The following is a 56,902-nucleotide window of genomic DNA, read 5'->3' as shown; positions in this document are numbered from 1 at the left end:
AGAGGTAGGTGCCCACGGTGTTGCCTTCCCGCCCGGCCGTGCCCGCCAGCGGGGCGGCGAACAGGGTCACCCCGGACGACGCATGCGGGGTGAGGCAGACATGGCACATGCTCGACTTGATGGCGCTGGTCCGCCCGGCCGAGGGCACGCGAAGCGTGATGCCCACCGGGCCGTCCGCACGGGGGAGCACGAGATGGGCCCGCAGCGGAGCCCCCGGATCGGTCCAGCCCAAAAAGTCGAGATCGTCCCAGGGCAGTTGCCCGAAGTCGGCGGGGAGCTTCAGGCGGGTCGCCTCGCCCTTGGTGCAGTTGACGAACGAGCCGCGAATCTGTTTTTCGGTCAGCGCTTCCACCGGTGGAAGGTACACGGATCGCAGGGGAGCGGGCATCCCCTTTATGGTGGCCGAAGCCGCCTCAGCCCACCCATCCGCTGTCGAAGGGACCTGGTCATGGCCACAGAGCCGCTGTCGCAGAAGGAGATCGAGGACCGGCTGTCGGAGCTGCCCGGCTGGTCGCTGGAGGGGGACCGCATCTCCCGCTCCTACCGGCTCGCCGACCACTTCGCGGCCACCGCGATGGTCGTGCACATCGCGCAGGTCCAGCAGGAGCTGGACCACCACTCCGATCTGACGCTCGGCTACAACAGCGTCTCGCTGACGGTGCACACGCACGACGCGGGCGGCGCGGTCACCGAGAAGGACTTCACTCTGGCGCGACGGGTGGAACAGCTCGCGCCCGGGCACGGCGCGAGCTGACCCCGGAGCGTGCCGGGCACGGCTGCCGGCCGGTCCGCCGACCGGTCCGCCGGCCGGTGCGCGAGGTCCGCGAGGTCCGCGCGGTCCGGCACCGTCGCCGAGCATCGGCCGGGCCGGCAACATCGGCCCGGCCCGGCACACCGCCCAGGGCTCAGACCGGCCGCGACAGGTCCATCACCCAGTTCGTCACCCACGTCCGTTCCTCGTCGACCGAGAACGCCTGCTCCCAGCGCGCCGTCGTGTCGCTGATGCCGGACCAGACGAACCGCACCCGCACGTCCTTGCCGTCGTGCGTGTCGTCGCCGTGGAACTCACCGCGCCCGTCTCCGCCGAAGCGTCCCACCACCGGCGGGAACAGCGCGCCGGAGCGGTCGTTCGCCCAGTACAGCGACCACACGTCGCGGTCCGGGTCGTACAGCCGCAGCGTGAGGCCGCGGAACCCAAGCGACGGGAAGACGATCTCGTCGAAGTTCGCCCCGCCGTCGAAGTGGCGTGACGCCCGGCTCATCGCCGTGAACTCCTCCCACGGGCTCGTCGCGTCCAGGAAGTCCGTGCGGCGGCGGTTCGCGACGACCCACTCGCCGACCAGGAAGTCGAAGTCGGTCGTGCTCATGAGCGGCCTCCGGTCGTTCCTTCGCGGAGCGAGTCGGCGAGATAGGCGTCCAGGTCGGGACGCTCGGGCGTGAGCACATGCCGCACCCAGGCGTCCCGCTCGTGCACCACCGGCGGCAGCTCGTACACACAGCCGATCCAGGGCTTGGACAGCCTGATGAAATGGGTCGGATCACGGTCCGGACAGTCGAGTACGGGCTGTCCGGCCGCCGCGCCCGCGAAGTGCACGGCGTTGTCCCACACCCAGCTGTACGCGTTGAGGTACGCGCCGTCGTCCTCTCCCCTGTGGAGGACGACGAACGCGGCCGCCGGCGTACCGTCCGGCTCCGGCAGCAACATCGGCAGGATCTCGTACGCGGCCTTCTCGACCGCGGGCTCTATCCCTGCCGGGTCCCTCGTGACGTGGTAGCGCTTGATCCGACGGCCGCCCACCTCGATCGGTGGGGGCACGAACAGCAACTTCTCGGCGAAACTCATGGGCAGGACGCTAGAGCCGCTCCACTGACATCCTGTGTCAGTGAAGTCCAGCCGACTTGTGTCGATCCTTCTGCTCCTCCAGACCCGGGGCCGGATGACCGCCGCCCGCCTCGCGGAGGAGCTGGAGGTGTCCGTCCGGACCGTCTACCGGGACATCGAGGCACTGCACGCGTCCGGTGTGCCGCTGTACGGGGACGCCGGCCACGCCGGTGGCTACCAGCTGCTCGCCGGCTACCGGACGCATCTGACCGGGCTGTCCGCCCAAGAGGCGGAAGCCCTGTTCCTGTCCGGCGTCCCGGGACCCGCCGCCGAACTCGGCCTGGGCTCGGACCTGGCCGCCGCCCAGCTCAAGCTGCGGGCCGCGCTGCCCGCCGAACTGCGCGACCAGGCCGACCGGATGCGCTCGCGCTTCCACCTCGACGCACCCGGCTGGTACGCCCCCGACGAAGAGGTGCCCTATCTGACCCAGGTCGCCGAGGCGGTCTGGCACAGCCGGGTGATCGACGTCCGCTACCGCCGCTGGAAGGAGCCGACCGATGTGGACCGCCGTCTGGAGCCGTACGGTCTGGTGCTCAAAGCGGGGCGCTGGTACGTCGTCGCGGCCCCCGGTCCGCGCACGTACCGGGTCGACCAGATCCTTCGACTCTCCTGCGACGGGAGCGTGTTCGAGCCGCCGCCCGGATTCGATCTGGCCGCCCACTGGCAGCGCCAGCAGGCCGACTTCCACGCCCGGCTGTACAGCGGCCGGGCACTCGTGCGGATCTCGCCCGCCGCCGCCGAGGGACTGACCGGGCCCGTGGCGCAGGCCCTCGCGGACACCGGCACGGCCGAACCGGACGGCTGGACCCGCGCGTCGCTCCCCATCGAGTCCCTCGGTCACGCGCACCGCGAGTTCCTCGCGATGGGCACGGAGGTCGAGGTGCTCGAACCCGCCGAGCTCCGTGCCCGGATGGCGGGGACGGCCCGCGAACTCGCGGCGCGGTACGCCACCGGCTGACCGGCGGCGTACCGACCCCCTTCGTGCCCCGTGACCGGACGGCTCACGCGTCCCAGGCGCCGGCCTTCGCCGCGTCCCGGGCGTAGTCCGCGAAGTCCCTCGGCGCACGGCCCAGTACCTGCCGGACCCCGTCCGTGGTCGAGGCGTTGTGCCCGTCCATCAGCATCGTGAACAGCTCGACCAGCCACTGCGCGTCCTGCGCGGGAAGCCCGACCTGCTGGAGCATCCCCTGGTACTCCTCGCCGGTCACCGGCACATAGCGCACCTCGCGGCCGGTCGCCCGCCCGATCTCCTCGGCCGCCTCCTGGAAGGTCAGCAGCCGCGAGCCCGTCACCTCGTACGTCTCGCCCGTGTGGCCCTCCTCGGTGAGGACGGCGACCATCACGTCCGCCAGGTCGTCCGCGTCGATGAACGGCTCCGCCGTGCCGCCCGCCGGGAAGACGAGCTCGCCCTGGGCCACACCCTCGGCCATCGGGCCCTCGCTGAAGTTCTGCGCGAAGAAGCTGGCCCGCACGACCGTGAGCGGTACACCCGCCTCCCGCAGCGCGCTCTCGGCCTTCACGGCGTCCGGCTCGCCACGGCCGGAAAGGAGCACCAGACGCCCCACGCCCGCCGCGGCCGCCGCCTGCCCGAAGGCCCGCATCGCCTCGGTGGCGCCGGGACCCGCGAGGTCGGGGTAGTACGTGACGTAGGCCGCGTCCGCGCCGCCGAGCGCCGGGCCCCAGGTCGAGGCGTCCTCCCAGTCGAAGGGGACCGCACCGCGGCGCGAGCCCGCCCGCACCTGGACACCGCGCTCCGTGAGCCGCTGCGCCACCCGGTGACCCGTCTTGCCCGTGGCCGCCGTCACCAACACCGTTTCCTGCTTCAGGTTCTCTGTCATGCCTCCAGATTCGCGGCCGCGCTCTGGACTCTCCATGCTGCAAAGCCTCAATGGCATGTTTCTGCGTCTACGCTGGAGTCATGGACGCTCTTGCCGGGCTGCTCGACGGACCGCGTGCCCGAGGCGCTTTCCTGCTGCGGATGGTGATGGAGCCGCCCTGGTCCGTGCGGATCGAGGACCAGGCACCGCTCTCCCTGATGTGTGTCACCCAGGGGCAGACGTGGATCAGCTCCGACGCCGGCGACGAGGTGCTGATGCGGCCCGGTGACGTGGCGATCGCCCGGGGGCCGGGCGGCTACACCACCGGCGACGACCTGCGGACCGAGCCGTTGGCGCTGATCGGTCCCGGCGGCACCTGCCACACCCTGCGCGGCGAACCGCTCGCCACATCCATGGCCCTGGGTGTGCGGAGCTGGGGCAACGACCCCGACGGCTCGTCCGTGATGCTGGTCGGCACCTATCAGATGAAGGGCGAGGTCTCGGCGAGGCTGCTGGACGCCCTGCCCCCGCTGGTCCATCTCACCGCCGACGAGTGGAACTGCCCGCTCATGCCGGTCCTCGACGACGAGATCTCACGGGACGAGCCCGGCCAGAGCGTGGTGCTCGACCGGATCCTCGACCTGCTGCTCATCGCCGTCCTGCGGGCCTGGTTCTCCCGGCCCGACGCGAAGGCACCGGCGTGGTACGTGGCGATGGGCGACCCGGTGGTGGGCCGCGCGCTGCGCCTGCTCCAGGACGACCCCGCCCACCCCTGGACGGTCGCCTCCCTCGCCGCCAAGTGCGGGGTGTCGCGTGCTCAGCTCGCGCGCCGCTTCCACGAGTTGGTGGGGGAGCCGCCGATGGGCTACCTCACCACCTGGCGGCTCGACCTCGCCGCGGACCTGTTGCGCGAGAGCGACGCCACCATCGAGGCGGTGGCCAGGAAGGTCGGCTACAGCGGTTCGTTCGCGCTGAGCGCCGCCTTCAAGCGGGTCCGCGGGGTGAGCCCGATGGTGCACCGCGCGCACAGTGTTCTGCCGTAACCGCAACAAAGCTCGCCGAATCGGCACCGTCGCGACAGGGTGAGGACATGAGCAGTCACCACCACGACAAGACCCACATCGACTGGGACGAGATGAGCCCGCTGCTGGAACGCGGCGCGGAGCTCCAGGGGCCCGTGCACCGCCAGGCCGTGGCCTGGCTCGGGGAGCAGGTGCCCGCGGCGGGCGTCCGGCGGATCATCGACATCGGCAGCGGACCGGGAGTGATGAGCCTGGTGCTCGCCGAGGCCTTTGAGTACGCCGAGGTCGTGGCGGTCGACGCGACCGTCCCCCTCCTGGAGCTCGCGCGGGCCCGCGCCGAGCGGGCGGGTCTCGGCGACCGGGTCCGTACGCTGCACGCCGAACTGCCCGACGACTTCGACGCGTTGGGGGAAGCGGACCTGATCTGGGCGGGCTCCTCGCTGCACCACATCGGAGACCAGCGCGCGGCTCTCGCCGGCTTCTCCCGGCTGCTGCGACCGGGCGGCCTGCTGGCTGTGGTGGAGGGCGGCCTGCCCGCCCGCCATCTGCCGCGCGACATCGGCATCGGGCGGCCGGGGCTGGAGGCCCGTCTGGACGCGGCCTCCGCCGAGTGGTTCCTCGGTATGCGCGCCGAACTGCCCGGTGCGAAGGACGAGATCGAGGACTGGCGGGCGCTGATGGCCGCGGCCGGTCTCGCGCCGAGTGGCACGCGGTCCTTCCTCCTCGACATCCCCGCGCCGGTGCCCCGGACCGTACGCGAGCAGCTGGCCTCGGCCTTCGCCTGGCAACGGAAGGTGCTCGACGGGCTGTTGGCTCCGGACGACATCGCCGTACTGGACCGGCTGCTCGACCCGCACGACGAACAAGGTCTGGCGCAGCGCCCGGACATCTATCTGCTCATGGCACGCACGGTGCACACCGCCCGCCGCGGCTGACGGCCGCGGGCCGGGTCAGGGGCAGGGTTCGAGCCGCCACCACTGACCGGGTGAGTCGGTGTCCTCCCACTGCTGCACACGTGCGCCGTCCTCGGCGCTGCCGTCGGCGACTTCGAGGAGCAGTCCGCTGATGAAGCTGACGATGGTGACGGTGCCCGGCGTGTCGAGATGCTGCTCGATGATCCACTCCTGCGCGCCGAAGTTGTTGGGACGCCACTGCTGGATGCGGGCGCCGTTCTCGGTGGAGGCGTCGGCGACGTCGAGCCGTTTGCCGCTGACGACGCTCACGAAGTGGTGGAGTCCGCTGCCGTTCGGCACAGGGTCGATCTGCCACTGCTGTCCGGGAGCGCCGGTCTCCTTGCCCTGCTGGACGACGGCCCCGCTGCCCCTGACCCCGCCGTACACCTCCAGGAGCAGCCCGCTGCCGACGTTGCGCACCAGATGACGGCCAGGTCTGAATGCCCCGCTCAATTCCCGTACTCCTTGTCCGGCGCCGTGATGTTCACGCGGAACGATCGTACGAGAGGGGCGCGGGAGGACATACGGAATGCCCTCGTCGCCGCTGATGCGGCTGACGAGGGCATGGTCCGTCTCCGGGGAGCGACCGGATCAGCGCACCGTGACGGTGAAGGGGGCCGACGCCATGCCGCCGCCGACGATGCGCAGCGTGTTGCGTCCCTTGAAGCCGAGGTAGACGCGCATCTTGTAGGTGGCCTTGCGCGTGGTGTTCATCGACGCGGGGAGGGTCGTCCACTGACCGCCCTGCCGCTGCTGGAGACGCACACGGGTGCCGGGGGGAAGCTGCCTGGCCGACCCGTACACGCGGAACTGCTGCCACGCGGCGACGCCGCGCTTGGTGGCTCTCGCCGTCAGGGCCGGGCGTTCGTCGCGTCCGCTGTCGCGAGCGGTCACGGTCTTCGAGGGGGACGAGTCGACGACGGCCATGGAAACGCCGACCGACCCGGCCAGCAGGGCGGCGGTGGTGATGCCGGTGACGGTTGCCTTCTTGATGCGCTCCATCGGACTGCCTCCAGGGGTGCAGGTTCGTTCGGAGCACCAAAAGTAGGCATACCGCCTGTAAATATGACGAGAAGACGCGCAAGCGGTGAAAGGAATACCACGACCGGCGGAATCCCGCCATTCGGGGAGGGCTGTTCCGGGGATTCAGGAGGTTCTGGGCGGCCCGGAACAGCGAAACGCCGCCCGGCAGGAGCCGGGCGGCGCTGAGCGCTCGGGCGCTGGTGGGGCGGCCGGAGGTCAGCCGACGTTGAACGTCGCCGGGTCCGGACCCAGTCGCTTGCCCTCGTCCAGAGCGGCGAAGGCCGCCAGATCGTCGCCGTCCAGCTCGAAGTCGAAGACATCGAGGTTCTCCCGGATGCGCGAGGGGGTCACGGACTTGGGGATGACCACATTGCCGATCTGGAGGTGCCAGCGGAGCACCACCTGGGCCGGCGTGCGGTCGTGCTTCCGGGCGACGGCGACCACCGTCGGGACGTCCAGCAGGCCCTTGCCCGAACCGAGCGGCGACCATGCCTCGGTGGCGATGCCGTGCTGGGTGTGGAACGCGCGCGACGCGGTCTGCTGAAGCTGGGGATGCAGCTCGATCTGGTTCACCGCGGGCACGACCGAGGTCTCCGCGATCAGGTGCTCGAGGTGCTCCGGAAGGAAGTTGGAGACACCGATGGCCCTGGTGCGGCCGTCCGCGAGAAGCTTCTCGAAGGCCTTGTACGTCTCCACGTACAGCCCCTTCGACGGCATCGGCCAGTGGATCAGATACAGGTCCACATGGTCGAGGCCGAGCTTCGCCAGTGAGGTGTCGAAGGCGCGGAGGGTCGCGTCGTAACCCTGGTCGCCGTTCCACAGCTTGGTCGTGACGAAGAGGTCCTCGCGCGGGATGCCGGAATCGGCGATGGCCTGCCCGGTTCCCTCTTCGTTCTCGTAGATGGCCGCGGTGTCGATACTGCGGTAACCGGCTTCCAGAGCGGTGGAGACCGCCTGTGCCGCCTCGTCGTCCGGTACCTGCCAGACACCGAAGCCGAGCTGCGGCATCTCGACGCCGTTGTTGAGTGTGATGGAGGGGACCTTGCTCACGAGCGGTCGATCCTTACGTCGTCGGTTGGTACTCCCATCGTCAACGATCAACCTGCCGAGCGCATTCCCGCCAGTGAAGTTGGCCGATACAGCTCCGGCCTTCTCGGTCCAGACCATTGACCGCGCCCCGTCAAGCCGGAACGCTGGGGCATGTAACTGAACGCCGGTCGCTCATGTGAACGGACGGTCAGCTGCACCACCCTGTGTCACCGAGCAGCAGACACCTGGATCAATCCTGACCCCACACCTCAGGAAGGCAGGCACCGCTCATGAACGACACCAAGAAAGCAAACGACACCAACGAAACATCGGAGGAGACGGCCACCTGGCAGACTCCCGGGTTCGAGGTCGTCGGGACCGCGCTCGAAGTCACCGCCTACGCCCTCACCGACCGATAGCCACGCCGCCGTGCTGCTGCAGGTGCTCGGCACCGCGGCGGGCGGCGGACTGCCCCAGTGGAACTCCATGAGAAACGGCTCGCGGCACTTGTCGGAGCGGGGCTGTGCAGTGTGCAGCTGTCCGTGCAGCACGCCGACCCCGCGGCATCCGAACGCATCGCCGGAGCACGCTCGTTCGCAGCGAAGGTACGAGCGGCACGCCTGGTGCGTGAGGCGGACCTGCCGCTCGGTCTGAACGTCGTCCTCCACCGCGACAACCTCGGCTCCCTCGACGCACTGATCGAACTCGGCCTCGCCTGGGGCGCGGAGCGGATCGAGCTCGCCAACACCCAGTTCTACGGCTGGGCGTTGCGCAACCGCGACCTCGGCGGGTGCCGGTGCCAGGCGTACGCCCTCACCGGCGACGCCACCCGCACGGACCCGGTCTGCTCGCTCGCGCCCGACCACGCTCTCATACGCGATCTCGTCGACCCTACGCATCTGCCGGACCCCGCGGTCGCCCCCGCGTACGTCCACCGCGCGGAACAGCCCACGTCCACGTTCCCGGGGCCGATCTCGTCATGGACGAACAACTCGCAATGAGGTGAAGGAAACATGACCGCATCACGCAGGGCAGTCCTGGGAGCGGCACTCGGCGGCGCCGTCGCGGCCGGGCTGCCCGGACTCATGTCGCAGGCCAGTGCGGCCGACTGGCAGCTTCGCTGGTCCCCGTCGGCACGCACCGACAAACTGCGGGCCTTCGAGACCATCGAGGACGACCGGGCCGGCTCGCACACGTCGGCCGCGCCCCACATCACCACCGAGGGCGACAACTTCCGGTTCACGATGCACACCGTGGACCGCGACACCGCGACCGACCGGCAGCGCCACGAGGTCACCGGCTGCCGCACCGGCAGCTCGTCCCTCCAGTGGAAGTCGGGCCAGACCTGGCGGGTCACCTACGGCATGTTCATCCCGAGCACGCTGAAGGCGACCACCAGCTTTACGCACATCATGCAGATGAAGCAGCCGGGCACCGGGTCGTCCCCGATCGTCGTGCAGTCGCTGCGCCGGGTGAACGGCGTACAGACCATCGAGCTGAAGGTCATCTCCGGCGATGTCCTCGTCGGCCGGACCAACCTCGAACCGCTGCACAACAAGTGGATCGACGTCGACTTCCAGATCAGGATCGGGAACGGCACGGCCGGCTCCGTCCGCTGGATCCTCAAGAACGGCGCGACGACGGTGATCGACGCGTCGAAGTCGGGCGTCGACACCTTCCTCGCGGACCGGGTGCGCCCCAAGTGGGGTATCTACCGCTCGCTGGGCGACAGTTCGGGCTCCCTCCAGAACTGCCACATGCTCCTCACCAACATGCGCGGCTATCAGCTCGTCTGACGAGGACGACATGATCGGCGTTCGCGGAACCGTCGCCGACCTCGCGTGACCAGGATCTTCCGCGTCACGATCGGCCGGCACACACAGCCCGGCCGGTCGGCCGCGGCCTCACCGACCACTGCCCGGCGCGTACTTCCTGCCCCGCGCCGGGCAGTTCGCCGTGCCGTGCCGTGCAGCAGTGCCGGCGTGCGGGGGGTGCTCGCCCCCTCAGTGGTAGAGCGCGTCGACCTCGACCGCGTACGCCGCCTCGATCGCCTTCCGCTTCAGCTTCAGCGACGGTGTGAGCAGCCCGTGCTCCTCGCTGAAGGGGTGGGCCAGGATGCGGAACGTACGGATCGACTCCGCCTGCGACACCAGGGTGTTGGCGGCCACCACCGCCCGGCGGACCTCCATCTCCAGATCCGGGTCGCGCACCAGATCCGCCGGGGCCAGCGGTGCCTTGTCCTGCATCGCCAGCCAGTGGTCGACCGCCTCCTGATCGACGGTGACCAGCGCCGCGATGTAGGGGCGGTCGTTGCCGACCACGATGCACTGGTTGACCAGCGGATGCGCCCGTACGCGCTCCTCCAGCCCCACCGGCGACACGCTCTTGCCGCCGGAGGTCACCAGGATCTCCTTCTTGCGGCCCGTGATCGTCAGATAGCCGTCCTCGTCCAGCGCTCCGAGGTCCCCGGTCGCCAGCCAGCCGTCGTGCAGCACCGCGTCGGTGGACTTGGGGTCGCCCAGATAGCCCGAGAAGACGTGCGCGCCGTGGAGCCACACCTCGCCGTCCTCCGCGATGTGGACCGTGGTTCCCGGGATCGGCTGGCCGACCGTGCCGTAGCGGGTGCGCTCCGGGGGGTTCGCCGTCGCCGCCGCGCTCGTCTCGGTGAGTCCGTAGCCCTCGAAGACCGTGACGCCCGCCCCCTCGAAGAAGAGGCCGAGCCGCCGGTCCATGGCCGAGCCGCCGGACATGGCGTGGCGGACCCGGCCGCCCATCGCGTCGCGGACCTTGCCGTACACCATCTTCTCGAAGAACTGGTGCTGCATCCGCAGCCCGGCGGAGGGGCCGGGGCCCAGGCCGAAGGCCCGGTGTTCCATGGCCTCCGCGTAGCGCACCGCCACGTCGACGGCCTTCTCGAACGGGCCTGTCTTCCCGTCGACCTCCGCCCTGCGGTGCGCCGCGTTGTAGATCTTCTCGAGGATGTACGGCACCGCCAGGATGAACGTCGGTCTGAACGCCACCAGGTCGGGCAGCAACGCCTTTGCCTGGAGCACCGGCTGGTGGCCGAGCTTGACCCGGCCGCGGATCGCCGCGATCTCCACCATGCGTCCGAAGACGTGGGCGAGCGGCAGGAACAGGAGCGTCGCGGCCTCGTCACCCGGCTTGGAGTGGAAGACCGGTTCCCAACGTGTGATGAGGGTGTCGGTCTCGAACATGAAGTTGGCGTGCGTGATGACGCAGCCCTTCGGGCGTCCGGTGGTCCCCGAGGTGTAGATGACCGTGGCCATCGAGTCGGGGGTCACCGCGCGCCGGTGCCGGTGCACCACCTCGTCGTCGATGTGCGCACCCGCCGCGTTGAGCTCCGCGACGGCACCGGCGTCCAGCTGCCACAGCCGTTTCAATTGCGGAAGCCGGTCGATGACCGAGCCGACCGTCATGGAGTGGTCCTCGTGCTCGACCATGCACGCCGTGACCTCGGAGTCGTGCAGCATCCAGAAGACCTGCTCCGCCGAGGAGGTGGGATAGATGGGCACGGAGTGCGCGCCGACCGTCCAGACGGCGAAGTCGAAGAGCGTCCACTCGTACCGGGTACGGGACATCAGGGCGACCCGGTCACCGAACCGCACTCCCTGCGCCAGCAGCCCCTTGGCCAGGGCGAGCACCTCGTCGCGGAACTGCGCGGACGTCACATCGTGCCAATGTCCTTCCGCGTCCTTGCGTCCGAGGACGACGCGATCGGGATCCTCCTGGGCATAGTCGAACACCGCATCCGCCAGCCCACCGACCTGAGGCGCTGCGTCCAGCGGGGGGACAGTGAACTCGCGCAATGGCCTGCTCCTTGTGGCGCTCCGCACAGCGCCGCGACGCTACCCCACCTCGCTGACCGGCGGGAGGGCCTTGCAGAACTGTGGACGAATGGCATCACCACAGGTCAGACGAGGATGTCCGGCCACACAAAAGAGAGTTGGACCACAGTTCTGACCGAAGAGTAAGTACGCCGGTATCGAATCTCCACGGAATCTCGACGCGGCACGCACCGTCGCTTTACGGAGTCGAGAAGCTTTGGTCCGTACCAGGCCGGTGAGCGGGTCCGTGACCAGGTCCGGCGGGTGACGGTACGCGAACGGCCGGGTGCGGGGTCATGATCGAGCCATCGGGCCATCGGGCCATCGAGCCGTCGAGCCATCGGACCCTCGCGTCACGGAGCCGCGGGGCGGCCGGGACCATCGAGCCGTTGCGCGTGGCTGTCACCGCTGCCGCGGGCCGCCACCCCGGTGCAGCCGGTCGGCGCCCCGCAGGATCGACGACGCCAGCGCGGCCGCCGCCTCCTGCGCCGCATGCCCCGCGCCCGCCCGCCGGCCGTGCAGCAGGACGAAGTCCACATCGCCCAGTTCGGGCAGGCCGGCCCGCGACGCCACCGGAGCCAGGCCCGGCGGGATCAGCCCGCGGCTGTGCGCCATCACACCGAGCCCCGCCCGCGCCGCCGCGATCAGCCCGCTCAGGCTGGTACTGGTGCACGCGATCCGCCAGGCGCGCCCTTCCGCCTCCAGCACCTCCAGCGCACGGGCCCGCGTGATGCCCGGCGGCGGATAGACGATCAGCGGTACGGGCAGGGCGGGGTCGAGCCGCAGCTGTGGGGCGCCGATCCACGAGAGCGTGTCCTGCCACACGAGCTCGCCGTGGGTGTCGCCGGTCCGCCGCTTGGCCAGCACCAGATCGAGCCTTCCCGCCTCCAGCCGTCTGTGCAGCGTGCCCGAGAGTTCCACGGAGAGCTCCAGGTCCACCTCGGGGTGGTCGCGCCGGAAGGACTCCAGGATCTCCGGCAGCCGGGTCAGCACGAAGTCCTCGGAGGCCCCGAACCGCAGACGGCCGCGCAGCCGCTTGCCGGTGAAGAACGCGGACGCGCGCTCGTGCGCCTGGAGGATCGTCCGGGCGAAGCCGAGCATGGCCTCCCCGTCCTCGGTGAGCTCCACGCTGTGCGTGTCCCGGGTGAACAGCTGCCGGCCGGTGGCCTCCTCCAGCTTGCGCACATGCTGGCTCACGGTCGACTGGCGCAGCCCGAGCCGGCGGGCGGCCTGGGTGAAGCTGAGTGTTTGGGCGACCGCGAGGAAGGTACGCAGTTGTGCGGGGTCGTACATGACCTCCACGGTAGGCCTTTTCCGCGCACCCATCACAAATCGCGATGACAGTGAGCGTGGTGTGCGGGATTCCCGATCGGTCGTGTCAGGAGCACCATGGGGAGGGCACGACCCTGAACCGAGAGCAAGTGGAGCACATGAGCCGCCGCACGTTGTCGCTGCCGTCCTGGCTGCCCGTCGACCCGTACATCCTGGCGCTCCTCGGGACGGTGGTACTCGCGGCTCTCCTGCCGGCGTCCGGACGCGCCGCCGATGTCGCTGGCGGGGCGTCGACCGGTGCCGTGGCCCTGCTGTTCTTTCTGTACGGCGCGCGGCTGTCGACCCGCGAGGCGGTCGACGGCCTGCGGCACTGGCGTCTGCATGTGACGGTGCTCGCCGCGACGTTCCTCGTCTTCCCGCTGCTGGGGCTCGCCGCGCGGGGCCTCGAACCGTGGCTGCTCACACCGGAGCTCTCCAGCGGACTGCTGTTCCTGTGTCTCGTGCCGTCGACGATCCAGTCGTCGATCGCCTTCACCTCGATGGCGCGCGGGAACGTTCCCGCGGCGATCTGCGCCGGTTCCTTCTCCAGCATCGCGGGCATCGTGCTCACCCCGCTGCTGGCGGCGGTCGTCCTCGGCGGCCGGGCCGGCGGTTTCTCCGCGGACTCGCTGCTGCGGATCGTGCTGCAACTCCTCGTGCCCTTCCTGGCGGGCCAGTTGCTGCGACGGTGGGTCGGGGGCTTCCTCACCCGCCACAAGAAGGTGCTCGGGTACGTCGACCGCGGCTCGATCCTGCTCGTCGTCTACACGGCCTTCAGCGCGGGCATGAACGCGGGCGTCTGGCACCAGGTCACCCCGGGGCGCCTCGGCGCTCTGCTGCTCGTCGAGGCGGCGCTCCTCGCGGCGATGCTGACGCTCACCTGGTACGGCTCCAGGCGGCTCGGTTTCGGGCGGGCGGACCGCGTCGCGATCCAGTTCGCGGGCTCGAAGAAGAGCCTTGCGGCCGGTCTGCCCATGGCCACGGTGCTGTTCGGCGCCCACGCGAGCCTTGCCGTCCTGCCGTTGATGCTCTTCCACCAGATGCAACTGATGGTCTGCGCGGTCATCGCCAAGCGCCGCGGCCGTGAGGTGCCGGCCGAGGCGGCCCCCGCGCCCGGCACGAGGGTTCTGTCGGAAGCGCGGTCGGCCCCCTGAACGGCGGCCCGGACGTGGCCCGTTCGTGTCGCGGGTGACCGGCACGGGCTTCGGTACGTGACCAACGCCTCGCCGCAGAGCACGCGTCCGGACCTCCGCGAGGCCGCCCGCGCCTGACAAGATCGCCGGGTGACGACGTACGCGATACGCCCCTTCGGCGCCCGCCCCTGCACCCTGGTCGTCTGCCGCGGCTGCTGCTGCGGGGACGCGGCCAAGCACCCCGGCACCGACCACCAAGGCCAACTGGCCCGGTTGCGGACGGCGGCCGAGGCGTCGGACGGCAGGTTCGCGGTCCGCACGAGCGACTGCCTCGGCCCGTGCGGCCAGGCGAACGTGATCGTGGTCCAGCCCTCGGCGGAGGGCCGCCGCCGGGGCGCCAGGGCGACCTGGATCGGCTGGGCGCTCGACGACGACGCGACGGACGACGTCCTCGCCTGGGCGCAGGCGGGCGGCCCGGGCTTCGCCGAACCCTCGCCGACGCTGGAACTCCAGGTGATCCCGGCACCGGCGACGCGCAGATGAGGCGGGCACCGGCGGGTTGAAGGCCGGCCGCGCTGCCCTGCCCGCTTGCCTCTCGCCGGGTCGGGCATGAGCCTCGGCGCACCGCGAAATCTCCCGCCGGGCCTCACCCCCCAGCCGCAGGCGTTCACCCAGTCTTCGCCCCGGGGACGCCGTTCGGGCTTCCGCCCGCACACGAACCCCCGCTTACCGGCCCGGCAACGGTGACTTGTGGCTCGACACGTGGTGCTGCACGAACCCCGTGTTCGTGGACGTGGTGCGCTGACGCACCGGCTCGCGGGGGTGCCTCACGGAAGGACCCGGCCGGCGCAGGGGGCGCTCCCCGCCGGCCGGGCCCGTATCCCGTGCAGCGGGGAGCGTCAGACCCCGGTGCCCAGGGCGATCCGCTCGTCGCCCGCGTACACGTTCATATTGGCGCCCCGCAGGAAACCGATCAGCGTCAGTCCCGTCTCGGCGGCCAGGTCCACGGCCAGCGAGGAGGGCGCGGAGACGGCGGCCAGGACCGGGATTCCGGCCATCACCGCCTTCTGGGCCAGCTCGAACGAGGCGCGGCCCGAGACCAGCAGGATCGCCCGGGACAGCGGCAGATCACCGTTCTGCAGCGCGCGGCCGATGAGTTTGTCGACGGCGTTGTGCCGTCCGACGTCCTCCCGGATGTCGAGCAGCTCCCCCTCTTCGGAGAAGAGTGCCGCCGCATGGAGCCCCCCGGTCCGGTCGAAGACCCGCTGTGCGGCGCGCAGCCGGTCGGGGAGGCCCGCCAGCAGAGCGGGCTCGATACGGACCGGGGGAGTGTCGGCGATCGGGAAGCGCGCCGTCGTGCGGACTGCGTCGAGGCTGGCCTTGCCGCACAGTCCGCACGACGAGGTGGTGTAGACGTTCCGTTCGAGGGTGATGTCGGGCAGCTCGACCCCGGGGGCGAGCCGCACGTCCACCACGTTGTACGTGTTGGACCCGTCGGCCGTCGCCCCGGCGCAGTAGACGATCGACTGGAGCTCGTCGGCCGCCCCCAGGACGCCCTCGCTCACCAGGAACCCGGCGGCGAGGGCGAAGTCGTCGCCGGGGGTACGCATGGTGATGGCGAGCGGTTTGCCGCCCAGACGGATCTCCAGCGGTTCCTCGGCCACCAGGGTGTCCGGGCGGGACGTCACCGCCCCGTCCCTGATGCGGATGGTGCGTCGGCGCTCGGTGACCCGTCCCATGGCGATCAAATCCGATTCTGTACGTGTTGGTAGCCGAAGCGACCCTTGATGCAGAGGTTGCCGTGGGTCACCGGGTTGTCGTGCGGCGAGGTGACCTTGACGATCTCATTCTCCTGCACATGGAGCGTGAGGTTGCAGCCGACACCGCAGTAGGCGCAGACCGTGGTCGTCTCCGTCTGCGCCGACTCGTCCCAGGTACCCGCCGCGCGCATGTCGAACTCCGACTTGAAGGAGAGCGCGCCCGTCGGGCACACCTCGATGCAGTTGCCGCAGTAGACACACGCCGAGTCGGTGAGCGGGGCGTCGTGCTCGGTGGAGATACGGGCGTCGAAACCGCGGCCCGCCACCGCGATGGCGAAGGTGTTCTGCCACTGCTCGCCGCACGCGTCCACGCACTTGTAGCAGAGGATGCACTTGTCGTAGTCGCGGACGTACAGGTCGTTGTCGACCTTCGGCTCCTTGTTGACCGTCGCCGCGTCGGGGCCGAACCGGGCGGGCTTCGCCTCGTACTCCTTGATCCACTCGGCCGCCCGGGGGGTGGTCGACAGATCGGTGGAGGAGGCCAGCAGTTCCAGCACGACCTTGCGGCTGTGCCGGGCCCGCTCGGTGTCCGTACGCACCGTCATGCCGGGCTCCGCGCGGCGCGAACAGGCCGGCGCGAGCGTCCGCGCCCCCTCCACCTCCACCACACACACCCGGCAGGCGTTCTTCGGTGTGAGCGTGTCGCCCTGGCACAGCATGGGGATGTCCTTGCCGGCGGCCCGGCAGGCGTCCAGGATCGTGTCACCCTCGGGGACCCTGACGGGGGCGTCGTCGAGGGTGAACTCGACCAGCCGCCGCGGCGGCCCGAGCGGTATCGCGGTCATTCGTAGGCTCCCAGCCGGTCGATGGCGGATTCGACGGCGTTCCAGGCGGTCTGGCCCAGACCGCAGATCGATGCGTCGCGCATGGCACTGCCGACCTCGCGCAGCAGGGCGATATCGTCCGCGGCGGCGGCGCCCGTACGGTCCTTGATGCGGTGCAGGGCCTCCTCCTGCCGGACCGTGCCGACCCGGCAGGGCACGCACTGACCGCAGGACTCGTCCCGGAAGAACTCCGCGATCCGCAGCAGGATGCGCGGCAGCTCGACGGTGTCGTCGAGTACGAGGATCACCCCCGAACCGAGCGTCGTGCCCGCGGCCCGTGTCCCCTCGAAGGTGAGGGGGATGTCCAGCTCGTCGGGCCGGACGAAGCTGCCGGCCGCGCCGCCGAGCAGGACGGCGCGGATGGTGCGCGGCGGTCCCGCACGTTCGATGAGCTCGCCGAGCGTGGCCCCGAAGGGCAGTTCGTACACGCCCGGCCGTGCCACGTTCCCCGAGAGGCAGAAGAGCTTGGTCTCCTCGGCGCGCCCGGTGAGGATCGGCAGGACGTTGACGAGCGTCTCCACGTTGTTGACCGCCGTCGGCTTGCCGAAGAGGCCCTTCTCGACGGGGAACGGCGGCTTGCTGCGCGGCTCGCCGCGGTAGCCCTCGATCGAGTTGAAGATCGCGGTCTCCTCGCCGCAGATGTACGCGCCCGCGCCGCGCCGTATCTCGATGTCGAACGCGTACCCGTGGCCGAGGATGTCGTCGCCGAGCAGATTGCGGGCCCGGGCCTGGTCGATGGCGTTCGTCAGGTGTGCCAGCGCGCGGGGGTACTCGCCGCGGAGGTACAGATAGCCCCGGCGGGCCCCGATGGCGTACCCGGCGACGGTCATCGCCTCGATCAGGGCGTACGGATCGCCCTCCATCAGGACCCGGTCCTTGAAGGTCCCCGGTTCGCTCTCGTCCGCGTTGCACACCAGGTAGTGGGGGTGGTCGGGCTGCGAGGCGGTCGCCTGCCACTTGCGGCCGGTCGGGAACGCGGCACCGCCGCGCCCGACGAGCCCGGAGTCGGTGACCTCCCGGATCACACCGGCCGGGCCGAGGGCGAAGGCGCGGCGGAGGGCCGCGTAACCGCCGTGCGATCGGTAGTCGTCGATGCTCAGCGGATCGACGACGCCGACCCGCCTCAGCAGCGTCAGCCCGGGATCGCCCGCCTGCGGCACGGCGGTACGGGCGCCCGCCTCGGCGGGTGCGCCGGCCACGGAGGCGACCGCGGTCATGACGGCCTCCGCCGTCGCGGGGGCGACGACGGCTGTCGCGTATCCGGTACGGCCGTCGGCGGGTTCCTCGCCCGCGGGCCGGGCCGGATCCCCCTGCCCGGCCTGCATGACCAGCGCCGCGGGGGCTCGTTCGCACAGGCCCAGGCACGGGCTCGGCTGGTAGGCCACATCGCGCCCGAGCCGGTCCTCGAGCGCGGCTGTCAGGGTGGACGAGCCCTTCGCCGCGCACGCCAGGTCGGTGCAGACGTGCAGCACCTTCGACGCCCGCGGCCGCACCGAGAACAGCGAGTAGAAGGTCGCCACGCCGTACGCCTCGGCCGGTGGCACCGTCAGACGCCGGCAGATGTAGTCGAGCGCCCCCTCACTCAGCCAGCCCACCCGGTCGTTCACCGCATGCAGGGCCGGCAGCAGCAGATCCCGCCGCTCGCGTGCCGCCGCACCGCCGCGCGCCCAGCGCAGATCCTCGTCGGTGCGTTCCGTGCCGCCCTCCCAGCCCGTCCCGGCCGGCCCCAGCAGGGCGTCGACCGCGTCCCGTTCGTCGTCCGTCACCTTCGCCGCGTCGGCGAACTTCAGGTCCATGCCGGCACCAGCTTCTCGATGCGGATCGCGGACGCCTTGAACTCGGCCGTGCCCGCGATCGGGCAGTTCGCCTCGATGGTGAGCTGGTTGGTGTCGACCTCGTCCGGGAAGTGCATGGTCATGAACGCGAGCCCCGGCCGCAGCCCGGGTTCGATCCACACGGGTGCCGTCACCGAGCCGCGCCGCGACGAGATCCGCACCTCCTCGTCCGCCTCGACCCCGTAGGCCGCCGCGTCCTCGGGACACAGCTCGATGTACTCACCACGGCGCAGCGGAGAGGCGAAACTGCCGCTCTGCACACCGGTGTTGTACGAGTCGAGCCGCCGGCCGGTCGTCAGCCGCAGCGGGTACTCCTCGTCGGTGAGATCCACCGGCGGATCGTGCTGGACGAGCCCGAACGCCGCCGGGGTGCCGCGCTTGACCGGGTCGGTCTCCCACAGCCGCGCGTGCAGGAAGCTGGAGGGCAGTGTGTCCACGTCGGGGCAGGGCCACTGGAGGCCGGCGTGCTCGTCGAGGCGGTCGTACGTCATGCCGAAGTGGTCGGGGGACAGGGAGCGCAGCTCGTTCCACACCGCCTCCGAGTCGGCGAACTTCCAGCCGTCGTGGCCGAGGCGTTCGGCCATCGCGCAGAGGATGTCGATGTCCTCGCGGGCCTCGCCCGGCGGCACGAGCGCGGCCCGGACCCGCTGCACCCGGCGCTCGCTGTTCGTCGTCGTGCCCTCCGTCTCGGCCCAGGCCGCCGTCGCGGGCAGGACCACGTCGGCCATCTCCGCGGTCTTCGTCAGGAAGATGTCCTGCACCACCAGATGGTCGAGCGACTTCAGCCGCCGTACCGCCTGTTCGCTGTCGGCCTCGGACTGAGCGGGGTTCTCGCCGATGCAGTACACGGCACGCAGGTCCCGGCTCTCCATCGCCTCGAACATCTCGGTGAGCGTCATGCCGTAGCGGGGCTGGATGACCGCGTCCCAGGTCCGCTCGAACTTGGTGCGGGCCACCGGATCGAGGATGTCCTGGAAGCCGGGCAGCCGGTTGGGGATGGCGCCCATGTCGCCGCCACCCTGGACGTTGTTCTGGCCGCGCAGCGGCTGGACCCCGGCTCCGTAGCGCCCCACCTGGCCGGTCAGGAGCGACAGGTTGATCAGTGCCCGCACGTTGTCGGTGCCGTTGTGGTGCTCGGTGATGCCGAGGGTCCAGCACAGCTGGGCCCGTTCGGCCGTGGCGTAGGCGTGCGCCAGTTCACGGATCGCGGCGGCCGGCACGCCCGTCACCTTCTCGGCGGCCGTCAGGGTCCAGGGTTCGACGAGTGCGGCGTACTCCTCGAAACCGGTCGTCGCCCGCTCCACGAAAGCCCGGTTGACCAGGCCGGCGTGGATGATCTCCCGGCCGACGGCGTGCGCGAGCGGGATGTCGGTGCCGACGTTGAGGCCGAGCCAGCTCTCCGCCCACTCGGCCGTCGAGGTGCGCCGGGGATCGACCGCGTACATGCGCGCGCCGTTGCGTATCCCCTTGAGCACGTGCTGGAAGAAGATCGGGTGGGCGAAGCGGGCGTTGGAGCCCCACATCACGATGAGATCGGTGTGGTCGACCTCCTCGTAGGACGAGGTCCCCCCGCCGGAGCCGAAGACGGCGGAGAGGCCCGCCACGCTCGGCGCGTGACAGGTGCGGTTGCAGGAGTCGACATTGTTCGTGCCCATCACCACGCGGGTGAACTTCTGCGCCACATAGTTCATTTCATTGGTGGCACGGGCGCAGGAGAGCATCGCGAAGGCGTCGGGGCCGTGTTGTTCCCGGGCCTGGCGGAAGCCGGCCGCCGCCCGGTCCAGTGCCTCGTCCCAACTGGCCCTGCGCAACTGTCCGTCGTCGTCGCGGACCAGCGGATGGGTGAGCCTCGGATACGTCTTCTGCGGCTTCTTCTTCATGCTGCACTTCCTGCTGAGGCGGTGGTGGCAAGGAGATCGGCGAGCGCGTGCACGGCGCAGAGTTTCGGCACCGGGGTCCTGGTGAGTGCGGCGAGCTCGACGACTGCCGCGAGCAGCACGTCCAGTTCGAGCGGCTTGCCCTTCTCCAGGTCCTGGAGGGTGGAGGTCTTGTGGTCGCCGACGCGTTCGGCGCCGGCGATGCGCTTCTCCACGGAGATCTTGGGGTGGCATCCGACAGCGGCCGCGACGTCGAGGGTTTCCCGCATCATCGTCTCGACCAGGGCTTTCGTGTCCCGGTGGCGACAGATCTGCGCCATCGTGGCCCGGGAGAGTGCGCTGATCGGGTTGAAGGAGATGTTGCCGAGCAGCTTGATCCAGATGTCGTTGCGCAGGTCGGGTTCGACGGGACACTTCAGCCCGCCCGCGACCATGGCCTCACTGAACTCGAGGCAGCGCCGCGACACACTCAGGTCGGGTTCGCCGATGGAGAAGCGCGTGCCCTCCAAGTGGCGTACGACGCCGGGTGCTTCGAGTTCGGTCGCCGCGTAGACGACACATCCGATGGCGCGTTCCGGCGGCAGTGTCGCGCTCACCGAACCGCCCGGGTCGACGCTCTCGATGCGGCGTCCGGTGTACGGGCCGGGCAGCCCGTGGAAGTACCACCACGGGATGCCGTTCTGTGCGGCGATCACCGAGGTGCGCTCGTGGAGCAGGGGATGGACCAGCGGGCCCGACGCCGCGTAGGAGTTCGCCTTGAGGCCCAGGAAGACATGGTCGACGGGCCCGACGGAGGCGGGGTCGTCGGTGGCGTTGGGCCGCGCGGTGTAGTCGCCGCGCGGGCTGAGGACACGGACACCGTCACGGCGCATGGCCGCGAGGTGCGCACCGCGGGCGATGAGGTGGACTTCGGCGCCGGCGCGGTGCAGCGCGGCCCCGACGTATGCGCCGATGGCTCCGGCGCCGACAACTGCGACTTTCACGGGGGCTCTCCGTTCGGTTGAGCGACCGAGCGAGGGCGGAGGTGACGAGGGTTGAGTCGACAGAATATTGTCTACAGTATGCCTTTCGGCCGGTCAATACTCGTCACACCCTTGGGGAAGCTCCAAAATCCGCCCCCCGAATCCTGTGGGGTCACGTGCCGTCGTACCGGGTGGTAGCAGCCAACACTGGGACGTTCCATCTGCCTCTAGGACGGGATCCTTATATGACCGGCACGCGCATCACCGCGCTGGGGCACTACCAGCCCGCCAAGGTGCTCACCAACGAGGACCTGGCGGCCATGGTCGACACCAGTGACGAGTGGATCCGCTCGCGTGTCGGTATCCGGACCCGGCACGTCGCGGCGGAGGACGAGCCGGTCGACGAGCTCGCCGCGCACGCCGCGGCCAAGGCCCTGGCCGCTGCCGGCCTCACTCCCGGGGACATCGACCTCGTCCTGGTCGCCACCTCCACGGCGATCGACCGGTCCCCGAACATGGCGGCGCGCGTCGCGGCGCGGCTCGGCATGGGCTCACCGGCCGTGATGGACCTCAATGTCGTCTGCGCGGGCTTCACCCACGCCCTCGCCACCGCCGACCACGCCGTGCGCGCCGGGTCGGCCGAGCGGGCACTGGTCATCGGCGCCGACAAGATGGCCGCGGTGGCCGACTGGAGCGACCGCACCAGCTGCGTGCTCGTCGGTGACGGCGCGGGGGCCGCGGTCGTCGAGGCGACCCGGGAGGGCGAGCGCCCGGGTATCGGTCCGGTGCTGTGGGGCTCGGTCCCCGAGATGGGCCATGCCGTACGGATCGAGGGCACCCCGCCGCGCTTCGCGCAGGAGGGCCAGTCCGTCTACCGGTGGGCCACCACGCAGCTGCCGCCCATCGCCCGCAAGGTATGCGAGCGCGGCGGAGTCACGCCCGAGGAGCTGGCTGCGGTCGTCCTCCACCAGGCGAATCTGCGGATCATCGAACCCGTCGCCCAGAAGATCGGCGCCGTGAACGCCGTCATCGCCCGCGATGTGGTCGAGTCCGGCAACACCTCGGCCGCCTCCATCCCGCTGGCGCTGTCGAAGCTGATCGAGCGCGGGGAGATCGCGTCCGGCGACCCCGTGCTGCTGTTCGGCTTCGGCGGCAACCTCTCCTACGCGGGCCAGATCGTCCGCTGCCCCTGAGATCTGTCGCTCCTGTTCCCCCTGGCCGTTTCGCCGGCGCCGAGCGTCGGCGCGCCGGGCGGCCCGCCTCCCGGGCACACTGAACGGCATGGTGGCGAAGCGAAGCGCGGGCCTTCTGCTGTTCCGCGGCACGGGCACGGAGACCGAGGTGCTCATCGGGCACATGGGAGGCCCGTACTGGCAGGGCCGGGACGAGAAGGCCTGGTCGGTGCCGAAGGGCGAGTACCTCGCCGAGGAGCAGCCGATGGCCGCGGCCCGTCGGGAGTTCGAGGAGGAGCTCGGGCTCGCGCCGCCCGACGGCGAGTGGCTGCCGCTCGGCGACGCCCGCCAGTCGAGCGGGAAGACCGTGATCGCCTGGGCGATGGAGGGCGACCTCGACATCGGCCTCGTGGTGCCGGGCACGTTCACCATGGAGTGGCCGCCTCGCTCGGGCCGGATGGAGGAGTTCCCGGAGATCGACCGGGTCGCATGGCTCCGGCTGGACGAGGCGCGCGAGAAGCTGGTCGCCGGCCAGCAGGTCTTCATCGACCGTCTGAAGGACCTTCTCGACGGTCGCGGGGAGCCCGGCACGGCGTGATCCCCGCCCGAAGTGCCCCTGGATGCAGGGGATTTCCGCCAGAGGTGACGTGTATCTCGGTGCGGTTTCCGCATGACGGGGATTGCGCTCGGTAGACTGTAGACGATAACCAATTGTGTCTCGCCGCCGTCGGCCGCAAGGGGGACCGTGATGTTGTCCGCAGGACTGCCGCAGGGCGCCGTGCCCAAGCTGGAACGACCTGGTCCGCTGCGTGAGCGTGTGTACGAGGCGTTGCTGGAGCTGATCACGACGCGGGCGCTGAGCCCCGGCCAGCATCTGGTCGAGAGTGAACTCGCCGGGCATCTCGGGGTCTCCCGGCAGCCCGTGCGCGAGGCGTTGCAGCGGCTGAACACCGAGGGATGGGTCGATCTACGGCCGGCGCAGGGCGCGTTCGTCCACGAGCCCACCGAGGACGAGGCGGACCAACTGCTCTCCGTGCGCACCCTGCTGGAGGCCGAGGCCGCCCGCCTCGCCGCGGCGAACTCCGGCTCCGCGGGCATCGCCGAGCTGGAAGAGCTCTGCGCGCAGGGTGAGCGGGCCGTCGCCGACGACGACGTGGATCTGGCGGTGGCCACCAACGCCACGTTCCACGCCAAGGTGATGGAGCTCGCCGGGAACGTCGTCCTGCGGGAACTGGCCGCCCAGGTGGACCGTCGTGTCCGCTGGTACTACACGCCCGTGGCGCGGCAGCGTGGCCGGCAGTCGTGGATCGAGCACCGCGAACTGATCGCGGCGATCGCGGACCGCGACGAGCGGCGTGCGACCGAGGTCATGAAAGCGCACACCGAGCACACCCGCCAGACGTACCACCAGCGCGAACAGGCGTAGCCGGCGGCGCACGGTCCGCGAGCGGGGTCCGCGGCCACGGGTCCGGCTACGGGTCGGGCGGGGCGCGTTCGGGTCCGGCCGGGGTCCCGTGGGGCCCGGGCGTCCGACGCTCCGAGGGCCGAGGCGGGGAACGCCGGGCCCGGCTCAGCACTGGCCCACCGACCTCACGGAGTCTCACGCACGCTTCAGAACGGGGGCCCGGGATTCCGGGTGATCCGGATCATCGGCCGGGGCGGCGGCGCGCAGTGCCGCCTCGACCCGGCGGTTGCTGGTCATGGTCGCGGTGATGGTGGTCATCGTGAGGAGGAGGCCGGCGGCGGCGTACAGCGGGGTTCGCACGTCGTAGGCGGTGGCCAGCCAGCCGCCGAGGAAGGCACCGAAGGGGGCGGCGCACATGGCGAGCATGCGGGAGGTGGAGGCGACCCGGCCCATCAGGTGGGCAGGGACGATCGCCTGTCGGAGGGAGGGCGCGAGCACCATCGTGGCGCCCATGCCCGCTCCGCAGACGGCGAGCGCGAGGCCGGCGAGATACGGGTTCGGGGCGGCGGCAAGGCCCAGAATGGCGAGTCCCTCGACTGCGGCCGTGCACGTCAACGCGGCGCCGGTGCCGAGTCGTCGGCCGAGGAAGGAGGCGATGCCTGCGCCGAGCAGACCGCCGGTGGCCTCCGCCGTGAGCAGCAGGCCGAAGCCGAAGGTGTCGATGCCGAGACGATCGTGCGCGAAGAGGGCGAGCACGGTCTCCACGGCGAGGAAGGCGATGTTCCCGACCGCCGGACGCAGCGCGAGCCCGAGCAGCAGCTGATCCCGGAACACGTACGAGGCGCCGGCCCGCGCCTGCCGCAGCAGCGACTCACGCGCCTGCGGTGCGGGCCGGGGTGTGGCGGGCAGCGTACGGACGAGCAGCGCGGAGAACAGGAACGACACCGCGTCGGCGAGCAGGGGAACCGCCCGCCCGAGCCCGAGCAGCGCACTGCCCGCCGGCGGCCCCGCGAAACCGGACATGGCGGTCTGGGCGCCGCGCAGGCGGGAGTTGGCGCGCTCCAGGAGCGCGGGGTCGCGGCGGAGCAGATCCGGCAGGTAGGCCGTGGCGGCCGTATCGAAGAACAGCCCGCCGAGGCCGAGCAGAAAGGCGACGCCCGCGAGCAGCGGAATGCTCAGCACGTCGAGCACGGCCGCTGCCGCCGGTATCGCGAGCAGCGCCGCACGCGCCGCGTCCGCGACCCACATCGTGCGCCGACGGTCCCAGCGATCCACCAGCGCACCGCCGAGCACCCCGAAGAGCACCCACGGCAGCGTCCCGGCGGCCGTGACGGCGGCGAGCGCCATCGGATCCCGCGTCAACGTCAACGCGAGCAGCGGCAGCGCGGCATGCGACACCCCGTCACCGAGCGAGGACACGGTCTGTGCCGTCCACAGCCGCCCGAAGCCGGTCGGCAACTTTCGAACGTCCGACGTCACTTGGCGTCCCCTCCGGTCTGCCGGCGCGGTGCCGGGTGGAACAGTGCGAAGACGAGTGACGCGTCCGGCAGCGACGGATCGGACAGCTCCCGGTACTCGTCCGCCAGTTCCTCGAGCCGCGCTCCCAGCTCCGCGAACTGCTCCTCGGTGAGCCGCAGATGCGCCATCCGCACGTGCCGCTCGCCGTCCGCCGCCGACGCCTCCAGGTCCGCCACCGCGTGGCGCATCAGCACATCCGGCCCTCCTTCGCCCGGATCCGGCAGCGTGACCGACCGCGCGGCCATCGCGTAGTACCGCTCGGTGACCCCCCGCACCTTTCGTGTCCGTACCACCTTCACCAGGCCGGCCCGCTCCAGCAGCCGCACGTGGTAGCTGGAACTCCCCTTCGCGAGGCCCACTCGCTCGGCGATCTGCGTGATCGTCGCGGGCTCGAAGCGGAGCACTGCCATGATCCGGTGGCGCGTGAGATTGGAGACGGCACGCAGCTGCTCGTCAGTGGTGACGTGAAACGTCTCGGGGAGATCATCGGTAGGCATGCGAGTAATGGTCAACGACTCTTGACCATTGCGCAAGGGGATTCACGAACTGGTCTTTGTCCCGAGTGTGGAGAAAGTTGGACCGGAACTCTGCGCAAGTTCTTCCCACTTGGGGAAAGCGCTGCTACGTTCCCCTCGAAAGCACGACAAGACGGAGCCGCATCAGGTGCCCCGTGCCGATGGCCAGGGGAGGGAGGGGTTCGTGAGACGCATGACCGCTCGACCCGCGAACGCGCATCAGGCGCGACTCCTCAAGCTGCTGCGCGACGGGGGCCCCAACTCCCGTGCGCAGCTCGGCGACCAGGTCGACCTCTCCCGGTCCAAGCTCGCCGTCGAGGTCGACCGGCTGCTGGAGACCGGACTGGTGGTCGCCGACGGACTCGCCGCCTCGCGCGGCGGCCGGCGTTCCCACAACATCCGGCTCGCGCCCGAACTGCGGTTCCTCGGTGTGGACATCGGTGCCACGTCCATCGACGTGGCCGTCACCAACGCCGAACTGGAAGTGCTCGGACACCTCAACCACCCGATGGACGTCCGCGAGGGCCCGGTCGCCGTCTTCGAGCAGGTGCTGTCGATGGCCGCCAAGCTGCGGGCAACCGGCCTCGCCGAGGGCTTCGACGGCGCGGGCATCGGTGTGCCGGGTCCGGTCCGCTTCCCCGAGGGCGTGCCGGTCGCACCGCCGATCATGCCCGGCTGGGACGGATTCCCGGTCCGCGAGGCGCTCAGCCAGGACCTCGGCTGCCCGGTCATGGTCGACAACGACGTGAATCTCATGGCGATGGGGGAGCAGCACGCGGGCGTCGCGCGCTCCGTCGTGGACTTCCTCTGCATCAAGATCGGCACCGGTATCGGCTGCGGCATCGTCGTCGGCGGAGAGGTCTACCGCGGTACGACGGGCAGCGCGGGCGACATCGGCCACATCCAGGTCGAGCCCGACGGCCGCCCCTGCGCCTGCGGTAACAAGGGCTGCCTGGAGGCCCACTTCAGTGGTGCCGCACTGGCCGGGGACGCCGAGGAAGCGGCCCGCAGCGGCCGCTCCGAAGAACTCGCCGCACGGCTGGAGACGGCCGGTCGGCTCACCGCCGTCGATGTCGCGGCCGCGGCGGCCGCCGGTGACACCACCTCGATCGAGCTGATCCGAGAGGGAGGCAACCGCGTCGGCCAGGTCATCGCCGGGCTCGTCAGCTTCTTCAATCCGGGTCTCGTGGTGATCGGCGGCGGGGTGACCGGACTCGGTCACACGCTGCTGGCCAGCGTCCGGACCCAGGTCTACCGCCAGTCGCTGCCCCTGGCCACCGGGAACCTGCCCATTGTGCTGGGCGAGTTGGGTCCGACCGCCGGAGTGATCGGCGCGGCCCGGCTCATCAGCGACCACCTCTTCTCACCGGCCTGACCCCGGGCCGGCCGCCCGGGCCGGCGCCTCACGCAACCAGCACGACGGCACCACGAGCACTGCCAGGCACCGCGAGCACCACCAGAAGCACTGCCATCGTCAGCACCACTGGCATCACAGGCACCGCGAGCACCACTGGCACGTTCAGCACCACCGGCACGTTCAGCAACACCGCACCACCAGCCCCACGGCACCACCAGCTCTCTCGCTCCACCCGCCCTGCCGCACCCACGCACCACGGACTGCCCGACTCACCGGCCGCACCCGCCGAGGGGATTTGTCATGGCACCAGAATCACCCCTGCTCACCATGTCCGGAATCACCAAGTCGTTCCCGGGCGTCCGCGCACTCGACGGCGTCGACCTGGAGGTCCAGGCCGGCGAAGTGCAGTGCCTGCTCGGCCAGAACGGCGCGGGCAAGTCCACCCTGATCAAGGTCCTCGCCGGAGTCCACCAGCCCGACGGCGGCACCATCACCTGGCAGGGCGAGACCGTCTCGCTGAAGTCGCCCATCGCGGCCATGCGGCTCGGCATCGCCACCATCTACCAGGAACTCGACCTGGTGGAGGGCCTGTCGGTCGCCGAGAACGTCTTCCTGGGCCATGAGCCCACCGCGGCCGGCTTCGTCGTACGCGGCGGCGAGGCCCGCGCGTCGGCGAGCAGGCTCCTCAAGCGTCTCGGCCACCCGGAGATCGACCCCGGCCGCCTCGTCGGCGACCTCTCCGCCGCCCAGCAGCAGATCGTGTCCATGGCCCGCGCGCTCTCCCACGACGTACGGCTGATCGTGATGGACGAGCCGTCCGCGGCGCTCGACCCCGACGAGGTCGCCAACCTGTTCCGTATCGTCGGCGACCTCACCGCCGAGGGCGTCGCGGTCGTCTACATCTCCCACCGCCTCGAGGAGATCCGCACCATCGGCGACCGGGTCACCGTCCTCAAGGACGGCCGCGCGGTCGCGGTCGGACTGCCGGCGAAGACCACGCCGACCCGCGAGGTCGTCGCGCTGATGACCGGACGGAACGTCGAGTACGTCTTCCCCGAGCGCCCCGATCCGGTCGCGGCCGACAGCCGGCCGCCCGTGCTGCGGGTCGAAGGTCTCACCAGGAAAGGGGAGTTCGCGCCCGTCGACCTCGAACTGCGGCCGGGCGAGATCGTCGGGCTCGCCGGTCTGGTCGGCTCGGGACGCTCCGAGATCCTGGAGACGATCTACGGCGCCCGCAGGCCCACCGCCGGACGCGTCGTCGTCGACGGGACCCCGCTGCGCACCGGCAGCGTCCGCTCCGCGGTGCGCGCCGGCATCGGGCTCGCGCCCGAGGAGCGCAAGGCACAGGCGCTGCTGATGCTCGAATCGGTCACCCGCAATGTGTCGGTCTCCACGCTCTCCCGCTTCTCCCGCGGCGGCTGGCTCGACGGCCGTGCCGAGCGGGCCGCGGCGCAGCAGGCGACCAGGGAACTCTCCCTGCGCCCGGACAACCCCGACGCCCGTATCCGAACGCTCTCCGGCGGCAACCAGCAGAAGGCCGTGCTCGCGCGCTGGCTGCTGCGCGGCTGCAAGGTCCTGCTGCTGGACGAGCCGACCCGAGGCGTGGACGTCGGCGCACGCGCCGAGCTCTACGCCGTGATCCGGCGGCTGGCCGACGAAGGCCTCGCCGTACTGCTCGTCTCCAGCGAAGTCCCCGAAGTCCTGGGCCTCGCCGACCGGGTGCTCGTCCTGCGCGAGGGCAGCGTCGTGCACACGGCCGACGCCCGGGAGCTGGACGAGCACCGCGTACTCGACCTTGTGATGGAAGGGAGCCCGACGGCATGACGCAGCCAGCCACCCCTGCGCAGCAGGACGCGCCGCCACCCACTGCCAAGACAGCACCGGACACCGGGGGCCGGCGACCGCTCGGACTGCGCGCCGATGTCCGCAACCTCTCTCTGCTCGGTGTGCTGGCCGTGCTGATCCTGGTCGGCGGCATCACCAAGCCCGATCAGTTCCTCGCCGTCAGCAACCTCCAACTCGTCCTCACCCAGGCGTCCGTCATCGGTGTCGTCACCGTCGGTATGACGTTCGTGATCATCAGCGGCGGCATCGACCTGTCGGTCGGCGCGATCGTGGCGCTGGCATCGGTGTGGGCGACCACCCTGGCCACCCAGGAGTACGGCTTCGCCGGCATCCTGTTCACCGCCGTGATCGTGGGCGTCGCCTGCGGACTGGTGAACGGGGTACTGATCGCCTACGGGCGGATGGTTCCCTTCATCGCCACTTTGGCCATGCTCGCCTCGGCCCGCGGACTCGCTCTGCAGATCACCGACGGCAACACCCAGATCGTCACGGTGAACTCGGTGCTCGACCTCGGCGTGAAGGACGCGTACGTCCTCGGCATCCCGCCGCTGGTGCTCGTGTTCGCCGCGGTCACGGTCGTCGGCTGGCTGGTGCTGAACCGTACGACGTTCGGACGCCGCAGTGTCGCCGTCGGCGGCAACGCGGAAGCCGCCCGGCTCGCCGGCATCGACGTCCGCAGGCAGCGGCTCTACCTCTACCTGCTCTCCGGACTGTGCTGCGGCATCGCGGCCTTCATGCTGATCGTCCTCGCCGGCTCCGGTCAGAACACCAACGGCAATCTCTACGAGCTCGACGCCATCGCCGCCGCGATCATCGGCGGCACCCTGCTGAGCGGAGGCCGCGGCACCATCGTCGGCTCCGTCCTCGGTGTCCTCGTCTTCACCACCATCACCAATATCTTCGCCCTCAACAACCTGGAGACCGCCGTCCAGCAGATCGCCAAGGGCGCGATCATCGTCGCGGCCGTCCTGGTGCAGCACCGCACCCTGCGCGGCGGGGACGCCTGACCACCAAGCCGTCCACGCCACCCCCGTCCCCCATCCCCCATCTGTCGCACCGCCCAGCGAAGGGTTGATCCGCCATGCCAGAAATCCCCGTACCCAGCCGCAGAGGACTCCTCTTCGGCACCGCCGCCATCGGCGCCGGTGCGTTGCTGACCGCCTGCACCAGCAACGAGCCCGAATCGAAGGGCGAGGCCACCAACAACGCGCCGGTGGCCGACGACAAGCCCGGCAAGGCCGTCACCATCGGCTTCGCCGGACCGCAGGCCGACCACGGCTGGCTGAACGCGATCAACCAGAACGCCAGGTCACGGGCGAAGAAGTACTCCGACGTGACACTCGACATCACTGAGGGCTCCAACGACACGGCCACCCAGATCGGCCAGATCCAGACGCTGATCAACAAGAAGGTCGACGTGCTCGTCGTCCTCCCGGCCGACGGAAAGGCCCTGACCCAGGTCGGCCTCCAGGCCATGAAGGCGGGCATCCCCGTCATCAACCTGGACCGCATCTTCGCCTCCCCGCAGGCCTACCGCTGCTGGATCGGCGGCGACAACTACGGCATGGGCCTCAACGCCGGCCGGTACATCGGCGAGCAGCTCAAGAACAAGCCCAACGCCAAGGTCATCGAGCTGGCGGGCATCGACAACCTCGAGCTCACCAAGCAGCGCACCCAGGGCTTCGACGACGCGCTCAAGAACTACCCCAACATCAAGAAGGTGGCCCGTCAGGCCGCCGACTTCACCGTCGAGTCCGGCCAGGCCAAGATGGCCCAACTCCTCCAGGCCCAGAACCAGTTCGACGCGCTGTGGAACCACGACGACGACCAGGGCGTGGGGGCGCTGCGCGCCATCGCGCAGGCAGGCCGCGACGACTTCCTGATGGTCGGCGGCGCCGGCGCCAAGTCGGCGATGGACGCCATCAAGGCCGACAACAGCGTGCTGAAGGCCACCGTGCTCTACCCGCCGACGATGGCCGCCTCCGCCATCGACATCGCCCGCGCCCTCGGACAGGCCAAGGGTGTCAGCGGCCTCGCCGAACTCGAGATTCCCGCCTCGCTCACCCTGTACTCGGCCGTCGTCACCAAGGAGAACGTCGACCAGTACCTGCCCACCGGCTTCAGCTGACCGGCGCGCCCGCCCCCACCGAGCAGACCGACGAGGAGGAATCCGTATGGAACAGAGGGACAGTGGAGCCGCGCCGCCGACACTCGGCGTCGGCATGGTCGGATACGCGTTCATGGGCGCCGCCCACTCCCAGGGGTGGCGCACCGTGGGACGGGTCTTCGACCTGCCGATGCGGCCCGTCCTCGCCGCGATAGCCGGCCGCGACCCGTCTGCGGTGCGCGCCGCGGCGGACCGGCACGGCTGGGCCGCGGCGGAGACCGACTGGCGCCACCTCATCACCCGGGACGACGTGCAGCTCGTCGACGTCTGCACCCCGGGTGACAGCCATGCGGAGATCGCCATCGCGGCCCTGGAGGCGGGCAAGCACGTCCTGTGCGAGAAGCCGCTCGCGAACTCGGTCGCGGAGGCCGAGGCGATGACGGCGGCGGCCGAACGCGCCCGTGCGCGAGGCCAGGTGGCGATGGTCGGCTTCAACTACCGGCGGGTGCCGGCCATCGCCTATGCCCGGAAGCTGATCGGGGAGGGGCGCCTCGGCACCCTCCGCCATCTGCGCTTCACCTATCTGCAGGACTGGCTCGTGGACCCGGAGTTCCCGCTGACCTGGCGGCTCCAGCGCGAGCACGCGGGCTCCGGGGCGCTCGGCGATCTGGGGGCGCACATCGTCGACCTCGCCCAGTATCTGGCGGGGGAGCCCCTCGTCGGGGTGTCGGCCCTCTCGGAGACCTTCGTACGGGAGCGTCCGCTGCTTGCCGGGGCGTCGACGGGGCTGTCCGCAGCGGGCGGCGCCGAGCGGGGTCCGGTCACGGTCGACGACGCGGCCCTGTTCACCGGGCGGCTGGCGTCGGGCGCGCTCGCCTCCTTCGAGGCCACCCGGATGGCATCGGGCCGCAAGAACGCTCTGCGGCTGGAGATCAACGGCGAGCTCGGAGCGATCGCGTTCGATCTGGAGCGGCTCAACGAGCTCTCCTTCCACGACAACACCGAGCCCGCGGCCACCGCGGGGTTCCGCCGGATCCTGGTGACCGAGTCGGAGCATCCGTATCTCGAGGCGTGGTGGCCGCCGGGTCACGCGCTCGGCTACGAGCACACCTTCACCCACCAGGCGCGCGACCTGGTCGAGGCCATCGCCACGGGCCGTCAGCCCGCACCGTCGTTCGCGGACGGGCTCCAGGTGCAGCGGGTACTCGCCGCGGTGGAGGAGAGCGCCGAGAAGAACGCCGTCTACACCCCCGTACAGGCGCACGATTAGGAGGCCTCCATGCCACGTCCGTTCACGCTCTTCACCGGCCAGTGGGCCGATCTGCCCCTCGAGGAGGTGTGCCGGCTCGCCCGCGACTTCGGATACGACGGGCTCGAACTGGCCTGCTGGGGCGACCACTTCGAGGTCGACAAGGCTCTCGCCGACCCGTCCTACCTGGACGGCCGGCATGCGCTGCTCGACAAGTACGGGCTGAAGTGCTGGGCGATCTCGAACCACCTCGTCGGCCAGGCCGTCTGCGACAACCCCATCGACGAGCGGCACCAGGGGATCCTGCCCGCACGTATCTGGGGCGACGGTGAGCCCGAGGGTGTGCGCCGGCGGGCCGCCGAGGAGCTGAAGGACACCGCCCGGGCCGCCGCCGCGTTCGGCGTGCGGACGGTGGTCGGTTTCACCGGATCCTCGATCTGGCATCTGGTCGCGATGTTCCCGCCGGTGCCGGAGCGGATGATCGAGCGGGGCTACGAGGACTTCGCCGAGCGCTGGAACCCGATTCTCGACGTCTTCGACGCCGAGGGGGTGCGGTTCGCGCACGAGGTGCACCCGAGCGAGATCGCGTACGACTACTGGACCACCAAGCGGGCACTGGAGGCCGTCGGCAACCGGCCCGCCTTCGGACTGAACTTCGACCCGAGCCACTTTGTCTGGCAGGACTTGGACCCGGTCGGCTTCCTGTACGACTTCCGGGACCGGATCTACCACGTCGACTGCAAGGAGGCGCGCAAGCGTCTCGACGGACGGAACGGACGCCTCGGCTCGCATCTGCCCTGGGGCGACCCGCGCCGTGGCTGGGACTTCGTCTCGGCCGGACATGGTGACGTCCCCTGGGAGGACGTGTTCCGGATGCTCCGCTCGATCGGCTACGACGGGCCGATCTCGGTGGAGTGGGAGGACGCCGGCATGGACCGGCTGGCGGGCGCTCCGGAAGCGCTTGCCGACCTCAAGCGGTTCGATTTCGATCCGCCCACCGCATCCTTCGACGCGGCCTTCGGAGGCGGCGACTAGCTCTCCGAGCAGTGTTCAGGCAGTTCAGCGCCCGGCGGCAGATCCGCCGCCGGGCCTGTCCGGCCTGCCCGGGTTCGCCTTTGTCCTGCGGTAGGAAAAAGTTGAACTTCCCTTCTGCACAAGGGCTTTCCGTCCAGGACGAACCCGACTACCGTCCCATGAGGTGTACAGGACATAGGTGGTCCCCGGCGTGACGGCGCACTCCGGTTCCACGATCAGCCCGCCCGGCGGTTGAGGGCAGAACACCGCCCCGCCCGTTCGACCGGCCCATCCCGGAGGACATTCGTGCACAGGAAAAGGCCCAGAGCAAGAAAATCGCTCGCACTCCTCACCGGCAGCCTCCTCGCCGCAACCTCGCTTCTCTTCACCGCACCCCAGATCGCGGCCGCCGCCGATCCCGAGCCGGCGCCGGCCGCCGAGGAGTTCCAGCAGGTCACTCTCGCCAAGGGGGGCGAGGAGACCGGCGAACCCATGTCGCTGGCCGTGCTGCCCGACCGCAGCGTGCTGCACACGTCCCGCAACGGCGAGCTGCGGATGACCGACAGCGCCGGCAACACCCGCGTGGTCGGCACCATCCCGGTCTACTCGCACGACGAAGAGGGTCTCCAAGGCATCGGCCTGGACCCGAAGTTCAGTGAGAACCGCTTCATCTACCTCTATTACGCACCCCCGATGGACACCCCCGCGGGCGACGCCCCCAATGAGGGCACCCCCGCCGACTTCGCCAAGTTCGACGGCGTCAACCGGCTCTCCCGCTTCGTCCTCAAGGCCGACGGCACCCTCGACAACGCCAGCGAGAAGAAGATCCTCGACGTTCCGGCGACGCGCGGCATCTGCTGCCACGTCGGCGGCGACATCGACTTCGACGCGCAGGGCAACCTCTATCTGTCGACCGGCGACGACTCCAACCCCTTCGCGTCCGACGGATACACCCCCATCGACGACCGCCCCGGCCGCAACCCCGCGTACGACGCCCGCCGGACCTCGGGCAACACCAATGACCTGCGCGGCAAGATCCTGCGCATCAAGGTGAACGACGACGCGACCTACTCGGTCCCTGAGGGCAACCTCTTCGCGCCCGGGACCGACAAGACCCGGCCCGAGATCTACGCGATGGGCTTCCGCAACCCCTTCCGCTTCAGCGTCGACAAGAAGACGGGCATCGTCTACGTCGGCGACTACGGGCCCGACGCGGGCGCGGCCGACCCCAAGCGCGGTCCGGCCGGACAGGTGGAGTTCGCCCGGGTGACCAAGCCCGGCAACTACGGCTGGCCGTTCTGCACCGGCAACAACGACGCCTATGTCGACTACGACTTCGCGACCAAGGAGTCCGGCGCGGCCTTCGACTGCGCGGCACCCAAGAACGAGTCGCCGCACAACACCGGCCTGGTCGACCTGCCGCCCGCGCAGGCAGCCTGGATCCCCTACGACGGCGGATCGGTGCCCGAGTTCGGCAGTGGCTCCGAGTCCCCGATGGGCGGACCCGTCTACCGGTACGACGCCGCGTCCGACTCCCCGGTGAAGTTCCCGGAGGCCTACGACGGCGACTTCTTCGCCGGTGAGTTCGGCCGCCGCTGGATCAAGCGGATCGAGCAGGGCGAGGACGGAGCGGTCCAGTCCATCAACGCCGTGCCGTGGACCGGTACGCAGATCATGGACATGGCCTTCGGCCCGGACGGCGCCCTGTACGTGCTGGACTACGGAACCGCCTGGTTCGGCGGAGACGAGAACTCCGGCCTCTACCGGATCGAGAACGCCACCGGCGGACGCTCACCCGTCGCCGAGGCATCGGCCGGCAAGACCTCCGGCAAGGCGCCCCTGAAGGTCGCCTTCTCCTCGGCCGGCACCACCGACGGTGACGGCGACGCCCTCACCTACGCCTGGGACTTCGGCGACGGCGGCACGTCCGCCGACGCCAACCCCAGCCACACGTACAAGAAGAACGGCACCTACACCGCGACCGTCACCGCCAAGGACCCGACCGGCCGCACCGGCTCCGCCAGCGTGCACATCGTCGTCGGCAACACCGCACCGAAGGTGACACTCGAACTGCCCGCCGAGGGAACCCTGTTCAGCTTCGGCGACGAGATCCCCTTCAAGGTCACGGTCACCGATCCCGAAGACGGTGCCATCGACTGCGCCAAGGTCAAGGTGACGTACATCCTCGGCCATGACAGCCACGGGCACCCCGTGACCTCGGCCAACGGCTGCACCGGCACCATCAAGACCTCCTCCGACGGCGGACACGACCCCAACGCCAACATCTTCGGAGTCTTCGACGCCGAGTACACCGACGGCGGAGGCGGCGGCCAGGCCGCGCTCACCTCGCACGACCAGGCGCAGCTCCAGCCGCGCCACCGGCAGGCCGAGCACTTCACCGGCTCCTCCGGCATCAAGGTCTACGACAAGGCGAGCGCCAACGGCGGCAAGACCGTCGGTGACATCGACAACGACGACTGGATCTCCTTCAAGCCGTACAACCTGACCGGCTCCACCAAGCTCACCGCCCGGATCTCCTCCGGCGGGGCCGGCGGCTTCCTCGAGGTGCGCACCGGTTCGGCGAAGGGCCCGATCCTCGGCTCCGCGCCCGTGCCGGTCACCGGAAGCTGGGACACCTTCCAGGACATCGACGTGCCCCTGCGGGCCGTGCCCAAGAAGACCACCGAACTCTTCCTGGTCTTCAAGGGCGGCGCCGGAGCGCTCTACGACGTCGACGACTTCGAGCTCTCCAACAGCGCACCCGACCGGACCGCCAAGCGCGTCCTCGTCTTCTCCAAGACCGCCGGCTTCCGTCACGACTCCATCGCCACCGGAGTCGCGGCCCTGAAGGAACTCGGCAAGTCCAGCAACATCACGGTCGACGCGACGGAGGAGGCCGGGCAGTTCACCACCAGCAACCTCGCCCGCTACGACGCCGTCGCGTTCCTCTCCACCACCGGTGACGTCCTGAACGCCGACCAGCAGAAGGCGTTCGAGAACTACGTCGCCACCGGCGGCGGGTACATGGGCATCCACGCGGCCGCCGACACCGAGTACGACTGGAAGTTCTACGGCGGGCTCGTCGGCGCCTACTTCGCCTCGCACCCGCAGATCCAGCCCGCGACCGTGCGGGTCGAGGACCATACCCACCCCTCGACCGCGCACCTCGACGAGGCCTGGGAGCGCACGGACGAGTGGTACAACTACCGCACCAACCCGCGTGACCAGGCCCGGGTGCTGGCGACCCTGGACGAGACCACCTACCAGGGTGGCACGATGAAGGGCGACCACCCGATCGCCTGGTGCCAGACCTACGAGGGCGGCCGTTCCTTCTACACCGGCGGCGGCCACACCAAGGAGTCGTACGCCGAGCCGGCCTTCAAGCAGCACCTGCTGGGCGGACTGCGCTACGCCTCCGGCCAGGTCAAGGCCGACTGCAAGCCCCAGACCGGCTACCGCTCCATCTTCAACGGCAAGACGCTGGAGGGCTGGAAGCAGGCCGGGCCCGGCAAGTTCAACGTCGTCGACGGCGAGATGCGCACCGAGGGCGGCATGGGCATGGCCTGGTACCAGGCCAAGGAGCTGAAGTCGTACTCCCTCAAGCTCGACTGGAAGCTCGACGGCGACGACAACTCCGGTGTCTTCGTGGGCTTCCCGGCCTCCGACGACCCCTGGTCGGCCGTGAACAACGGCTACGAGGTACAGATCGACGCCACCGACGCCGCCGACCGCACCACGGGCGCCGTCTACGGCTTCAAGTCGGCGGACATCAAGGCCCGCGACCGCGTCCTGCGGCCGCCGGGACAGTGGAACAGCTACGAGATCAAGGTCCAGGGTGAACGTCTCCAGGTCTTCCTGAACGGCGTGAAGATCAACGACTACACCAACACGGACCCGGCCCGCAGCCTGAAGGACGGCTACATCGGTCTCCAGAACCACGGAGCCGGCGACCAGGCGTCCTTCCGCAACATCCAACTCAGGGAGCTGCCCTCCTAGGCGCCCCCCAGACGGCGGCGGGCGGGGAGGCGCCGTACCCCCCGCCCGCCGTCCTCCACCCCATCGCAAGGCAGGGAGGCAGTCCGTGACGAACGAGAATGTACGCACCGGAGTCTGGTTCGTCGGAGCCCGCGGCTCCGTCGCCACCACGGCCGTCGCCGGATGCGCCGCGGTCAGCGCGGGCCTGCATCCGCCGACGGGCATGGTCACCGAGACACCGCCCTTCGCGGCATCGCGGCTGCCCGCCCTGCCGTCGCTGGTCTTCGGCGGCCACGACACCGCACACTGCCCGCTGCCCAAGCGGGCCGAGGAACTCACCGCGGCCGGGGTGCTCCCGCACGGACTCGCGGCCGCCGTACGCGGTGAACTCACCGCCGCCGACGCCGAGATACGTCCCGGCGGCCCGCAGTCCGGCGACACCCGCAGCGACGAGGAACTCATCGCCGCCTTCGCCGCCGACATACGCGACTTCCGGGAGCGGCACGCTCTGGCCCGGGTCGTCGTCATCAACGTCTCCTCGACCGAACCCCTGCCGGAACCAGGTGAGCTGCGGCTGCCGCCCAGCTCCCTCTACGCGGCCGCGGCCGTCCGCGCCGACTGCCCCTTCGTGAACTTCACCCCCTCCACCGGGCTGCGCACCGAGGCCCTCATGGACGCCGCCGCCGCCGGTGGACTTCCCCACGCCGGCCGTGACGGCAAGACAGGCCAGACGCTGCTCCGTTCCGTACTCGCCCCGATGTTCGTGCAACGCGCCCTGTCCGTACGGGCCTGGTCGGGCACCAACCTGCTGGGCGGCGGGGACGGAGCGGCGCTGGCCGATCCGGCAGCCGCGGCGGCGAAGAACGCCGGCAAGGAACGCGTCCTCGCCGACGCCCTCGGCCACACCCCGCAGGGCGAGGTGCACATCGACGACGTGCCCGCGCTCGGCGACTGGAAGACCGCCTGGGACCACATCGCCTTCGACGGCTTCCTCGGTTCGCGGATGATCCTCCAGACGATCTGGCAGGGCTGCGACTCGGCACTCGCCGCGCCGCTCGTGCTCGACCTGGCGCGGCTCGTCGCCCGGGCCCACGAAGTGGGCATCGAGGGACCGCTGCCGGAGCTGGGCTTCTACTTCAAGGACCCCGACGGAGGCCCCGCCGGACTGTCCGAGCAGTTCGAGGCGCTCCTGACGTTCGCCGAGCGGCTGCGGGAGACGGCGTGAGGAAGCGGGACCTGGGAGCCTGGGCCGAACTGCTCCGTGTCTCGGCCCTGTTCACCGTCCCCGGAGACGCACTCGCCGGTGCGGCGGCCCTCGGTGTGGCCCCCAACCGCGGCACGGCCCTCGCCCTCGGGTCCTCGCTCTGCCTGTACGAGGCGGGTATGGCCCTCAACGACTGGGCGGACCGCGACGAGGACGCGATCGACCGCCCGCACCGGCCCATTCCCTCGGGCCGTATCGCCCCGCGGTCCGCACTGGCGGCGGCAGCGGTCCTGACGGGAGCGGGCCTCGCCCTGTCCGCGGCCGCCGGCCGTCGGCCACTCGCCCTGGCCACCGCGCTCGCGGCAACGGTCTGGTCGTACGACCTGCACGTCAAGCACACCCGCGGAGGCCCGGCGGCGATGGCGGCGGCACGGAGCCTGGACGTACTGCTGGGAGCGGCCGCGACAGGAAGGGCGGCGACAGGAACGGCGGCGACATCCGGTACGGCTGCGCGCGCCGCGTCGGGTATGGGTACGGCGGCCACCGGCATGGCGCGTGCCAGGTCGGTCGTCGGTGCGCCGGCCCGCGGCAGTTCCGTGATCGGCACGGCGGTACGCGGCGCTGGCGCCACCACCGTCCCGACGACCCGTGCCGCACTGCCCGGTGCCCTGGTGATGGGTGCGCACACCTACGCCGTCACCTCCGTGTCGCGGCACGAGGCCCACGGCGGATCGACGCTCGTACCCCTCACCGCGCTCGCCGCCACCCTGGGGCTCGGGGCGCTCGGCATCCGCGAACAGCGCACCTCCCCGGGCACACCTGCGGCACGGCTGCTGGTCACCGCACTCGCGGGCGCGTACGTCCGCACCGCCGCGAAGCCCTTCCTGCACGCCGCCCTCAACCCGTCCCCGCCGCTCACCCAGCGCGCGGTGGGCGGTGGCATCCGGGCGATGATCCCGCTCCAGGCAGCGCTCGCCGCACGCGCCGGCGGCGGTGCGTCGGCGCTGGCCCTGATGGGACTCGTCCCGCTCGCCCGCAAGCTCGCACGGAAGGTGAGCCCCACATGAGCCGAAGCCCCGCTCCCTCCATCCGTCTCGGCTACGGCACGAACGGGCTGACGGACCTGCGTCTGTCCGACGCGCTCGCCCTGCTGGCCGACCTCGGCTACGACGGCGTCGGTCTCACCCTCGACCACATGCACCTGGACCCGCTGGCCTCCGATCTCGCCGCCCGCACCCGTCAGGTGTCCGCCCGGCTGGGGGAGCTGGGCCTGGAGGTCACGGTCGAGACGGGCGCCCGGTATGTGCTCGACCCGCGGCGCAAGCACGGGCCGTCACTGCTCGACGCCGATCCGGACCAGCGGGCCGCCCGGACCGCCCTGCTCATCACCGCCGTGCAGGTCGCCGCCGACCTGGGCGCTCACGCCGTCCACTGCTTCAGCGGCATCACCCCGGCCGGAACCGACGACGACACGGCGTGGAAACGCCTCACCGAGGCCCTCACCCCGGTGCTGGACGCCGCGGAACGCGCCGGAGTGCCCCTCGCCATCGAACCGGAACCGGGGCATCTGCTCGCCACCCTCGCCGACTTCCACCACCTCCGAGGTCTTCTCGACAGCCCCGCCCCGCTCGGCCTCACGCTCGACATCGGCCACTGCCAGTGCCTGGAGGCGGCACCGCCCGCGGACTGCATCCGTGACGCGGCTCCCTGGCTGCGGCACGTCCAGATCGAGGACATGCGCCGGGGCGTCCACGAGCACCTCCCGTTCGGCGACGGCGAGATCGACTTCCCGCCCGTACTCGCGGCCCTCGCGGCCACCGGCTACCAGGGCCTGACGGTCGTCGAACTGCCCCGCCACTCCCACGCAGGCCCCGAACTCGCCCGCACCTCCATCGAGTTCCTGCGCACCAAGGGGGCGGCTGCATGCTGATGACCCGCAAGGAGCTGGACAGCCGGCTCGGCGGAGCCGCCCGCGCCTGGCTCGACGAGTCGCTCGCCGAGGCCGCGCACGCCGCCGACGCCGGTGAGGACGCCACCACCGTGTACGCGGCACGCTCATGGGAGATGCGCTTCGCCGCCGCGGGCCGTCAATGCGGCCAGGACAACGCCGACACCGTCCGCGCCCTGCTGCTCGTCGAGGCACGCGCCGACGCCGCCACCCTGACCCGCCTCTACCAACAGGGCAGCGCCGCCGAACGCCGAGCCGTCCTCCTGGCGCTGCCCCGGCTCGCCCCACCGCCCTCCGCCGGCCTCCCGCTGGTGGAGGACGCGCTGCGAACCAACGACACCCGGCTGGTCGCCGCCGCCGTCGGCCCCTACGCCTGCGAGCACCTCGACCCCCACGCCTGGCGCCACGCCCTGCTGAAGTGCCTGTTCACCGGTGTGCCCGTGGAAAGCGCCCACGGACTCGAACGGCGCGTCCGCGGCGATGCGGAACTCGCCAGGATGCTCGGCGACTACGCCGCCGAGCGCACCGCGGCCGGCCGTCCCGTCCCCGCCGACCTCCACCGCGTCCTCGCCCTGACGTCCCCCACGGAGGAGATCTGATGCGCATCTTCGACCCCCACATCCATATGACCTCCCGCACCACCGACGACTACGAGGCGATGTACGCGGCGGGAGTCCGCGCGCTCGTCGAACCGTCGTTCTGGCTCGGGCAGCCCCGCACTTCGGTCGCCTCCTTCACCGACTACTTCGACGCCCTGCTGGGCTGGGAGCCGTTCCGTGCGGCCCAGTACGGCATCGCGCACCACTGCACCATCGCGCTGAACCCCAAGGAGGCGAACGACCCCCGCTGTGTGCCGGTGCTCGACGAGCTGCCCCGCTATCTCGTCAAGGACAACGTCGTCGCCGTCGGTGAGATCGGCTACGACTCCATGACCCCGGCGGAGGACACCGCACTGGCCGCACAGCTCCAGTTGGCGGCCGACCACGGCCTGCCCGCCCTCGTCCACACCCCGCACCGCGACAAGCTCGCGGGTCTGCACCGCACGGTCGACGTCATCCGCGAATCCGCCCTGCCGACGGAGCGCGTCCTGCTCGACCACCTCAACGAGACCACCATGAAGCACGCCGTCGACAGCGGCTGCTGGATGGGCTTCTCCATCTACCCCGACACCAAGATGGACGAGGACCGCATGGTCGCCGTGCTCAAGGAGTACGGAACCGAGAAGATCCTGGTCAACTCGGCCGCGGACTGGGGCAAGAGCGACCCGCTCAAGACCCGCAGCACCGGCGAGGCCATGCTCGCCGCGGGGTTCGGCGAGGACGACGTCGACAAGGTGCTGTGGCGCAACCCCGTGGCCTTCTACGGCCTCAGCGGCCGCCTCCAGCTCGACACCCCGGAACCGGAGCCCCTGCACGAGGGCAACTCCATCCTCCGCGGCGGGGAATGAGGAGGCACTCCTATGCGCTTCCGCCACCCCGACGGCACCACCGTCCACCTCGGCTACTGCACCAACGTCCATCCCGCCGAGACCCTCGACGGCGTCCTCGCCCAGCTCCGCGACCACTGCGAGCCGGTGCGCCGCCGTCTCGGCCGTGACCGGCTGGGCATCGGCCTCTGGCTGGCCAAGGACGCGGCCCGCGCCCTCGTCACCGATCCCTCCGCGCTGCGGGGCCTGCGCGGCGAACTCGACCGGAGAGGCCTGGAGGTCGTCACCCTCAACGGCTTCCCGTACGAGGGGTTCGGCGCCGAAGAGGTCAAGTACCGCGTCTACAAGCCGGACTGGACGGACCCCGAACGCCTCTCCCACACCACCGATCTCGCCCGGCTGCTGGCCGGCCTGCTGCCCGACGACGTCACCGAGGGCACCATCTCCACCCTGCCGCTGGCATGGCGCACCCCCTTCGACAACGTTGCCGCCGAGAGTGCCCGTGCGGCGCTGACCACCCTCGCCGAACGCCTCGACGCCCTCGAGGACCTCACCGGCAAGTCCGTCCGCATCGCCGTCGAGCCCGAACCCGGCTGCATCGTCGAGACCACCGCCGACGCCATCGCACCCCTGAGCGGCATCGCCTCCCACCGGATCGGCGTCTGCATCGACACCTGCCATCTCGCCACCTCCTTCGAAGAGCCGGAGACCGCCCTGGCCGCCCTCACCGCGGCCGGCGTGACCGTTCCCAAGGCCCAGCTGTCCGCGGCCCTGCACGCCGAGGAACCCCATCTCCCCGAAGTACGCGCCGCGTTGGCCGCCTTCGCCGAACCCCGCTTCCTGCACCAGACCCGCACCCGGACCAGCGCGGGCCTGCGCGGCACCGACGACCTCCCGGAAGCCGTCGCCGGCCAGGCACTGCCCGACGGTGCACCCTGGCGGTCGCACTTCCACGTCCCGCTGCACGCCCCACCCGCCCCGCCTCTCACCTCCACCCTCCCCGTCCTGAAGGACACGCTGTCCCGGCTCGTCGGGGGACCGGCGCCCCTGACGCGTCATCTGGAAGTGGAGACGTACACCTGGCAGGCCCTGCCCGCCGAGCTGCGCCCCCGCAACCGCACCCAGCTCGCCGACGGCATCGCCGCCGAACTCACCCTCGCCCGCGACCTCCTGGTCGACCTCGGCCTCAAGGAGCTGCCATGACCGACGCCGGACAGACCGCGCCCACCCCTCTTCTGGTCCTGGACGTCGTCGGTCTCACCCCTCAGCTCCTCGGGCACATGCCCAACCTCCGGGCACTGGCCGGTTCCGGCTCCCAGGCTCCGCTGTCCACCGTGCTGCCGGCCGTGACCTGCGCCGCGCAGTCGACGTTCCTGACGGGCACCCTGCCCGCCGAGCACGGCATCGTCGGCAATGGCTGGTACTTCCGCGACCTGGGCGATGTGCTGCTGTGGCGGCAGCACAACGGACTGGTCGGCGGCGACAAGCTGTGGGACGCCGCCCGGCGCGCGCACCCCGGCTACACGGTGGCCAACATCTGCTGGTGGTACGCGATGGGCGCGGACACCGACTTCATTGTCACCCCCCGCCCCGTCTACTACGCCGACGGCCGCAAGGAACCCGACTGCTACACCCGCCCCCCGGAACTCCACGACGAACTCACCGGCGAGCTCGGCACCTTCCCCTTGTTCCACTTCTGGGGCCCCGGCGCCGACCTGGTGTCCAGCCAGTGGATCATCGACGCCACCCGTCACATCATGGCCACGCGCCACCCCGATCTGACCCTGTGCTACCTCCCTCATCTCGACTACGACCTCCAGCGCTTCGGCCCCGACGACCCCCGCTCCCACCAGGCGGCCACCGACCTGGACGCGGCCCTCGCCCCGCTCCTTGCCGACGCCCACCGGGAGGGCCGGACGGTCGTCGCACTGTCGGAGTACGGCATCACCCGGGTCAGCCGCACCGTCGACATCAACCGGGCCCTGCGCCGCGCCGGGCTGCTCGAAGTCCACACCCAGGACGGCATGGAGTACCTGGACGCGATGGCCTCCCGGGCCTTCGCGGTGGCCGACCACCAGATCGCCCACGTCTACGTGCGCCGCCCCGAGGACCTGGAGGCCACCCGCCAGGCGCTGGCCGACCTCCCGGGCATCGAGCAACTCCTGGACGACGAGGGCAAGAAGGCTCACGGCCTGGACCACCCCCGGGCCGGTGAGCTCGTCGCGGTCGCCGAACCGGACGCCTGGTTCACCTACTACTACTGGCTCGACGACAACCGGGCCCCCGACTTCGCCCAGCTGGTCGAGATCCACCGCAAGCCCGGCTACGACCCCGTCGAACTCTTCATGGATCCCCAGGATCCGTACGTCAGGGTCAAGGCGGCCACGGCGATCGCGCGCAAGAAGCTCGGCATGCGCTACCGGCTCGCCGTCGTCCCCCTCGACCCGTCACCTATTCGTGGCAGCCACGGCCGGCTGCCCGCACACGACGACGAAGGCCCGCTCATCATCTGCTCCACCCCCCAGGCAGTCACCGGCCGCGTCGAAGCCACCGAGGTGAAGTCCCTGCTGCTTCACCTCGCTGGACTCCACTGAACCAGACGGCACTGACAACGAGGAGTTATCCACATGAGCCGCACCTCCAAGAACCACGACCCGGAGCTCTCCCACCGTCTCAGCAGACGAGGCATGCTCGGCGTCGCCGCCGGTGCCAGTGCCGCCGCCCTGCTCGGCGCGGCCGTCCCCGCGTCCGCGGCCCCCGTGACGGCGGCCGAGGACCGGGGACACGGCCGAGGTGGTCCCGTCCTGCCGCCCGGGCGTCTCGGCATCCAGCTCTACTCGCTGCGGGACAAGGTCTCCACGCTCGGTTTCGCGCCCGTGTTCGCGGAGCTGGCGAAGTACGGCTACGACGAGGTCGAGTTCGCCGGCTACACCCAGGGCTCCGCGGGCCCCATCACCCTCGCCCAGCTCAAGAGGCTGGCCAGGGACCACGGCCTGAACCCCATCGGCAGTCACGTCAACTACTACGACGACAACAACCCGGGCGCGTACAGCTTCGCGCAGAACCTGGAGAAGGTGCTCGACGACGCCCAGGCCCTCGGGCTCAAGCACATCGGCACCGCGTCCGGCCCCTGGCGCTACGGCGCGACCGTCGACGGCTGGAAGCGCGCCGCCGAGGACTTCAACACCTATGGCGCCGCCGCGCGGAGGCGCGGCATGAAGTTCTACCAGCACAACCACGCCGAGGAGTTCTCCTTCGCCACCGACAAGCCGAACGTCCGTCTCTACGACGTGCTGCTCGCCGAGACCGACCCGAGCCTCGTCTATCTGGAGATGGACATCTACTGGGCGTACGTGGGCCAGTTCCGCTTCGGCAAGCGGGTCGACGGCACCCCCGCACCCTTCGACCCGCTGCGCTACGTCCTTCGGCAGCCGCACCGCTACCCGCTCTTCCACGTCAAGGACGGCGAGCGCAACGAGGCGGCCCGCGACGGTTACGACATGGTCGACGTCGGTGACGGCGACATCGACTACAAGCGCTTCATCTCGGCGGTGAACAAGACCCACGGCGGCCGCCGCGACCACCACTGGCAGGCGGAGCACGACAACCCGGTCGAGTCCTTCGCGTTCGCCCGCAAGTCCAGCACCCATCTCCACTCGCTGCGCGAGAAGGACTGCTAGACCGTCCGCTTCATCTCTCGTTCGGTTCGCGGACCGTTCCCGGAGGTCCGTCGAGAATCTTGCTACCGGCCAGTAGAGGGAACGTAAGGTTCCGTCCATCATGGGACGCGAGCATGTCAAGGCCCTCCGTCCGTACCGGACGGGGGGCTTTCCCTGAGCTGTTCCGAGACCAGGAGAACCCCCCATGCATGCAGGCAAGTGGAGAGTCCGGTCGGTGGCAGGCGTCGCCGCACTGGCGTTCACCGTGGCCACACCCGTGGCCACCGCCGCGACCCCGGCACCGTCGGACGGCCCGGCGGCCAAGGCCGCTTCCACGGCGCAGAAGTCAAACGGTCCGTTCCTCGCCGATGTCGACTACGCGACCTGGCAGCGCGATGTGAAGGCCGTCATCGATGTCGCGCGCCCCTACATCGAGCAGCGCACCGCGAACCCCGGTGGCAAGAAGCAGGCCATCGTTCTCGACATCGACAACACCTCGCTGGAGACGGACTTCCACTACTTCTGGGAGATCCCGACCCCCGCGGTGAAGCCGGTGCTGGACCTCGCCACGTACGCGGAGTCCCGCGGCGTGGACATCTTCTTCGTCACCGCGCGCCCGGGCATCATCTACTCGCTCACCGAGTACAACCTGGAGCGGGTCGGCTTCCCGGTCGACGGTCTGTACGTACGTGACCTGCCCGACCTCTTCCACGAGGTCAGCAAGTACAAGACCGACAAGCGCACCGAGATCGAGGCCAAGGGCTACACGATCATCGCCAACATCGGCAACAACACCACCGACCTGGTGGGCGGGCACGCCGAGAAGACGTTCAAGCTGCCCGACTACGACGGCGACCTCTCCTAGGTCTCTCCCTGGTCACATCCGCGGGTCTGACGTTCCGCGGGTCTGACGTTCCGCGGGTCTGCCGTGCACGACGAGGGGGCCGTCACGACCGGACCGACCGGTGGTGACGGCCCTCTCGGCCTTCTCCTGAGGGGGAGCGGGCTCAGTCGGCCGGCCCCGTATCGCTCTGCTCCGGTTCGGCCGACTCCGCATCCGCGGGCCCTTCGTCGAGCGCGGTGGCGAGCTCCGTCCGGCGCCGGATGCCCATCTTGCGGTAGGTGCTGGTCAGATGGGTCTCGACGGTGCGCCGTGCGAGGTGCAGCAGCTCGGCGATCTCGGCGTTCGTCATGCCGCCCGCGGCGAGCGCGGCGATCCGCCGCTCACTTCCGGTGAGCGCCTCGGCCCCCGTGTGCGCCGTCGCCACACGGCGGGCGCCGCCCTCGCGCAGGGCCTCCTCGGCGAGGGACCGCAGCCGCACGGCACCCAGCCGCTCGGCGAGTTCGGACGCCTCCCGCAGGGAGTCGCGCGCCCGCGCCCGCTCTCCGGCGGCGTTGAGCTGCCGCCCCCGCGCGACGAGCGCCGGCAGCAACTCCGTCTCCACCGACGCGTCCCGCAGCAGCCGCACCGCCCGGTCCGTGAGCTCCAGTCCGCGCCGCCCGCCCGTCGCCGTGCCGAGGACGCGCAGCGCCCTGCCCACGCAGCGCGGTGTGTTCCACACCCTGGCGAGCCGCAGTTCCTCGTCCGCGAGCGCGAGCGCCTCGTCCGGCCGGCCGAGCGCCAGCCGGCATTCGGCCGCCGCGGTCCGCCACGGTGTGACGACGGGCGCGACCACATCGCGCGCCGTCTGGCGGCGCCCGCACTCCAGGAAGTCCTCCAGCGCGCCTTCCGTGTCTCCCCGGGCCGCGCGCAGCACGCCGCGTGCGTAGCGGAACCGGTGCAGTTCCCAGGACTCCGGGGCGGTCCGCAGATCGAAACCGTCCGTGAGCAGCGCGGCCTCCTCCGTGCGGCCCGTCTCCACCAGCGCGATGACCGCGTGGGCCTGGGCGTTGGAGGGCGCGCGCCGGCCCACCTGTGCCGGGCCCGCCTGCGGGGCGGCGGGGGCGGCGATCAAGTCGGCGTAGCGCCCCCGGGCCGCTGCGATGTCCGTCCGCACGTTCAGCAGCGCCTCGTGCATGGGGTGCAGCAGGGACGCGCGCTGTCCGGTCAGGCCGCGCGTGATGAGCCGTTCGGCTTCGTCGAGTTCGTCGGCCCACTGGGCGACGGCGGCCGCGGTGCCCAGCAGGAACGGTTCCGCCAGCGGGTCGGGCGGTGACTCCAGCAGCGCGCGGATCCGCTTCATCGCGGAGTCCGCCGACGTCAGACCGGCTGTCGCCTCGTACCGCACCAACAGCGCCTGTCCCGCCGCGCCCACCAGGTCCGGTGTCCGCTCGGCGATCTCCCGCAGCCAGCGGTACACCTCCTCGCGTATCCCCGGGTCGTGGTCCGAGAGCAGCGCCGAGGCGGCCTGCACCGTACGGATCAGGTTCGGGTGGTCCCGCAGGGGTTCGTCCAGCGCGCGCAGGATGTCGATCGCGGTGCGCGCCTCGCCTCGCCGGGCGAGGGCGGTGCCGAGTGCCACCGCCGCACGCACCCGGTCGTGCGGCATGCCCGGCAGCCGCACCGCCTCGGTCAGCCGCGGTATGCCGGTGACCGACCGCACGGTCGCGAACTCGAGGGAGCCCAGCTCGGTGAGGACCGATGCGCGACGGGCCGCCGGCATCGGTTCGTCCAGCACCCGGCGCAGATAGGCCAGGGCGTCGTCCGTGCGGTCCTCGGAGACGGCGACGGTGGCGGCGTCCAGCAGCGCGCTGGTGGCCCAGGCCTCGCCGATCGCGTCGGTGCGCAGCAGCTGCCGGGCCACCGCCTCGGCCCGGTCGCCCCGGCGCAGCATCACCTCGGCCGCCGTACGGTGCGCCTCCTGCCGCCGGGTGCCGGACCAGCCGCTCAACACGGCGTCCCGCAACAGCGGATGGGCGTAGCGGGGGCGGCCGTCGGCGTCCGGGCGCAGCACGCCCAGGCGGGTCATGGCGGTGAGCCAGCCCGAGACGCGGGCAGGGTCGGCGCCCACCATCCCGGCGGCCAGACCGGCGTGGTCGTCCGCATGCCCGGGGACGTCGTCCACGGCGGCGAGCGCGCGGGCGACGTCCGCGGTGGCCTGCCCCGCGCTGTCCAGCCACCAGGAGACCGCGGACGGGTAGGCACCCGGGTACAGGGCGGCGCAGGTTTCCGGCACGGCGGCCGGGCGGTCGTCCGGGTCCTCGGGGCGCAGATCGTCCAGCAGAGCGCCCAGCAGGAGCGGGCTGCCCGCGCCGGCCCGTACGCAGGCGTCGGCCCACTCCGCCGGAACGGCGGAGCCGACGGCCGAACGGACCGCGTCGGTGGCGGCGTTCGCGCTGAGCGGGGCGAGGGTGTGGCCGCGTACGAGGGCCGGGGAGAGGGTGTGGTCCAGGCAGTCCGCGGGCGGGTCGATGTCGTACTGGCTGCGTTCGGTCACCACCAGCAGCACCGGTAATCGGTCGACGTGCCGCGCCGCCTCGACGAGCCAGCGCCGCGAGGGCTCGTCGGCGAGGTGCACGTCGTCCACGGCGACCAGAAGCGGTGCCTGGGCCGCGTGCTCGCGCAGCAGCCGCCACAGCCGGGCGGCCCCGTTCCGGTCGTACGCGGTGCCGGACGCCTCCGGCAGCTCCTCGACGCACCCGAACTCATGCCCGGGCTGGAGGAGTTGGCGTACGGCGGCGAGGGGTGCGGCGCCGGGGGAGCAGCGGGCGCGCAGCACCCGCATGCCCCGTGCCGACGCATGGTCCGCGGCGGCTTCCAGAAGCGCGCTGCGGCCGGTGCCGGTGGCGCCTTTGAGCAACACAAGGCGGCCCGAGCCGCCCCAGGCGCGCTCGACCTCGGTGGTCACCAGGGCCAGCGCCTCCCGGCGTTCGCGAAGGGGTCCGGGGCCGTGCATCAGTGCCTCCTGCCGTGGACGGGCTCGTGGCCGATCTCGTGGTCCGTCTCGTGGTCCTCCACGATTGCGTGCGGCACCCCTGGCGCACGAGTGTGGAATGCGCCCGCTTGCCACCCGTGCCACAGAGGTGGCGAGCAACCGACCGGGCGCGTACGGGGACAGGGGAGAAGCGGTTTGCACAGCTCATTACGGACCACAGACACCGCCGCCGGGGAACCGGGGCACCGGATACCCGTGGTGGTCAACGCGGCGGATCCCGTGTCCCGTGCGGGCGCGATGAGTCTGCTGCGGCAGCAGCCGGTGATCGACTTCGTCGAGGACTCGGAGGCCGGGCCGGGCACCGTGGTCGTGCTGATCAGCGATACGCCGGACGAGACCACCCTGGCGAGACTGCGCAGACTGGTACGCAGCGACGGCGCCCGTGCCGTGCTCGTGGTGGGTGTGATCCGGGAGGCGCAACTGCTCGATGTCATCGAGTGCGGCGTCGGCACCATCGTGTGGCGGCAGGAAGCCACCGCGCAGCGGCTGTTGCAGGCCGTGCTCGCGGCGTCCCGGGGTGACGGAGACCTCCCGGGCGACCTGCTGGGGCGGTTGATCAGCCAAGTAGGAACGTTGCAGCGGACGGCCGCCAACCACTCGGGTGTTCCTTCCTCCGGTCTGGCGCCACGCGAGGTCGACGTCCTGCGACTGGTCGCGGAAGGGCTCGACACCGGAGAGATCGCGAGCAAGCTCGCCTACTCCGAACGGACCGTCAAGAACGTCGTGCACGGGCTGACCACGCGTCTGCACCTCCGAAACCGGGCACATGCCGTGGCATATGCCCTGCGAGAAGGCTACATCTGACCCAACAGGCGGGCGGACAGGGCCACTCGGGCACCGCGCTCTGCCCCCTCGACGTCCCCGGCGTGCCCTGCGGAGTCGGCGCTCCTGAGGGCACGATCGGCGGACAGACTCACGACGGGGCAGGAGCACGACGGTGATCCATGAGGTGGACGAGGTCCTCAAGGGACTGATCGGGGGTGGCGCCCTGGCCGGCTCGGGCATCGAGATCTCCTTCGAAGCTCCGACCCGCGACTGGGCCGCGCGGCGCAACCAGCCCGCCGTCAACGCCTATCTTTACGACATCCGCGAGGACGTGAAGCGGCGTGAACGCGGCGCCGTCGCCGTCCTCGACGAACGGGGACTCGTCGTGCGCCGCCGCCAGCCGCCCCGCTGGTTCCGCCTGTCCTACCTGGTCACCGCGTGGACCAAGCGGCCCGAGGACGAGCACCGGCTGCTGTCCGCGGTGCTGGCCACCTTGATCCCCCGCGAGATCCTGCCCGCCGACGAGCTCCCCGGAGCGCTCGGCGAACTGGGCCTGTCCGTGCCCCTCACGGTTGCCGGCCTGCACACCGAGGCGCGCTCCATGGCGGAGATCTGGAGCGCGCTGGGCGGTGAACTGAAGCCGTCCCTGGACCTGGTGGTGACGGCTCCCTTCCCGGCCTACCCCGAGTACGACGCGGGCCCGCCGGTCACGGAGGGCGCGGCGGTGCGTGTGCGCGGCATCGACGGGACCCTGGAGGGCTCGCCCGAGCGGCGGCACCGGCCGCACCATCTGGCGTCCGCGACAGCCGCCCGCGCCGGGGCGACGGCGGCCCCGGAGGAGCACGGCGGCGGGCCGCCGGCCGCGTCGCAGGAAGCAGACGGCCCGGGCCGGAGGAATCAGGGCACATGAGCACGTACACCCCGACGGAGACCGACGGCGAGGCGGCTCCGACCGCACACCCGGCGGCACCCGGACACAACGCGGCGACGACAGCGGAGGAAGCCGACCTCGGCGCTCTCCTCGGCCGGCTCTCGCAACTGCGCGACAGCGTCGCCCGGTTGGTCGACCACCGTGCCGCCACCGACCCCACCGCCACCGACCCCCTGCGCGGGCTCTATCTGTCCGAGGAGGCCGTACGGCATCTGCTGCGGCCCGTGTCGCCGGACCCCGCCGGATCCGCGCCGGACCACGACGGGCCCGAGGACCGACTGGCGCAACTGGCCGGGCGGTTCGGGCTCACCGGGCTGGACGTGCGCCTTCTGCTCATCGCCCTCGCCCCCGATCTGGACCGCACCTTCGAGCCCCTGTACGGCTACCTCAACGACGACGTCAGCCGGCGGCGCGCCACCGTCGGGCTCGCCCTCGACCTGTGCGGACTGCCCGCGCACAACCCCGGAGCGCGGGCGAGGGTCCATCCGTCGGCGCTCCTGTGCACGCTCGGGCTGCTGGTGGTGGAGGAGCCCGAACGGCCCTTCCTCAGCCGTTCGTTGCGCGTCCCCGGCCGGGTCGTCGCCCATCTCCTCGGCGACGACACCCCGGACGCCGCGCTCACGGGTCATCTCCGCCCGCTCGCGGCGGCTTCGGGACCGTACGACGAGGGGTTCACCCGCAGGCTCGCCGAGCGTCTCGGCAGCCGGCCGGCCGTCGTCCATCTGCGCGAACACCGGGAGGGCGACGGGCTCGTGTACGCCGCGGCAGCCCTGCGCGCGGCGGGTACCGAGGCACTGCACTTCACCCCCTCGGCCGCCAAGGACCAGCTTCCCGACCTTCTCCCTCGTCTGCTCCGCGAAGCCCGTCTGCGCGGCTGCGCGATCGTGGTGTCACCGCTGCCCGAGCAACCAGGACCGCTCCTGAGGGCGTTGAGCTCGGCCGACGTACCCGTCCTGTACGCCGGGACCCGGCCATACGACCCGCAGTGGTGCGAGCGCGATCCGCTGGTCCTCGACGCGCCCCGGCTGCGTGCGGGCGCCGTGGACGCCTGGTCCGCCGCGCTCGGCCCCGCGGCGGGCGGTCCGGGGCTCGATCTGGCGGCCACCGTCGCCCCCTACCGGCTCGGCGGTGACCGCATCGGGCGCGCCGCCCGCGCCGCCTTGGACCTCGCCGCGTTCGACGGCACCCCGCTGACCGCCGCCCACCTGCGGCTCGCCGCACGGCAGCAGACCACGTCCGGTCTGGAGCGCCATGCCCGGCGGATCCGCCCCGAGGTCGGCTGGGACGATCTCGTCCTGCCGGAGAAGCCGCTCGGCCAACTGCACGAACTCGCCCTGCGCGCCCGCCATCGCGACCAGGTCCTCGGCGACTGGCGGCTGAGCGCCGGGGGAGGACGGGGCCGTGGCGTCCTCGGGCTCTTCGCGGGCGAGTCCGGCACCGGCAAGACGCTGTCCGCCGAGGTCGTCGCCGCCGAACTCGGCCTGGATCTCTACGTGGTCCAGCTCTCCTCGATCGTCGACAAGTACGTCGGCGAGACAGAGAAGAACCTCGAACGGATCTTCACCGAGGCCGACCGCACCGATGCCGTCCTCCTCTTCGACGAGGCGGACGCCGTGTTCGGCAAGCGCTCGGAGGTCAAGGACTCCCACGACAAACACGCCAATATGGAGAGCGCCTACCTGCTCCAGCGTCTGGAGTCCTTCGAGGGCATCGCCCTGCTCACCACCAACCTGCGCGCCAACATCGACGAGGCGTTCACCCGGCGGCTCGACCTGGTGGTCGACTTCCCGTTCCCGGACGCCGGTCAGCGGCTGGCCCTGTGGCGGCACAGTCTCGCCTCCGTGCCGTGCGCGGACGACACGGAACCGGCCGCGGTCGCCCGCGACTTCGAGCTCGCCGGCGGCTCCATCCGCAGCGCCGTCGTCACCGCCGCCTACGCCGCCGCGGGCCGCTCCGGACAGGTGACGACGGCCGACCTGCGGGAGGGCGCCGAGCGCGAGTACCGCAAGGCCGGCCGTCTGGTCCCGGGCGAGGGGAACTGGTGACTTCCCCGGTCGCGGGCGAGGGCACCTGGTGACCTCCGCGACGCCGGGTCGCTTCACAAGGTGAGGACGCCGGGTCGCTTCACAAGGTGAGGACGCCGGTTCGCCTCACACGGTGAACCGGACCGCCTCCAGCCAGAGCGAGTTCGTCAGGGTGCCGCCGAAGATGAAGCCCTCGCCGCTGCCGGGCTCGTCACAGCCCAGGCCGTGCCAGCCCTCGTCGCGGACGTGGGCGGTCTGGCAGACGCGGTTCTTGCCCTCGCCGACGTTGATGACGAACCCCAGCATGTCCGGAGCGCCCTTCTTCCGGCTGCCGATGTAGTTGTCGACGCCGTCGGGCGCGCCCGACCACGGCGCGTTGTAGTGGCCCCGGCCGTTGGTCGACTCGGGGTCGTGGACGAAGGCGCTGCCGGCCGTGCCGTCGGTGCCGGACACCGCGATGTTGAGCTTCTTGATCGGCTTGCCCTTGCCCACGGTGCCCGCCGTCTTGCCGTCGCACGCCGGGTCCGTCCAGCCGTCGCCCTCGACGTAGGCCCGGTAGCAGATGTGCCGGCCCGACTTCTCGGCGGCCAGCCGCGTGACGGCGTCCGCCGCGGTGTCCTCGGGGGCCTTGGACTCCTTCTTCTCCTCGGAACCGCCACCCCCACCTCCGCCGCCGTCGTCCGCCGGGGGCGGCGACTGCTCCGGGGCCTGTGTGGGGGTGGGAGGCGTCGGGACGGGGGCGGACACCGAAGGGCTCGGCGGCAGTGTGCTGACGCCGGCCTCCTGGAGCTTTTCCGTGGCGGCGCTGCGCACCTGGGGCTTGTACGCGATCCACAGCATGACGAAGGTGATCGCGAGCGCCAGGAAGACGCCGAGGAAGGTGGCGAGCCAGCCGGGCAGGAACCCACGCTGGACGTAAGTGCCCTCGACGTCCAGCGGCACGGTTCCCGAGCGCTGCACGGCGAGCGTGTAGGGCCGCTCCTCCTTGGACCCGAACCAGATGATCTGGCGCGGCTTGAGCGTGGTCCTCACGAAGGCCGCGCGGCCGGGTTCGATCTGGATGTTGCTGGGGTGGATGTCGTACGACAGATGGTCGCCGGTGTCGCTGCCGCTGACGGAAGCCGTGAGCTTCGTGTTCCCGAGGTTGTCGACGGCGAGCCGCGGACGCCCGCGGAACCGCCCCTTGACGGTGGGCGGGACGAGTTCGGTCCGTATCTCCGTGAAGGGCGTGATGGTCAGATTGCCCTCGGGGACGGTCGTCGCCTCCGGGTGCTCGGTCGGGGTGATGCGCACGGCGTACGGGTTCGGGCCCGCCGTCGCGTCCGGGGTGCGCGGTGGCGCGAACCGCAGCTCCACCGTGCCCGTCGTGCCGGGGTAGATGCGGAGCGTCTGAGGCTCGACGGTGGTCCAGGGCGCGATGTCGCCGACCGGCTCGAAGCGGTACTCGTCGACCACATCACCGGTATTGCGCACGCGCAGCCGTACCGTCGTGCTGCCGCCGGGGTCCACCGTGGCCGACGCGGGTTCGAGGGAAGTCCAAAGGCTCACGAGCCCACGCTAGGTGGCGAGTCGGCAGGCGTCAGGAGTCGCAGGGGCACACCGGATGTCCTCGCGGACCTCCCGTGTGCCCTCCCCGTGCGGCGTCGGTCCGGGTTCCCTACCGCTTCTCGCTGTCGCTCTCCGAGGACCACTCGGAGTGCGAGGAGTCCGGGTCGTGGCCGACGGTCCTCTCCGACATCGGCCCCTGGAGCACGCCGTTCTCCAGCCGCACGCCGGTCGCGTTGGCCTTCGCCTCGACCGCCGCCGCGACCTGGGGGTGGCCCCGCATCCACTCGGGCATCAGCCAGCCGGGGAAGAACTGGTCGTGGGTGCCGGAGGCCTCGACCTCGTACCCGTTGGGCCGGCCGATGTGCTCGTTGACCGCGTCGAACGCCCACTGGCAGCTGCGGCACGCCTTCTTGACGCCGCCCATCATGACCTTCTCCGGCTCGCCCGGGTCCCTCGGATTCGCCAGCCAGTTCGCGACGTGCTTGCCCAGCACGGTCATCTCGCCGTGCTGGGACGTCTTGCCCGCCTCGGTGCCACCGACCGCGAACCACTGGATCGGCCTGCGCATGGCGGCGTCGAGAGCGAGCAGCCCCGGAGCGTTGCCGTGCTTCTTGGCGTAGTCGCCCGACGACAGGGCCTTGAGCTTCGTCCGGTCCTTCTCGCGGGCGTGCTGCATCTCGGGGGACATCGCCACGTACTTCTGCAGCTCTGCCTCGACGACCTGCTGGTCCCTCTCGATGACCCGCTTGTCGCCCGTGTTCCCCGCGATGGCCAGCGAGCCGTCGGGAAGGAGCGACACGGCCAGGTGCGGCGTGATCTTTCCCTTGCCGCGTTCGGGGTTGCCGCTCTTGCTGGTGTAGTCCGAGTTCGTGCCGACGATGGTCCGCAGAGCGATACGGGACATCCGGTCCAGCATGCGCAGGGTCACGTCCCGGTCCTCAGCGGCGGTCGGCTCCTTCTGCTGGTACTTGCCCTTGGTCTCCTCCTCGGTACCGGAGGAGACCCGCTGGACATTGAGCGTGCCCGCGCCCCGCTCCCTCCCACGCGCGCCGCGTGCGGAACCCGCGGACCCGCCCGCGCGGCCCTCGCTCTCCACGGCCCGCTGCACCGGCGCCGGCCCGCTCATCACTTGACGCGCGGTCTCCTTCGCCTCGACCTCCGCCCAGTCACGGGGGTCGGAGATCATCAGCCCGTCGCCGTTGTCGGTGCCGGGTACGGGCCCCCGGCTCTGCTGGCCGATGTGGTGCAGCTCTTCGGCGAGGACCTGCTTGTCCCGGCCGTCCCACACCACGTGCGGAAAGGAGGTGTACGCCTGCGCACCGATCTCCTCCGCGGAGCGAAGGGCCTCCGCGTCCGTGTGGAGACGTACGCCGCTGAAGTCCTCGCCGCCGAAACGGCTCTCCATCTCGTCCTGGAGCGGTGCGTCCATCGTCCGTCCCGGCGAACGCAGCACGTCGTGCACCGAAGAGCGCTGGACCGCGGGACCGTGCCCGCAGTTCGCGTCGTGCTGGTGGCGCTGCTCCTCGACCGCACGGGACACCGCCGCGTTGCCCGCCGAGCGCTGCAACGCCAGGATCCCAGAGGCGGGTCCCGGTGCGGGCACGCGTCCTGCCGGGCGGCCCGCCCCGGCCCGGCCGCGGGCCCCGTCGGTCTCCTTGTCCTGCGCGCGCACGGGAACTCCCCTCGAAGACGTACACCAGCCTCCAAGACGTAGTGCACAACACCGTGGCCACGAAAGGTACTTCGGGGCAGACCCCGAGGGCAGCGGACGTGGAGCGCACTCGCCATTGCCCCTCGGGGCAGAAGCCCTGCCCCTGAACGGGTACCGGAGGCCGTTTCGGCGGACGCGCTTCGCGCGTGAGGGTGAGAGACGTCCTGTCTCGTACCCCCGAGGAGCGCAGAGCATGCCGTCCTACCTGTCGCCCGGCGTATACGTCGAGGAGGTGGCCAGCGGCTCCCGTCCCATCGAAGGGGTGGGTACCTCGGTGGCGGCCTTCGTCGGCCTGGCCCCGACCGGTCCGCTGAACGAACC

At 71.0% G+C, this 56,902-nt stretch carries 51 protein-coding genes and 1 pseudogene (2 of these 52 only partly in view); 32 read left to right on the top strand and 20 right to left on the bottom strand.

Features of this window, described 5'->3' with window-relative positions:
- Positions 1–352 carry the 5' portion of an FBP domain-containing protein gene (locus RPQ07_RS06955; RefSeq protein WP_313943164.1) on the bottom strand. 155 nt of this gene lie to the left of the window's left edge, so only the first 352 of its 507 coding nucleotides appear in the window; the start codon lies at positions 350–352; its stop codon lies off the left edge, out of view.
- 96 nt (positions 353–448) lie between these two features.
- Between RPQ07_RS06955 and RPQ07_RS06950 the strand changes: the two genes are divergently transcribed.
- The gene (locus RPQ07_RS06950) at positions 449–754 is read left to right on the top strand and encodes a 4a-hydroxytetrahydrobiopterin dehydratase (RefSeq protein ID WP_313943163.1); all 306 of its coding nucleotides are present in this window, start codon (positions 449–451) and stop codon (positions 752–754) included.
- A gap of 151 nt (positions 755–905) precedes the next feature.
- Here the strand turns inward: RPQ07_RS06950 and RPQ07_RS06945 are convergent, their stop codons facing one another.
- Positions 906–1,367 carry a hypothetical protein gene (locus RPQ07_RS06945; RefSeq protein WP_313943162.1) on the bottom strand — a complete coding sequence of 154 codons (462 nt, stop codon included), beginning with the start codon at positions 1,365–1,367 and terminating at the stop codon, positions 906–908.
- Positions 1,364–1,843, bottom strand: coding sequence for a hypothetical protein (locus RPQ07_RS06940; RefSeq protein ID WP_313943161.1), 480 nt, complete (start codon positions 1,841–1,843; stop codon positions 1,364–1,366). The genes RPQ07_RS06945 and RPQ07_RS06940 overlap by 4 nt, the downstream gene beginning before the upstream one ends.
- Before the next feature lie 40 nt (positions 1,844–1,883).
- Here RPQ07_RS06940 and RPQ07_RS06935 point away from each other — a divergent pair, with 40 nt between their 5' ends.
- Complete coding sequence (locus RPQ07_RS06935) at positions 1,884–2,840, top strand: YafY family protein (RefSeq protein WP_313943160.1); 957 nt, start codon at positions 1,884–1,886, stop codon at positions 2,838–2,840.
- A gap of 43 nt (positions 2,841–2,883) precedes the next feature.
- Here RPQ07_RS06935 and RPQ07_RS06930 read toward each other — a convergent pair whose 3' ends face one another.
- A complete protein-coding gene (locus tag RPQ07_RS06930; protein WP_313943159.1) occupies positions 2,884–3,720 on the bottom strand; it encodes an NmrA family NAD(P)-binding protein in 837 nt (278 codons plus the stop codon).
- Positions 3,721–3,800: 80 nt separating this feature from the next.
- Between RPQ07_RS06930 and RPQ07_RS06925 the strand changes: the two genes are divergently transcribed.
- Together RPQ07_RS06925 and RPQ07_RS06920 are read left to right on the top strand one after the other, a co-directional pair.
- On the top strand, positions 3,801–4,742 hold the full coding sequence (locus RPQ07_RS06925) for an AraC family transcriptional regulator (RefSeq protein ID WP_313943158.1): 942 nt from the start codon (positions 3,801–3,803) through the stop codon (positions 4,740–4,742).
- Positions 4,743–4,789: 47 nt separating this feature from the next.
- Positions 4,790–5,656 carry a class I SAM-dependent methyltransferase gene (locus RPQ07_RS06920; RefSeq protein WP_313943157.1) on the top strand — a complete coding sequence of 289 codons (867 nt, stop codon included), beginning with the start codon at positions 4,790–4,792 and terminating at the stop codon, positions 5,654–5,656.
- Positions 5,657–5,671: 15 nt separating this feature from the next.
- On the opposite strand, the gene RPQ07_RS06915 is transcribed toward RPQ07_RS06920, so the two are convergent.
- The 3 genes from RPQ07_RS06915 to RPQ07_RS06905 form a co-directional block, all read right to left on the bottom strand.
- Entirely contained in the window at positions 5,672–6,127 is a 456-nt protein-coding gene (locus RPQ07_RS06915; RefSeq protein WP_313943156.1) for an RICIN domain-containing protein, read from the bottom strand.
- Between the two features lie 138 nt (positions 6,128–6,265).
- Positions 6,266–6,676 (bottom strand): hypothetical protein, encoded by a 411-nt coding sequence (locus tag RPQ07_RS06910; protein WP_313943155.1) that lies wholly within the window; start codon positions 6,674–6,676, stop codon positions 6,266–6,268.
- Positions 6,677–6,913: 237 nt separating this feature from the next.
- On the bottom strand, positions 6,914–7,747 hold the full coding sequence (locus RPQ07_RS06905) for an aldo/keto reductase (protein ID WP_313943154.1): 834 nt from the start codon (positions 7,745–7,747) through the stop codon (positions 6,914–6,916).
- A 269-nt stretch (positions 7,748–8,016) separates the two neighbouring features.
- On the opposite strand from RPQ07_RS06905, the gene RPQ07_RS06900 reads away from it, so the two are divergent.
- The 3 genes and pseudogenes from RPQ07_RS06900 to RPQ07_RS06890 all read left to right on the top strand — a co-directional run bounded on the left by RPQ07_RS06900 (position 8,017) and on the right by RPQ07_RS06890 (position 9,522).
- Positions 8,017–8,145, top strand: coding sequence for a pyrroloquinoline quinone precursor peptide PqqA (locus RPQ07_RS06900; protein ID WP_313943153.1), 129 nt, complete (start codon positions 8,017–8,019; stop codon positions 8,143–8,145).
- 48 nt (positions 8,146–8,193) lie between these two features.
- Positions 8,194–8,727: pseudogene (locus RPQ07_RS06895) on the top strand (hypothetical protein); the annotation flags it as partial.
- 12 nt (positions 8,728–8,739) lie between these two features.
- Positions 8,740–9,522: a Tat pathway signal sequence domain protein gene (locus RPQ07_RS06890; RefSeq protein WP_313943152.1), complete on the top strand. Its 783-nt coding sequence runs from the start codon at positions 8,740–8,742 to the stop codon at positions 9,520–9,522.
- Between the two features lie 207 nt (positions 9,523–9,729).
- Here RPQ07_RS06890 and RPQ07_RS06885 read toward each other — a convergent pair whose 3' ends face one another.
- Together RPQ07_RS06885 and RPQ07_RS06880 are read right to left on the bottom strand one after the other, a co-directional pair.
- Positions 9,730–11,553, bottom strand: a complete 1,824-nt coding sequence (locus tag RPQ07_RS06885) for an AMP-dependent synthetase/ligase (RefSeq protein WP_313943151.1) — start codon at positions 11,551–11,553, stop codon at positions 9,730–9,732.
- Positions 11,554–11,973: 420 nt separating this feature from the next.
- Positions 11,974–12,873 carry a LysR substrate-binding domain-containing protein gene (locus RPQ07_RS06880; protein WP_313943150.1) on the bottom strand — a complete coding sequence of 300 codons (900 nt, stop codon included), beginning with the start codon at positions 12,871–12,873 and terminating at the stop codon, positions 11,974–11,976.
- Positions 12,874–13,001: 128 nt separating this feature from the next.
- Between RPQ07_RS06880 and RPQ07_RS06875 the strand changes: the two genes are divergently transcribed.
- Complete coding sequence (locus RPQ07_RS06875; protein WP_313943149.1) at positions 13,002–14,036, top strand: bile acid:sodium symporter family protein; 1,035 nt, start codon at positions 13,002–13,004, stop codon at positions 14,034–14,036.
- 129 nt (positions 14,037–14,165) lie between these two features.
- A complete protein-coding gene (locus tag RPQ07_RS06870; RefSeq protein WP_313943148.1) occupies positions 14,166–14,558 on the top strand; it encodes a (2Fe-2S) ferredoxin domain-containing protein in 393 nt (130 codons plus the stop codon).
- Between the two features lie 356 nt (positions 14,559–14,914).
- Here RPQ07_RS06870 and fdhD read toward each other — a convergent pair whose 3' ends face one another.
- From fdhD to RPQ07_RS06845, 5 genes are read right to left on the bottom strand one after another with little or no spacing between them, the layout of a single operon-like run.
- On the bottom strand, positions 14,915–15,754 hold the full coding sequence (fdhD, locus tag RPQ07_RS06865) for a formate dehydrogenase accessory sulfurtransferase FdhD (protein ID WP_313948808.1): 840 nt from the start codon (positions 15,752–15,754) through the stop codon (positions 14,915–14,917).
- Between the two features lie 5 nt (positions 15,755–15,759).
- Positions 15,760–16,620 carry a 2Fe-2S iron-sulfur cluster-binding protein gene (locus tag RPQ07_RS06860; RefSeq protein ID WP_313943147.1) on the bottom strand — a complete coding sequence of 287 codons (861 nt, stop codon included), beginning with the start codon at positions 16,618–16,620 and terminating at the stop codon, positions 15,760–15,762.
- The gene (locus RPQ07_RS06855) at positions 16,617–18,455 is read right to left on the bottom strand and encodes an NAD(P)H-dependent oxidoreductase subunit E (protein ID WP_313943146.1); all 1,839 of its coding nucleotides are present in this window, start codon (positions 18,453–18,455) and stop codon (positions 16,617–16,619) included. Before RPQ07_RS06855 ends, RPQ07_RS06860 begins: the two co-directional genes overlap by 4 nt.
- Entirely contained in the window at positions 18,446–20,374 is a 1,929-nt protein-coding gene (locus tag RPQ07_RS06850) for a molybdopterin oxidoreductase family protein (RefSeq protein ID WP_313943145.1), read from the bottom strand. Before RPQ07_RS06850 ends, RPQ07_RS06855 begins: the two co-directional genes overlap by 10 nt.
- Complete coding sequence (locus RPQ07_RS06845; RefSeq protein ID WP_313943144.1) at positions 20,371–21,354, bottom strand: 2-dehydropantoate 2-reductase; 984 nt, start codon at positions 21,352–21,354, stop codon at positions 20,371–20,373. Before RPQ07_RS06845 ends, RPQ07_RS06850 begins: the two co-directional genes overlap by 4 nt.
- Positions 21,355–21,578: 224 nt before the next feature.
- Between RPQ07_RS06845 and RPQ07_RS06840 the strand changes: the two genes are divergently transcribed.
- From RPQ07_RS06840 to RPQ07_RS06830, 3 genes are all read left to right on the top strand, one after another.
- Positions 21,579–22,526 carry a beta-ketoacyl-ACP synthase III gene (locus RPQ07_RS06840; RefSeq protein WP_313943143.1) on the top strand — a complete coding sequence of 316 codons (948 nt, stop codon included), beginning with the start codon at positions 21,579–21,581 and terminating at the stop codon, positions 22,524–22,526.
- Positions 22,527–22,614: 88 nt separating this feature from the next.
- A complete protein-coding gene (locus tag RPQ07_RS06835) occupies positions 22,615–23,103 on the top strand; it encodes an NUDIX domain-containing protein (protein ID WP_313943142.1) in 489 nt (162 codons plus the stop codon).
- A 150-nt stretch (positions 23,104–23,253) separates the two neighbouring features.
- Positions 23,254–23,931 (top strand): GntR family transcriptional regulator, encoded by a 678-nt coding sequence (locus RPQ07_RS06830; RefSeq protein WP_313943141.1) that lies wholly within the window; start codon positions 23,254–23,256, stop codon positions 23,929–23,931.
- A gap of 174 nt (positions 23,932–24,105) precedes the next feature.
- On the opposite strand, the gene RPQ07_RS06825 is transcribed toward RPQ07_RS06830, so the two are convergent.
- Positions 24,106–25,368 carry an MFS transporter gene (locus RPQ07_RS06825; RefSeq protein WP_313943140.1) on the bottom strand — a complete coding sequence of 421 codons (1,263 nt, stop codon included), beginning with the start codon at positions 25,366–25,368 and terminating at the stop codon, positions 24,106–24,108.
- A gap of 17 nt (positions 25,369–25,385) precedes the next feature.
- Positions 25,386–25,925, bottom strand: a complete 540-nt coding sequence (locus RPQ07_RS06820) for an ArsR/SmtB family transcription factor (protein WP_313943139.1) — start codon at positions 25,923–25,925, stop codon at positions 25,386–25,388.
- A 211-nt stretch (positions 25,926–26,136) separates the two neighbouring features.
- On the opposite strand from RPQ07_RS06820, the gene RPQ07_RS06815 reads away from it, so the two are divergent.
- Positions 26,137–27,318: an ROK family transcriptional regulator gene (locus RPQ07_RS06815; RefSeq protein WP_313943138.1), complete on the top strand. Its 1,182-nt coding sequence runs from the start codon at positions 26,137–26,139 to the stop codon at positions 27,316–27,318.
- Between the two features lie 28 nt (positions 27,319–27,346).
- Here the strand turns inward: RPQ07_RS06815 and RPQ07_RS06810 are convergent, their stop codons facing one another.
- Complete coding sequence (locus tag RPQ07_RS06810) at positions 27,347–27,490, bottom strand: hypothetical protein (protein WP_313943137.1); 144 nt, start codon at positions 27,488–27,490, stop codon at positions 27,347–27,349.
- A gap of 110 nt (positions 27,491–27,600) precedes the next feature.
- On the opposite strand from RPQ07_RS06810, the gene RPQ07_RS06805 reads away from it, so the two are divergent.
- The 15 genes from RPQ07_RS06805 to RPQ07_RS06735 all read left to right on the top strand — a co-directional run bounded on the left by RPQ07_RS06805 (position 27,601) and on the right by RPQ07_RS06735 (position 46,592).
- Positions 27,601–29,124: a sugar ABC transporter ATP-binding protein gene (locus tag RPQ07_RS06805; RefSeq protein ID WP_313943136.1), complete on the top strand. Its 1,524-nt coding sequence runs from the start codon at positions 27,601–27,603 to the stop codon at positions 29,122–29,124.
- A complete protein-coding gene (locus RPQ07_RS06800) occupies positions 29,121–30,152 on the top strand; it encodes an ABC transporter permease (protein ID WP_313943135.1) in 1,032 nt (343 codons plus the stop codon). The genes RPQ07_RS06805 and RPQ07_RS06800 overlap by 4 nt, the downstream gene beginning before the upstream one ends.
- A gap of 74 nt (positions 30,153–30,226) precedes the next feature.
- Complete coding sequence (locus tag RPQ07_RS06795; RefSeq protein ID WP_313943134.1) at positions 30,227–31,273, top strand: substrate-binding domain-containing protein; 1,047 nt, start codon at positions 30,227–30,229, stop codon at positions 31,271–31,273.
- Between the two features lie 46 nt (positions 31,274–31,319).
- Complete coding sequence (locus tag RPQ07_RS06790; RefSeq protein ID WP_313943133.1) at positions 31,320–32,522, top strand: Gfo/Idh/MocA family oxidoreductase; 1,203 nt, start codon at positions 31,320–31,322, stop codon at positions 32,520–32,522.
- 9 nt (positions 32,523–32,531) lie between these two features.
- Positions 32,532–33,536 carry a sugar phosphate isomerase/epimerase family protein gene (locus RPQ07_RS06785; protein WP_313943132.1) on the top strand — a complete coding sequence of 335 codons (1,005 nt, stop codon included), beginning with the start codon at positions 32,532–32,534 and terminating at the stop codon, positions 33,534–33,536.
- A 285-nt stretch (positions 33,537–33,821) separates the two neighbouring features.
- Positions 33,822–37,511, top strand: coding sequence for a ThuA domain-containing protein (locus RPQ07_RS06780; protein WP_313943131.1), 3,690 nt, complete (start codon positions 33,822–33,824; stop codon positions 37,509–37,511).
- An 85-nt stretch (positions 37,512–37,596) separates the two neighbouring features.
- Complete coding sequence (locus RPQ07_RS06775; protein ID WP_313943130.1) at positions 37,597–38,715, top strand: inositol-3-phosphate synthase; 1,119 nt, start codon at positions 37,597–37,599, stop codon at positions 38,713–38,715.
- On the top strand, positions 38,712–39,761 hold the full coding sequence (locus RPQ07_RS06770; RefSeq protein ID WP_313943129.1) for a UbiA family prenyltransferase: 1,050 nt from the start codon (positions 38,712–38,714) through the stop codon (positions 39,759–39,761). The genes RPQ07_RS06775 and RPQ07_RS06770 overlap by 4 nt, the downstream gene beginning before the upstream one ends.
- Positions 39,758–40,624, top strand: a complete 867-nt coding sequence (locus tag RPQ07_RS06765; RefSeq protein WP_313943128.1) for a sugar phosphate isomerase/epimerase family protein — start codon at positions 39,758–39,760, stop codon at positions 40,622–40,624. The genes RPQ07_RS06770 and RPQ07_RS06765 overlap by 4 nt, the downstream gene beginning before the upstream one ends.
- Positions 40,618–41,241: an EboA domain-containing protein gene (locus RPQ07_RS06760; RefSeq protein WP_313943127.1), complete on the top strand. Its 624-nt coding sequence runs from the start codon at positions 40,618–40,620 to the stop codon at positions 41,239–41,241. Before RPQ07_RS06765 ends, RPQ07_RS06760 begins: the two co-directional genes overlap by 7 nt.
- On the top strand, positions 41,241–42,089 hold the full coding sequence (locus RPQ07_RS06755; protein ID WP_313943126.1) for a TatD family hydrolase: 849 nt from the start codon (positions 41,241–41,243) through the stop codon (positions 42,087–42,089). Before RPQ07_RS06760 ends, RPQ07_RS06755 begins: the two co-directional genes overlap by 1 nt.
- Positions 42,090–42,101: 12 nt before the next feature.
- On the top strand, positions 42,102–43,271 hold the full coding sequence (gene eboE / locus RPQ07_RS06750; protein WP_313943125.1) for a metabolite traffic protein EboE: 1,170 nt from the start codon (positions 42,102–42,104) through the stop codon (positions 43,269–43,271).
- Positions 43,268–44,662 carry an alkaline phosphatase family protein gene (locus tag RPQ07_RS06745; protein ID WP_313943124.1) on the top strand — a complete coding sequence of 465 codons (1,395 nt, stop codon included), beginning with the start codon at positions 43,268–43,270 and terminating at the stop codon, positions 44,660–44,662. The genes eboE and RPQ07_RS06745 overlap by 4 nt, the downstream gene beginning before the upstream one ends.
- Before the next feature lie 33 nt (positions 44,663–44,695).
- Entirely contained in the window at positions 44,696–45,748 is a 1,053-nt protein-coding gene (locus tag RPQ07_RS06740) for a sugar phosphate isomerase/epimerase (RefSeq protein ID WP_313943122.1), read from the top strand.
- 184 nt (positions 45,749–45,932) lie between these two features.
- Positions 45,933–46,592 carry an HAD family acid phosphatase gene (locus RPQ07_RS06735; protein ID WP_313943121.1) on the top strand — a complete coding sequence of 220 codons (660 nt, stop codon included), beginning with the start codon at positions 45,933–45,935 and terminating at the stop codon, positions 46,590–46,592.
- A gap of 142 nt (positions 46,593–46,734) precedes the next feature.
- Here RPQ07_RS06735 and RPQ07_RS06730 read toward each other — a convergent pair whose 3' ends face one another.
- Positions 46,735–49,563: an AAA family ATPase gene (locus RPQ07_RS06730; protein ID WP_313943120.1), complete on the bottom strand. Its 2,829-nt coding sequence runs from the start codon at positions 49,561–49,563 to the stop codon at positions 46,735–46,737.
- Between the two features lie 174 nt (positions 49,564–49,737).
- Between RPQ07_RS06730 and RPQ07_RS06725 the strand changes: the two genes are divergently transcribed.
- The 3 genes from RPQ07_RS06725 (at position 49,738) to RPQ07_RS06715 (ending at position 53,343) form a co-directional block, all read left to right on the top strand.
- Positions 49,738–50,406: a response regulator transcription factor gene (locus RPQ07_RS06725; RefSeq protein ID WP_313943119.1), complete on the top strand. Its 669-nt coding sequence runs from the start codon at positions 49,738–49,740 to the stop codon at positions 50,404–50,406.
- A gap of 133 nt (positions 50,407–50,539) precedes the next feature.
- Positions 50,540–51,277, top strand: coding sequence for a DUF4255 domain-containing protein (locus tag RPQ07_RS06720; protein ID WP_313943118.1), 738 nt, complete (start codon positions 50,540–50,542; stop codon positions 51,275–51,277).
- Positions 51,274–53,343 (top strand): ATP-binding protein, encoded by a 2,070-nt coding sequence (locus RPQ07_RS06715; protein WP_313943117.1) that lies wholly within the window; start codon positions 51,274–51,276, stop codon positions 53,341–53,343. Before RPQ07_RS06720 ends, RPQ07_RS06715 begins: the two co-directional genes overlap by 4 nt.
- A gap of 105 nt (positions 53,344–53,448) precedes the next feature.
- On the opposite strand, the gene RPQ07_RS06710 is transcribed toward RPQ07_RS06715, so the two are convergent.
- Together RPQ07_RS06710 and RPQ07_RS06705 are read right to left on the bottom strand one after the other, a co-directional pair.
- Entirely contained in the window at positions 53,449–54,870 is a 1,422-nt protein-coding gene (locus RPQ07_RS06710) for a hydrolase (RefSeq protein WP_313943116.1), read from the bottom strand.
- Between the two features lie 109 nt (positions 54,871–54,979).
- A complete protein-coding gene (locus RPQ07_RS06705; RefSeq protein WP_313943115.1) occupies positions 54,980–56,542 on the bottom strand; it encodes a DUF4157 domain-containing protein in 1,563 nt (520 codons plus the stop codon).
- 232 nt (positions 56,543–56,774) lie between these two features.
- On the opposite strand from RPQ07_RS06705, the gene RPQ07_RS06700 reads away from it, so the two are divergent.
- Positions 56,775–56,902, top strand: the start of a protein-coding gene (locus RPQ07_RS06700) for a phage tail sheath subtilisin-like domain-containing protein (protein WP_313943114.1). 1,447 nt of this gene lie beyond the right edge of the window; only the first 128 of its 1,575 coding nucleotides appear in the window; its start codon is at positions 56,775–56,777; its stop codon lies beyond the right edge, outside the window.

It is taken from the genome of Streptomyces sp. AM8-1-1 (genome assembly GCF_032229325.1).
Classification (GTDB): Bacteria; Actinomycetota; Actinomycetes; order Streptomycetales; family Streptomycetaceae; genus Streptomyces; species Streptomyces achmelvichensis.
The sequence above is the reverse complement of the archived record's forward strand: the minus strand, read 5'-3'. Positions and strand labels throughout refer to the sequence as shown.

Excerpts from the sequence above, each read along its gene's own strand:
- RPQ07_RS06950 (WP_313943163.1), top strand. The coding sequence starts at position 449 with ATGGCCACAGAGCCGCTGTCGCAGAAGGAGATCGAGGACCGGCTGTCG.
- RPQ07_RS06945 (WP_313943162.1), bottom strand. The coding sequence starts at position 1,367 with ATGAGCACGACCGACTTCGACTTCCTGGTCGGCGAGTGGGTCGTCGCG.
- RPQ07_RS06940 (WP_313943161.1), bottom strand. The coding sequence starts at position 1,843 with ATGAGTTTCGCCGAGAAGTTGCTGTTCGTGCCCCCACCGATCGAGGTG.
- RPQ07_RS06930 (WP_313943159.1), bottom strand. The coding sequence starts at position 3,720 with ATGACAGAGAACCTGAAGCAGGAAACGGTGTTGGTGACGGCGGCCACG.
- RPQ07_RS06925 (WP_313943158.1), top strand. The coding sequence starts at position 3,801 with ATGGACGCTCTTGCCGGGCTGCTCGACGGACCGCGTGCCCGAGGCGCT.
- RPQ07_RS06920 (WP_313943157.1), top strand. The coding sequence starts at position 4,790 with ATGAGCAGTCACCACCACGACAAGACCCACATCGACTGGGACGAGATG.
- RPQ07_RS06910 (WP_313943155.1), bottom strand. The coding sequence starts at position 6,676 with ATGGAGCGCATCAAGAAGGCAACCGTCACCGGCATCACCACCGCCGCC.
- RPQ07_RS06900 (WP_313943153.1), top strand. The coding sequence starts at position 8,017 with ATGAACGACACCAAGAAAGCAAACGACACCAACGAAACATCGGAGGAG.
- RPQ07_RS06890 (WP_313943152.1), top strand. The coding sequence starts at position 8,740 with ATGACCGCATCACGCAGGGCAGTCCTGGGAGCGGCACTCGGCGGCGCC.
- RPQ07_RS06875 (WP_313943149.1), top strand. The coding sequence starts at position 13,002 with ATGAGCCGCCGCACGTTGTCGCTGCCGTCCTGGCTGCCCGTCGACCCG.
- fdhD (WP_313948808.1), bottom strand. The coding sequence starts at position 15,754 with ATGGGACGGGTCACCGAGCGCCGACGCACCATCCGCATCAGGGACGGG.
- RPQ07_RS06860 (WP_313943147.1), bottom strand. The coding sequence starts at position 16,620 with ATGACCGCGATACCGCTCGGGCCGCCGCGGCGGCTGGTCGAGTTCACC.
- RPQ07_RS06855 (WP_313943146.1), bottom strand. The coding sequence starts at position 18,455 with ATGGACCTGAAGTTCGCCGACGCGGCGAAGGTGACGGACGACGAACGG.
- RPQ07_RS06850 (WP_313943145.1), bottom strand. The coding sequence starts at position 20,374 with ATGAAGAAGAAGCCGCAGAAGACGTATCCGAGGCTCACCCATCCGCTG.
- RPQ07_RS06840 (WP_313943143.1), top strand. The coding sequence starts at position 21,579 with ATGACCGGCACGCGCATCACCGCGCTGGGGCACTACCAGCCCGCCAAG.
- RPQ07_RS06835 (WP_313943142.1), top strand. The coding sequence starts at position 22,615 with ATGGTGGCGAAGCGAAGCGCGGGCCTTCTGCTGTTCCGCGGCACGGGC.
- RPQ07_RS06830 (WP_313943141.1), top strand. The coding sequence starts at position 23,254 with ATGTTGTCCGCAGGACTGCCGCAGGGCGCCGTGCCCAAGCTGGAACGA.
- RPQ07_RS06820 (WP_313943139.1), bottom strand. The coding sequence starts at position 25,925 with ATGCCTACCGATGATCTCCCCGAGACGTTTCACGTCACCACTGACGAG.
- RPQ07_RS06815 (WP_313943138.1), top strand. The coding sequence starts at position 26,137 with ATGACCGCTCGACCCGCGAACGCGCATCAGGCGCGACTCCTCAAGCTG.
- RPQ07_RS06805 (WP_313943136.1), top strand. The coding sequence starts at position 27,601 with ATGGCACCAGAATCACCCCTGCTCACCATGTCCGGAATCACCAAGTCG.
- RPQ07_RS06800 (WP_313943135.1), top strand. The coding sequence starts at position 29,121 with ATGACGCAGCCAGCCACCCCTGCGCAGCAGGACGCGCCGCCACCCACT.
- RPQ07_RS06795 (WP_313943134.1), top strand. The coding sequence starts at position 30,227 with ATGCCAGAAATCCCCGTACCCAGCCGCAGAGGACTCCTCTTCGGCACC.
- RPQ07_RS06790 (WP_313943133.1), top strand. The coding sequence starts at position 31,320 with ATGGAACAGAGGGACAGTGGAGCCGCGCCGCCGACACTCGGCGTCGGC.
- RPQ07_RS06785 (WP_313943132.1), top strand. The coding sequence starts at position 32,532 with ATGCCACGTCCGTTCACGCTCTTCACCGGCCAGTGGGCCGATCTGCCC.
- RPQ07_RS06765 (WP_313943128.1), top strand. The coding sequence starts at position 39,758 with ATGAGCCGAAGCCCCGCTCCCTCCATCCGTCTCGGCTACGGCACGAAC.
- RPQ07_RS06760 (WP_313943127.1), top strand. The coding sequence starts at position 40,618 with ATGCTGATGACCCGCAAGGAGCTGGACAGCCGGCTCGGCGGAGCCGCC.
- RPQ07_RS06755 (WP_313943126.1), top strand. The coding sequence starts at position 41,241 with ATGCGCATCTTCGACCCCCACATCCATATGACCTCCCGCACCACCGAC.
- eboE (WP_313943125.1), top strand. The coding sequence starts at position 42,102 with ATGCGCTTCCGCCACCCCGACGGCACCACCGTCCACCTCGGCTACTGC.
- RPQ07_RS06745 (WP_313943124.1), top strand. The coding sequence starts at position 43,268 with ATGACCGACGCCGGACAGACCGCGCCCACCCCTCTTCTGGTCCTGGAC.
- RPQ07_RS06740 (WP_313943122.1), top strand. The coding sequence starts at position 44,696 with ATGAGCCGCACCTCCAAGAACCACGACCCGGAGCTCTCCCACCGTCTC.
- RPQ07_RS06735 (WP_313943121.1), top strand. The coding sequence starts at position 45,933 with ATGCATGCAGGCAAGTGGAGAGTCCGGTCGGTGGCAGGCGTCGCCGCA.
- RPQ07_RS06730 (WP_313943120.1), bottom strand. The coding sequence starts at position 49,563 with ATGCACGGCCCCGGACCCCTTCGCGAACGCCGGGAGGCGCTGGCCCTG.
- RPQ07_RS06715 (WP_313943117.1), top strand. The coding sequence starts at position 51,274 with ATGAGCACGTACACCCCGACGGAGACCGACGGCGAGGCGGCTCCGACC.